Source organism: Acinetobacter sp. GW821-FHT09D10 (assembly GCF_059416285.1).
The window spans coordinates 115343-158409 of sequence record NZ_JBWKOW010000008.1 but is presented as its reverse complement, the minus strand read 5'-3'; the positions used below and the strand labels follow the sequence as shown (position 1 = coordinate 158409).

The 43067-nt window shown below is 37.8% G+C and carries 40 protein-coding genes (1 of these 40 cut by a window edge); 16 read left to right on the top strand and 24 right to left on the bottom strand.

The annotated features are described in order from the left end of the window. The 6 genes from AC07M3_RS16720 to AC07M3_RS16695 all read right to left on the bottom strand — a co-directional run. Positions 1–467 (bottom strand): CoA-transferase (locus tag AC07M3_RS16720; protein WP_494567737.1); only part of this gene is annotated, 467 nt, incomplete at its 3' end. An 18-nt stretch (positions 468–485) separates the two neighbouring features. After that, positions 486–1157, bottom strand: a complete 672-nt coding sequence (locus tag AC07M3_RS16715; RefSeq protein WP_045431259.1) for a 3-oxoacid CoA-transferase subunit A — start codon at positions 1155–1157, stop codon at positions 486–488. Between the two features lie 342 nt (positions 1158–1499). After that, a complete protein-coding gene (gene ispD / locus AC07M3_RS16710) occupies positions 1500–2216 on the bottom strand; it encodes a 2-C-methyl-D-erythritol 4-phosphate cytidylyltransferase (protein ID WP_092707131.1) in 717 nt (238 codons plus the stop codon). After that, positions 2182–2571, bottom strand: coding sequence for a cell division protein FtsB (gene ftsB, locus AC07M3_RS16705; protein WP_004643028.1), 390 nt, complete (start codon positions 2569–2571; stop codon positions 2182–2184). The genes ispD and ftsB overlap by 35 nt, the downstream gene beginning before the upstream one ends. Positions 2572–2975: 404 nt before the next feature. Then, positions 2976–3929: a bifunctional helix-turn-helix transcriptional regulator/GNAT family N-acetyltransferase gene (locus AC07M3_RS16700; RefSeq protein WP_494567738.1), complete on the bottom strand. Its 954-nt coding sequence runs from the start codon at positions 3927–3929 to the stop codon at positions 2976–2978. Positions 3930–4076: 147 nt separating this feature from the next. Further along, a complete protein-coding gene (locus AC07M3_RS16695) occupies positions 4077–6254 on the bottom strand; it encodes a TonB-dependent siderophore receptor (protein WP_494567739.1) in 2178 nt (725 codons plus the stop codon). 427 nt (positions 6255–6681) lie between these two features. Here AC07M3_RS16695 and AC07M3_RS16690 point away from each other — a divergent pair, with 427 nt between their 5' ends. Continuing rightward, entirely contained in the window at positions 6682–7362 is a 681-nt protein-coding gene (locus AC07M3_RS16690; protein WP_494567740.1) for a hypothetical protein, read from the top strand. Positions 7363–7577: 215 nt separating this feature from the next. Here AC07M3_RS16690 and AC07M3_RS16685 read toward each other — a convergent pair whose 3' ends face one another. Next, positions 7578–7955 carry a hypothetical protein gene (locus AC07M3_RS16685; protein ID WP_494567741.1) on the bottom strand — a complete coding sequence of 126 codons (378 nt, stop codon included), beginning with the start codon at positions 7953–7955 and terminating at the stop codon, positions 7578–7580. Between the two features lie 369 nt (positions 7956–8324). On the opposite strand from AC07M3_RS16685, the gene AC07M3_RS16680 reads away from it, so the two are divergent. Next, entirely contained in the window at positions 8325–9002 is a 678-nt protein-coding gene (locus AC07M3_RS16680) for a DUF421 domain-containing protein (protein ID WP_494567742.1), read from the top strand. 216 nt (positions 9003–9218) lie between these two features. Here AC07M3_RS16680 and eno read toward each other — a convergent pair whose 3' ends face one another. The 3 genes from eno to pyrG all read right to left on the bottom strand — a co-directional run bounded on the left by eno (position 9219) and on the right by pyrG (position 13095). Next, complete coding sequence (eno, locus tag AC07M3_RS16675; RefSeq protein WP_004643039.1) at positions 9219–10508, bottom strand: phosphopyruvate hydratase; 1290 nt, start codon at positions 10506–10508, stop codon at positions 9219–9221. A 61-nt stretch (positions 10509–10569) separates the two neighbouring features. Beyond that, positions 10570–11427: a 3-deoxy-8-phosphooctulonate synthase gene (gene kdsA / locus AC07M3_RS16670; protein ID WP_003652054.1), complete on the bottom strand. Its 858-nt coding sequence runs from the start codon at positions 11425–11427 to the stop codon at positions 10570–10572. A 30-nt stretch (positions 11428–11457) separates the two neighbouring features. Beyond that, positions 11458–13095, bottom strand: coding sequence for a CTP synthase (gene pyrG, locus AC07M3_RS16665; protein ID WP_045431240.1), 1638 nt, complete (start codon positions 13093–13095; stop codon positions 11458–11460). Between the two features lie 223 nt (positions 13096–13318). Here pyrG and AC07M3_RS16660 point away from each other — a divergent pair, with 223 nt between their 5' ends. Then, complete coding sequence (locus AC07M3_RS16660) at positions 13319–13792, top strand: internalin (protein WP_375038238.1); 474 nt, start codon at positions 13319–13321, stop codon at positions 13790–13792. 244 nt (positions 13793–14036) lie between these two features. Next, positions 14037–14882: a metal-dependent hydrolase gene (locus AC07M3_RS16655; RefSeq protein WP_494567743.1), complete on the top strand. Its 846-nt coding sequence runs from the start codon at positions 14037–14039 to the stop codon at positions 14880–14882. Between the two features lie 62 nt (positions 14883–14944). On the opposite strand, the gene AC07M3_RS16650 is transcribed toward AC07M3_RS16655, so the two are convergent. From AC07M3_RS16650 to AC07M3_RS16635, 4 genes are all read right to left on the bottom strand, one after another. After that, a complete protein-coding gene (locus AC07M3_RS16650) occupies positions 14945–16039 on the bottom strand; it encodes a YheT family hydrolase (protein ID WP_494567744.1) in 1095 nt (364 codons plus the stop codon). A 19-nt stretch (positions 16040–16058) separates the two neighbouring features. Continuing rightward, positions 16059–16775 carry an SGNH/GDSL hydrolase family protein gene (locus tag AC07M3_RS16645; protein ID WP_494567745.1) on the bottom strand — a complete coding sequence of 239 codons (717 nt, stop codon included), beginning with the start codon at positions 16773–16775 and terminating at the stop codon, positions 16059–16061. Between the two features lie 41 nt (positions 16776–16816). Beyond that, positions 16817–17224 carry a nuclear transport factor 2 family protein gene (locus AC07M3_RS16640; protein WP_494567746.1) on the bottom strand — a complete coding sequence of 136 codons (408 nt, stop codon included), beginning with the start codon at positions 17222–17224 and terminating at the stop codon, positions 16817–16819. Positions 17225–17294: 70 nt separating this feature from the next. Further along, positions 17295–19319, bottom strand: coding sequence for a 2,4-dienoyl-CoA reductase FMN-binding domain-containing protein (locus AC07M3_RS16635; protein WP_494567747.1), 2025 nt, complete (start codon positions 19317–19319; stop codon positions 17295–17297). A 135-nt stretch (positions 19320–19454) separates the two neighbouring features. On the opposite strand from AC07M3_RS16635, the gene AC07M3_RS16630 reads away from it, so the two are divergent. Further along, positions 19455–20015 carry a PadR family transcriptional regulator gene (locus tag AC07M3_RS16630; protein WP_042896087.1) on the top strand — a complete coding sequence of 187 codons (561 nt, stop codon included), beginning with the start codon at positions 19455–19457 and terminating at the stop codon, positions 20013–20015. Positions 20016–20017: 2 nt separating this feature from the next. Beyond that, positions 20018–20935: an alpha/beta fold hydrolase gene (locus tag AC07M3_RS16625; protein ID WP_494567748.1), complete on the top strand. Its 918-nt coding sequence runs from the start codon at positions 20018–20020 to the stop codon at positions 20933–20935. A gap of 47 nt (positions 20936–20982) precedes the next feature. Here AC07M3_RS16625 and AC07M3_RS16620 read toward each other — a convergent pair whose 3' ends face one another. The 6 genes from AC07M3_RS16620 to argC all read right to left on the bottom strand — a co-directional run bounded on the left by AC07M3_RS16620 (position 20983) and on the right by argC (position 27427). Next, on the bottom strand, positions 20983–22038 hold the full coding sequence (locus AC07M3_RS16620; protein ID WP_494567749.1) for a 3-deoxy-7-phosphoheptulonate synthase: 1056 nt from the start codon (positions 22036–22038) through the stop codon (positions 20983–20985). A gap of 424 nt (positions 22039–22462) precedes the next feature. After that, a complete protein-coding gene (locus AC07M3_RS16615; RefSeq protein ID WP_003652074.1) occupies positions 22463–22825 on the bottom strand; it encodes a YnfA family protein in 363 nt (120 codons plus the stop codon). A 3-nt stretch (positions 22826–22828) separates the two neighbouring features. After that, positions 22829–25105, bottom strand: a complete 2277-nt coding sequence (clpA, locus tag AC07M3_RS16610; protein ID WP_003652076.1) for an ATP-dependent Clp protease ATP-binding subunit ClpA — start codon at positions 25103–25105, stop codon at positions 22829–22831. A gap of 9 nt (positions 25106–25114) precedes the next feature. Further along, a complete protein-coding gene (gene clpS / locus AC07M3_RS16605; protein ID WP_002121129.1) occupies positions 25115–25528 on the bottom strand; it encodes an ATP-dependent Clp protease adapter ClpS in 414 nt (137 codons plus the stop codon). A gap of 9 nt (positions 25529–25537) precedes the next feature. After that, positions 25538–26296: a DUF6776 family protein gene (locus AC07M3_RS16600; protein ID WP_307011170.1), complete on the bottom strand. Its 759-nt coding sequence runs from the start codon at positions 26294–26296 to the stop codon at positions 25538–25540. A gap of 75 nt (positions 26297–26371) precedes the next feature. Beyond that, positions 26372–27427: an N-acetyl-gamma-glutamyl-phosphate reductase gene (gene argC / locus AC07M3_RS16595; protein WP_494567750.1), complete on the bottom strand. Its 1056-nt coding sequence runs from the start codon at positions 27425–27427 to the stop codon at positions 26372–26374. A gap of 182 nt (positions 27428–27609) precedes the next feature. Between argC and AC07M3_RS16590 the strand changes: the two genes are divergently transcribed. After that, positions 27610–29118: a hypothetical protein gene (locus AC07M3_RS16590; protein WP_494567751.1), complete on the top strand. Its 1509-nt coding sequence runs from the start codon at positions 27610–27612 to the stop codon at positions 29116–29118. Here the strand turns inward: AC07M3_RS16590 and AC07M3_RS16585 are convergent. After that, the gene (locus tag AC07M3_RS16585; protein ID WP_494567752.1) at positions 29115–29795 is read right to left on the bottom strand and encodes a YgjP family zinc-dependent metalloprotease; all 681 of its coding nucleotides are present in this window, start codon (positions 29793–29795) and stop codon (positions 29115–29117) included. The two genes, AC07M3_RS16590 and AC07M3_RS16585, sit on opposite strands and share 4 nt — an antisense overlap. Then, the gene (rpiA, locus tag AC07M3_RS16580; protein ID WP_003652085.1) at positions 29795–30466 is read right to left on the bottom strand and encodes a ribose-5-phosphate isomerase RpiA; all 672 of its coding nucleotides are present in this window, start codon (positions 30464–30466) and stop codon (positions 29795–29797) included. The genes AC07M3_RS16585 and rpiA overlap by 1 nt, the downstream gene beginning before the upstream one ends. A 101-nt stretch (positions 30467–30567) precedes the next feature. Here rpiA and ilvA point away from each other — a divergent pair, with 101 nt between their 5' ends. From ilvA to AC07M3_RS16565, 3 genes are all read left to right on the top strand, one after another. Further along, the gene (ilvA, locus tag AC07M3_RS16575; protein WP_494567753.1) at positions 30568–32115 is read left to right on the top strand and encodes a threonine ammonia-lyase, biosynthetic; all 1548 of its coding nucleotides are present in this window, start codon (positions 30568–30570) and stop codon (positions 32113–32115) included. Between the two features lie 145 nt (positions 32116–32260). Then, the gene (locus AC07M3_RS16570; protein WP_017392252.1) at positions 32261–32911 is read left to right on the top strand and encodes a potassium channel family protein; all 651 of its coding nucleotides are present in this window, start codon (positions 32261–32263) and stop codon (positions 32909–32911) included. Positions 32912–32928: 17 nt separating this feature from the next. After that, positions 32929–34266 (top strand): TrkH family potassium uptake protein, encoded by a 1338-nt coding sequence (locus AC07M3_RS16565; RefSeq protein WP_494567754.1) that lies wholly within the window; start codon positions 32929–32931, stop codon positions 34264–34266. 42 nt (positions 34267–34308) lie between these two features. Here AC07M3_RS16565 and AC07M3_RS16560 read toward each other — a convergent pair whose 3' ends face one another. Together AC07M3_RS16560 and AC07M3_RS16555 are read right to left on the bottom strand one after the other, a co-directional pair. After that, complete coding sequence (locus tag AC07M3_RS16560; protein ID WP_494567755.1) at positions 34309–35460, bottom strand: phospholipase A; 1152 nt, start codon at positions 35458–35460, stop codon at positions 34309–34311. A 20-nt stretch (positions 35461–35480) separates the two neighbouring features. After that, entirely contained in the window at positions 35481–38420 is a 2940-nt protein-coding gene (locus AC07M3_RS16555; RefSeq protein WP_494567756.1) for an insulinase family protein, read from the bottom strand. Between the two features lie 381 nt (positions 38421–38801). Here AC07M3_RS16555 and AC07M3_RS16550 point away from each other — a divergent pair, with 381 nt between their 5' ends. The 6 genes from AC07M3_RS16550 to cydB all read left to right on the top strand — a co-directional run. After that, complete coding sequence (locus AC07M3_RS16550; RefSeq protein WP_494567757.1) at positions 38802–39806, top strand: adenosine kinase; 1005 nt, start codon at positions 38802–38804, stop codon at positions 39804–39806. Between the two features lie 16 nt (positions 39807–39822). After that, on the top strand, positions 39823–40131 hold the full coding sequence (locus AC07M3_RS16545) for a Rieske (2Fe-2S) protein (RefSeq protein WP_003652095.1): 309 nt from the start codon (positions 39823–39825) through the stop codon (positions 40129–40131). A gap of 25 nt (positions 40132–40156) precedes the next feature. Further along, positions 40157–40765, top strand: coding sequence for an OB-fold-containig protein (locus tag AC07M3_RS16540; protein WP_003652096.1), 609 nt, complete (start codon positions 40157–40159; stop codon positions 40763–40765). A 381-nt stretch (positions 40766–41146) separates the two neighbouring features. Further along, on the top strand, positions 41147–41341 hold the full coding sequence (gene cydP / locus AC07M3_RS16535) for a cytochrome oxidase putative small subunit CydP (RefSeq protein ID WP_003652097.1): 195 nt from the start codon (positions 41147–41149) through the stop codon (positions 41339–41341). After that, positions 41341–42927, top strand: coding sequence for a cytochrome ubiquinol oxidase subunit I (locus tag AC07M3_RS16530; RefSeq protein ID WP_494567758.1), 1587 nt, complete (start codon positions 41341–41343; stop codon positions 42925–42927). Before cydP ends, AC07M3_RS16530 begins: the two co-directional genes overlap by 1 nt. Further along, a protein-coding gene (gene cydB / locus AC07M3_RS16525) for a cytochrome d ubiquinol oxidase subunit II (RefSeq protein ID WP_133746746.1) crosses the window boundary here: on the top strand, positions 42924–43067 show its 5' end (the start). Its footprint extends 1002 nt past the window's final position; only the first 144 of its 1146 coding nucleotides appear in the window; it begins with the start codon at positions 42924–42926; its stop codon lies beyond the right edge, outside the window. Before AC07M3_RS16530 ends, cydB begins: the two co-directional genes overlap by 4 nt.

Genomic DNA, 43067 nt, shown 5'->3' with positions numbered 1-43067 from the left:
GGTTCACCTTGCTTGGTCACGTGGTCCGTGGTGATAAATACTTTCTTGGCACCCACAGCCAAATCCATCGCACCACCCACAGCAGGAATCGCATTCGGCGCACCGGTATGCCAGTTCGCCAAGTCACCATTGGCTGCAACCTGAAAGGCGCCAAGCACAGCAATATCAAGATGACCACCACGCATCATGGCAAATGAGTCACCATGATGGAAAAAGCTGCCGCCCTCAAGCATGGTCACAAATTCTTTACCCGCATTAATCAGTTCTGGGTCTTCTTCACCTTCCGCTGGTGGTGGACCAAAAGCCAGTAAGCCATTTTCAGAATGAAGGAAAATATCTTTGTCGTTGGGTAGGTAGCTCGCGATCTTGGTCGGCAAGCCAATGCCTAAGTTCACATATGCACCATCCGGAATGTCTTGTGCCACACGTCTTGCAATCTGGTCACGGCTGAGTTTCTGGTAGCTCATGTTATTTCTCCTTATTGCTTATTGTGCGGGCTGTACTTGTACAACATGCTGTACAAAGATACCTGGGGTGATGATGTGCTCGGGATCTAATCCACCTAGCTCAACCACTTCAGAAACCTGAACAATGGTGACATCAGCAGCCATGGCCATAATCGGGCCAAAGTTACGTGCAGATTTACGGTAAACCAGATTGCCCCAGCGGTCTCCCTTGTAAGCTTTAATCAAGGCAAAGTCAGCCTTAATTGGATATTCGAGTACGTAATCTTTACCATCGATCTGGCGGGTTTCTTTGCCTTCAGCTAAAAGTGTTCCAAAGCCTGTTGGGGTAAACACAGCCCCAAGCCCCATACCGGCTGCCTGAATACGGCAAGCCAGATTACCTTGCGGTACCACTTCAAGCTCGACCTTTCCGGCACGGTATAGTTCATCAAACACATAAGAGTCTGACTGACGCGGAAAAGAACAGATGACTTTTTTAACTGAACCAGCCTTAAGCAGTTTAGCCAGACCGTAATCGCCATTACCGGCATTGTTACTGACAATGGTTAGGCCTTTAACACCCAGTTCAATCAGTCCATCAATGAGTTCAGCGGGTTGTCCTGCGGTACCAAAACCACCAATCAGGATGGTGGCACCATCTTTAATCTGCGATAGAACCTCGCTAAGAGAGGACTTACTTTTGTCAATCATTAGACAACTCCATTGTGCTCATTGAAGAAGAGATAGGTAAGAGAGTTAGGCACACTGAGGCGAGAAGAATAGATAAATATTTCACTCAATCCCGAGTGTTTCCCTTAGATTTCCCTTTTAATCATTCTTGATAATTTTTATAATTTGATCTAGTTATCCCGCTATGGTTTTGTTCGCTATAAGTTATTTTTGTTCGATGATCGAACATTATCTAAGATAGTTGCATAATCCTGATAAATCGTAAAACTTATCAATGTAAAAGAATATGAGCTGTTATAAATAGATATGTAGAAAAATTTGCTTAGACGATTTAATCATCCAAGCAATTTAAAAATAATAGAATTAAGATTGAGATTGGAGAATCAAACCCGCAAGTTCTAAATCATCGGGATAGGTAATTTTTATATTATCAGAACGCCCCATTACGACCCGTACAGTTTCACCCATATATTCAAGTGCACTTGCTTCATCTGTAATGGTGACGTTATTTTCTAAAGCCTGTTCAATTGCTTTTTTGAGTTTACCGATTTGAGCAATTTGAGGCGTTTGAGCTTGCCATAATGAGTCTCGGCTTACGGTTTTATCAATATGATCGCCTGTCTTAACTTGCTTTAAAGTATCACGAACAGGAATTGCTAAAATAGCACTATCATTTGATTCAATTGCCTTTGCCACAAGTGCATTTAAACAATCAACTGTTACACAAGGTCGAGCTGCATCATGCACAAGAACCCAATCATTTTCATCGGCAAAATTTAAAAGATGGTTTAACGCATTTAATACCGAATGAACTCGCTCAGCGCCACCAGAGCAAAAATGCGCCTTATCTATATTTTGAAATGCAAGAGTCTGAGCAAAGCTATCTTGTGTACCAATAGCCAAAACATAACCATTTAACGGAAGTTGACTTATACGCCGAATAGTGTGTTCTAAAACAGTCCTATCCTGAATATATTGATACTGCTTCAATTCAGTTTTAGAAAATCGACTTCCTGATCCTGCAGCAGGTATAACTGCCCATAATTTAGTCTGGGATATCTGGGGATGCAGGTGTCTCATTCGTTTCCAAATCAACTTTAGCGTTCGGGTCAATATAAATAGGCTTGTAATGGGTACTAATTGTACTCATTTGAACAAATGTCTCGTGAGGTTTAACCAAACCAAGATCAAGGCGAGCATGTTCTTCTATTGCTTCTGTACCATTTTTCAGGTCAAAAACCTCTGCTGCCAAAATACGGTTTCGTTCTTTAAGCTCTTCATTTACCTCAGCTTGTTGCTGAATTTGTTGCATGAGAGCTTGATGAGGGATATAGCCACCCTCACCTAACCAAAATTGATATTGCAGTATAGCTACTAAAACAATAACTAGTAGTAATATCAGTTTGCTTGAAGTGGATCGAAATACTTCTAACATATCATTAAGATTTTTAATTAAAAACTTTCGTTAAGAGTTTGTATTGTATAGTAATTAACAAGTAACATGCGGAATTCCTGCAAAAATTTAAGCAAAATTATTAATGGGCATATTACTTTAATTGACCATTGTGACATGTTTCATTTTGTCAAAAATGAATGGAATTTGAAAGGGAAATAATATTTATAAGTACAATTGCTTATAAATCAATCTACCTCTTCCCAACCAAAGTACGAGTAGGTGAATCAGCTCGATAATCACATTTTTTGAACTCCCCTACAAGCCAAAAGTCCTTATCTTAGCCATGGAGTTACAGTTAAACCAATTAAAATTCCTTCAGGGCTTGAAAACCATATAGGTGATTTCGCAGAACGACTACACAAAAAAACTTAAATCAAGTTGAGTTAGTTTTCATTAGTTATCCGTGTAAATTGTTGTTCTAACATAGTTCTACCCCATTGGTCTCCTTGCCATTCATTGGCCAATTTAAAACCAAAATTTTCATAAAGCTTTCTTGCTGCGCTAAGACCGCTAAAAGTCCACAATTGAACAGCTGAAAATTGTTTTTGATCACAAAAATCTATTGCTTCTTTTAATAGTTTTTTGCCGACACCTTGTCCTCGACAATCGTCACTTAAAATAAACCATCGAAGATGAGCTTCATTATTTCCTAAATCTTCGCCATCAATTGCCACAGAACCCACGATTTGATTATTTTTAATTGCCAACCAAATATTATTAGGTTCTCGAGAAAGACGATTACAGAATTCAGCTAAATTTGTGGCAACTTTTCCTTCAAAGAAATACCCAAAATTATAATTTTCATGATAATAAATACCATGCATTTCAGCGATTTTACCGATCATACCTGCACGGTAACCACTCACAATTTCAACATTATTGTTATCTATAAGATCTTTATTATTTCGACAGTTTACTAAAGATTCAGCATAGGTTGTCAGACCTTGAGCAATAACAAGTTGTTTAGAAGAGTTTAATTTTTCAATCGCTTGAACAACTCTCATCTCTCCATAATTATTAATTTTTCTTACAGTATCTACTCCTTTAGCAGTGAGTTTAAGCACTTTTAATCTAGCATCATTCTTGTCTTGTTCTTCTGTAATCTCCCCCGTCTTAATAAGCTTAACTAACATTCTACTAATACTTGATTTTTCTAGGCCTAAAATCTGTCCTAATTGTACAGCGGTTAAAGAACCTCTATTTTCAAGTTCAAGTAAAGAATGAACAGCTGACGGAGAATAATCGGTGGCAGCAAGAGTTGAACTCATAAAACCTAATTCACGAACCATGATTCGAGATGAACTACGAATTTCATTAATAATTTTTTGATCAATCATTTCTACACACCCACAACATAGTTGTATAATACAACCATATTCATAAAAAAGAAGTCAAGATTTTCTTTAATTTTTAGAACGAGCTTAAATACAGTAAAAGCCCTCTTTCGAGGGCTTTTATAAATTGGTTACTTATGTGAATTTAAATCAAAAATTATAACGAACACTCAACGTTGCATTTCGTGGTGTTCCCCAATTCATTGAGTTAGCACCAATACCTTCATAATATTTCTCATCAAAAATATTATCGATATTAAATTGAAGTTTGATATTTTTATCTACTTGATAGCCAAACATCGCACTTGCTAAAACATACGCATCTTGTTCAATACGAGAGCTTCCACTACCCGTATAGTATTTACTCTTATAATTTAAACCAAGTCCAGCACTCCATTGATCAAGTTTGTACTTAACAAATAGATTCGAGGTTGTTCGAGAGTTTGTCGTATTAACCTTTGTGCCTTTTGCATCTTTTGCTTCAAAATTAGCAATACCAAAGTTAATACCCCAATTATCGTTAATCTCACCATCAGCTTCAAACTCAAAACCTTTACTTTCAACCCCATCTACAGCGCGATAGGCCTGCTCTGTGGTTTTTATACCATTGCGAATAATGAACGTGTCAGGTATCGATTCAGCAAAATTAGACTGCTCGATCCGGAATACTGACAACGCTGTATTTAAACGCCCTCCAAACCATTCGCTCTTTAAGCCAGCCTCATAACTCTTACCTGTAATCGGATCTATATATTGATCATTTATATCTTTACGTTCTTGAGGTTTGAAAATTTCTGTATAACTCGTATATATAGAATGATCTTGGGCAAAATCATAAATAGCACCAACATATGGTGCTAATTCATTGTTAAATTCACGGTTACCTTTATCATTTTCAGACTTATATTCCCAGTTAGATAAACGTGCACCAGCAATAATTTTCAAAGGATCCAGAATCTGAAATTTACCAGCAATATATGCGGCAGTTTGTGTGGTTTCATTCAGCGCATTTTTGCCGTTTAAAACAACAGGCTGAAGCAACTCTTGAGCCATATCATTATAATTAAGTGGTTCACCTAAATATTTTTCAATGTCTTGGTTTGTGTTAGATCCACCAAAAATATCTTTCGTCTTTTCATTTTTATTCCAAGATCCACCAATAATGATTTCTTGTGGACGATTAAAAAGCGTAAATGGTGCATTGATAAAAACATCAAAATTATTTTCTTCATTCGCAGCTTTTGCGCCATATACTGAAACGTTATCCTTGCCCTCTGCATTTTTTAATGGACTGGTGTTAGTTGTCTTATCTACTTGACCTGCTGTATACAGTAACATAGAGGCTGTGTCTTCTTTGCGAAATGTATAAGCAATATTTAAATTAACGTCATTAAATAAATTTTGCTTTAAGTTTGCAAATACTGCCGTTGTATTCACATCCCAGTAAGTCCAAGGTGCACTTACTGTTAAACTTCTAGAAAAATTGGTACGAGTCCCATCAGTATAAAAAGCCGGTGTCCCACCCCAACGAATACCATCACGATGTAACTCCTGATAAGTTGCACCAAGCGACATGCTTGTTTTATCACTCAAATCATAATCAACCGCACCATAAAATACATTGCGTTCTTTCTCATAGAAATCCATAAATGATTTTTCATCAGAATGTTTTACAAACATGCGGCCACGCAATGATCCATCTGCATTAAGTGGCGTGGAAACATCTGCTGAGCTACTCCAAGAGTTCCATGAGCCTAAAGATGTGCTGACATTACCAGTGAGTTCTTTTGAGTTTGCATGTTTCCGAATCATGTTCAGCGCCATCGCTGGGTTCCCAGCACCTGTGGTTAGGCCATTGGCACCCTTTACTACTTCGATACGATCATAAATATCTAAATCTAAATCTCCAGTGCCTAAGTTTGTAGTACTAGGTATTCCATCAATTAAGTAATAATCCACCTCAAAACCACGTGCATAAACTCTCTGGCGCTCATCCGTGCGTGAGGTCGAAACACCCGTAATATTGTTCATTAGATCTTGAAAGGAATCGATTTTTCGATCATCTAAATATTCACGGGTTAAAACTTTGACCGATTGAGGAGTTTCACGAAGAGATAAATTTAGTTTTGTAGAAGTATTTGAACTTTTTGCTGTATAGCTCCCCGAGCCTTCAGTAACAGCCGGATTTTCTTGTTCTGCTTGTACTTTTATCGTTGCTAAAGTGGCTGTTTCGGTTTGTTCTGCATAAACAAATGAAGGGACCGTTAAAGCCATAGAAAGTGCTAAAGGGTGAACTCTAAATGCTTTTCTAAAGGGCGGATTGTACATAAGAAAATTCCATAATAACCAATGTGCTGTACCATATTTTTAGCCTTCCACTACCTTGTTCCTTGTTACACAGTAGTAAAAGTTCGGCACAAAAATTAACACGAATGATAATTGTTATCAACTTTAAGTTAATAATTATTCTTATTTGTTTAACTTAAATTATTAATCCATATTGCATTAACCATAGAATATGCTATCCACCCAAAACTCTGGATTTCTAACAAATTAGACGCAGATCCTGTTGAATAATGAAACTCAAACTATGATGCTTATATCATTGATTTAAAAAGATATAAAATAACTTTTAAATTAATATTGACTATGGAACTGCTCAAGAACAAGAGAAATAAAAAACTACACAGTATTTTCTTTTATATTTTATTATTCTTCATAAATCTCATAAAAGAGAATAAAGGTATAAACTGTAGTGCATAAAATTTTAGCATTTTCTTTAGCAAGCCTAGGTTTAAGCGCTTGTAATAACCCTACTGATGACAGCCCTTCAAAAATACTTAATATGGAGAGTAATCAGACACAATATACTTTAGCCGCCCCCTATATATTTGAATATAATGATATTGTATATAGTCTAAAAGCTGGACAAGATCCAGATACTGCCCATTTAAAATTTAAAAACTTATTAAAAAAAATTCCCTCTAGCGATAATAATTTAGATATTTTAAGAACCAAACGCAAGGTACTTATTCACTTAGGTTGCCTTAAAGGAGCATATATAGTTACCGAAAAAATTCTAAATAAAACAGATAGTTCACAACTACAAGAGATGCAATGCATTTTCTTAAGAAAAATGAAAAAAGATGCTCATAAAATAAAAGAATGTTATGAAAAAACGGCTCATAGCTATTTAAACGAAATAAATTTAATTCCAAAGGCAGCTGTACGATATCAATATGCATTGTGGGGTCATTATGCAGCAATGTTCCATGCTGGCCATATAGAATATAGAGACAAACTTCAAGAAATTATTGATTATCACAACATTGAGGATCACAAAAAAACATATCAACAAATGTATGAAAATATATTGAATGCCAGTGCTTTTCAAAAACGTTTAGATGCCATTCCGTATAGTCCGAATTGTCAGTAAAGCATATTAATGGATGTTATAAGACACCATCCTCCTCAAAATTTTGACTTGCTCGTAATAGAACCTAAAATAGTTGAGATTAAAAATAAAACATTATAAGCAAAATCTTCTGTATCATCCGTAGCTAAATAAATTTTCCATAATTAATCCTAAACATAGAAAAAATTTTAATAAATTCTATATTTCTAAATATAAAAATTATGAAAAATAAATAATTAATCATCATAGATAAGATCGTTCTCATCAATATTGATATAATCTGGCTGGGGATCTTTATCAAATTGTACAGCACATATTTTAACCTGACCTAAAATTTTTGCTTTTCCCACCCTATGCATGCCATCCATTATTCTCCCCTGTGAACATATTATTATTGGATAAGACAAATCTGCTTCTTGAATTAGTAGCATATGATTAATAATATCTTGAGTAGTAGGATGAGAATCTGGATACCAATATGGTTCATTTAATTCTTTTATTTCTGATAGTAAAATTTCTTTTACTTTAAAGTTTCTAGTTAAAGCTATTAAATTATCTACATCCCAAATATAAGTATCATTTTCATTTTTTCTAAAATGATATTGCTTTCTCATGATATAAAGTTCCTCATAAAATCCAAAAAATATTAAAACATATCATATATCTATTAATATTAGAGATTGTAAAAATGAAGTACCGTAATTCCTAGCCAATATAGAAAAAGACATTTAACACTAAAATTCTAATAAATACCACTTTCATCCTATTTGACAACTTCAACAATCATTCTGTCTTGCTATTTATCTAAAATTAAAACCCACGCTATATGTTTATTCTAATACATAGATTGAAAAATAAAATTTATACAGAATCACAGAGAGTTTGAACTTTTAACCAATAACTACTTAAAAAGTATATTTTTTCTATTTTCAATTTGTTAAGAATCTTATAAAGACTTCATCCACCTATTAAAAGGAGAAAAAATGGATTTTTTTAATATTTTCATAGGTGACACCACATGGACCTTTATTTTGGAAATTTTGGTCCGATGCTTCCTCATGTTTATCATTATTATTAGTTTTTTAAGACTATCAGGTAAGCGTGGTGTTCGCCAACTTTCCCTTTTTGAACTCGCAATTATTTTATGTTTAGGCTCGGCTGCTGGTGATCCAATGTTTAACAAGGACTTACCTATTACCCATGCTTTAGTCGTATTTATCGTTATTCTTTTTCTCTATCGCCTAGTAACTTGGGCCATGGTGAAGCATAAGAAAATTGAAGATTTATTAGAAGGAAAAGCACTTTGCGTGGTCAAAGATGGACTTTTAGTCTACAAAGATTTCCAGAAACAATCATATTCACATGATGAGTTTTTCTCAGAGATGCGCCAACAAAATGTTGAACATTTAGGTCAAGTGAGAACAGCTTTACTGGAGTCCGACGGTATCCTTAGCTTACTGTACTATGAAGATGAAGAAGTAAAATGGGGATTACCACTATTCCCTGATGCTTATTGCAAAGCTGAAGTACTTAAAATCAATACTTTTTATTCATGCATGAAATGTGGTGAAACTAAAATTCTAAGTAAAATTGATCAAGAGTGTTCTCGTTGCAAACATCATAGTTGGGCCGAGTCTTTAAAAACCCGTCGACTAGGATAATAAAAAGAATTAAGTATTATAAATGTCAGATATGAGGCTTTTGAAAAGGCTGTAAGCTAGAGTTTTGCATTTTTGAGATATAACAAAAATAATCACTATAAAATCAGAAAACAACTTATTTTTTATGAATTAAAAAAGGTGCCATTTCCTATTAAAAATAGAGAAATAGCACCCTAAAAATGTTAAAAAAACTAATTTTAACTTTTTATTTAAAGATTAGTTTAAACCTTTAAACTCAGCTTTACCGCGGTAAGCAGCTTTAGTCAACTCTTCAATACGAAGTAATTGGTTGTACTTAGAAACACGGTCAGAACGGCAAAGTGAACCAGTCTTAATTTGGCCAGCCGCTGTACCTACTGCCAAGTCAGCAATAGTTGAATCTTCTGTTTCACCAGAACGGTGAGAAATTACAGTCGTATAACCATTTTCTTTAGCAAGATAGATTGCATCCAAAGTTTCAGTCAACGTACCAATTTGGTTGTACTTGATTAAGATAGAGTTACCTACTTTCTCATTAATACCACGTTGAAGGATTTTCGGGTTTGTAACGAACAAGTCATCACCTACCAATTGGATTTTATCGCCAAGGATAGACGTCAAGTAAGACCAGCCTTCCCAATCTGATTCATCTAAACCATCTTCAATTGAGATAATTGGATATTGGTTTACAAGACCCGCTAAATAGTCAGAGAACTGGTTGCTTGTGAATGCTTTATTGCCTTCACCTGCAAGGATGTATTGACCATTTTTGTAGAATTCTGAAGATGCACAATCAAGTGCCAACATAATGTCAGAACCAGCTTTGTAACCAGTTTGACCAATAGCTTCAAGAATAACAGTGATTGCTTCTTCGTTTGAACGCAAGTTTGGTGCAAAACCACCTTCATCACCTACAGCAGTGTTTAAACCTTTTTTGTTTAAAACTGATTTTAGTGAATGGAAGATTTCAGCACCAGCACGTAATGCTTCAGCAAATGAAGTGAAGCCTACTGGCTCAATCATAAACTCTTGAATATCAACGTTGTTGTCTGCATGCGAACCACCATTGATGATGTTCATCATTGGTACAGGCATAGTCAAAATCGTTTGACCACGTAAGTCAGCGATGTATTGGAAAAGAGGAATTTTCTTTTCATCAGCAGCAGCGCGTGCAGCAGCTAATGACACAGCCAAAGTTGCATTTGCACCCAATTTTTCTTTGTTTTCAGTACCATCAAGTTCGATCATCGTATTATCGATGTCTTTTTGTTCAAATACTGATTTGCCCACTAAAGCGTCACGGATAATCGTGTTTACGTTGTTAACCGCAGTTTTAACGCCTTTACCTAAGTAACGTGATTTATCACCGTCACGTAGTTCTAAAGCTTCACGAGAACCAGTTGAAGCACCAGATGGTGCACATGCACGACCAACAACCCCAGATTCTAAAATTACGTCTGCTTCGATGGTTGGGTTACCACGAGAGTCCAAAATTTCACGTGCACGGATGTCAACGATTTGGCTCATGAACAATTCCTCTGTTGAATGAATATGAGCTGCGATTAAAGCAGCGTAAGTGAGTAAAAACTCAATGGGTGTCTAACTTTTTGAATCCTTTAACCAAAGTATCCAATTCTTTTATTTGTGCCAAGAATGGCTCAAGCTGTGACATACGTAACGCACAAGGTCCATCGCATTTTGCATGTTCTGGGTCTGGATGACCTTCCAAGAACAGCCCAGCCAAGCCTGTTGCCATTCCAGCGCGTGCTAAAGTTGTAATTTGAGCACGACGACCACCTGCCGAGTCAGCACGACCACCAGGAGTTTGCAACGCATGTGTTACATCAAAGAAAACAGGAACATTCATTTCTTTCATGATGTCAAAGCCAAGCATGTCTACAACAAGGTTGTTATAGCCAAATGCTGAACCACGTTCACAAAGAATAAGTTTATCGTTTCCTGCTTCTAAACATTTATTCAGGATATGACGCATTTCATGAGGTGCCAAAAACTGAGCTTTCTTAATGTTAATAATAGCTTGTGTTTTTGCCATCGCTTCAACAAGATCCGTTTGGCGACTTAAGAAAGCCGGTAACTGAATAATATCAGCTACTTCTGCAACTGCTTCAGCTTGGTGTGGTTCATGAACATCAGTAATGATAGGCACATTAAAATGTTTTTTAATATCGCCTAACCATTCAATACCTTTTTCAAGTCCAGGACCGCGGAACGAATGCAGACTAGAACGATTTGCTTTATCGAAACTCGCTTTAAATACATAAGGAATATCTAAGCGTTTGCAAATATCAACATAAGTTTCTGCAATTTCGAAAGCTAAATCTTTTGATTCAAGTACGTTCATTCCGCCAAATAATACAAATGGCAAATGATTTGCCATTTGTATATCGCCTAAACGTACAACTTCTTGTGGTTTTAATTGTGACATTTAAACTTTCCCAGTTTATTTAAAATCGCATTATTTACTTTTTTGATGCTGTGTTTTCGCAGCGTCAATAAAACTAGCAAATAATGGATGTCCATCACGTGGTGAACTTGTAAATTCCGGGTGGAATTGTACAGCAATAAACCAAGGATGTTCAGGAATTTCTACAGTTTCAACCAAATGTTGTGCTGAAGAATAGCCAGAAATCTTCATACCAGCTTGTTCAATCGCCTCAATGAAACGGTTGTTCATTTCATAACGGTGACGGTGACGCTCAGTAATTTCTGCTTTACCATAGACTTCACGTGTTTTTGTGCCTTCAACCAATTCAGATTTTTGTGCACCTAAACGCATAGTTCCGCCTAAGTCAGACTCTACGCTGCGTTGTTGTAACTCGCCACGCTCATCTAACCATTCGGTAATTAAACCAATCAATGGATACTTTGTAGAACGGTTAAACTCTGTAGAAGATGCTTCTGGCATAGCTGCAACATGACGCGCATATTCGATTACAGCCAATTGCATACCTAAACAAATACCCAAGAATGGAATTTTGTTTTCACGTGCATATTGAATAGCTTTCATTTTGCCTTCAGTACCACGCTCACCAAAGCCACCTGGGACTAAAATTGCGTCAGCTGTTTGCAAAATAGAAACGTCTTGGCTTTCAAGTTCTTCAGCATTGACATAGTCAATCTGTACTTTCACACGGTTTTTGATGCCTGCATGTAACAATGCTTCATTCACAGATTTATAAGCATCTGGTAATTCAACATATTTACCAACCATAGCTACACGTAAAGTGTATTCTGGGTTAAGTAATGCTTCGACTACATTGTCCCAATCTTCTAGATTTGCTTCTGGAAGATCATTAAACCCAAAACGTTCACAAATGAGATCATCTACATTTTGCTCATAGAATGTACGTGGAATTTGATAAATCGTTTTCGCATCTTTACATACCACAACGGCACGCGCTTCCACGTTAGTGAACAATGCAATTTTACGTTTCGTATCAACATCTACATCATATTCAGTACGGCAGATTAAGATATCTGGCTGAATACCAATTGAAAGTAACTCTTTCACTGAATGTTGAGTTGGCTTGGTTTTTAACTCAGCCGCAGATTTGATATATGGTAACAATGTTAAATGCATCAGCATGGTACGTTTATGACCAAGCTCAACCATTAACTGACGGACTGATTCCATAAATGGAAGTGATTCGATATCACCGACCGTACCACCAATCTCAACGATTGCAACGTCGTAACCTTCACCGGCGCGAAGTACACGTTCTTTAATGTTGTCAGTAATATGTGGAATAACTTGAACCGTACCACCTAAGTAGTCACCACGACGTTCTTTATTTAGAACATCTTGATATACACGACCACTGGTAAAGTTATTCAATTTGGTCATTTTCGCACGACGTAAGAAACGTTCGTAATAACCCAAGTCTAGATCAGTTTCGGCACCATCCTCTGTGACAAAAACTTCACCATGTTGGAAAGGACTCATTGTCCCCGGATCGACATTAATGTAAGGATCCATTTTAACCATTGTGACTTTTAAGCCACGGGCTTCCAAAAGTGCAGCAACTGAAGCAGCAGAAATACCTTTACCTAGCGATGAAACCACACCACCAGTAACAAAAATAAAATGGGTCATTAAGTTTCTCGTACAATCAAGCCGAAATCGGCCTACAATGTTGGGCAATTTTACTGTACTCTGCCCCTATAAAGCAAAGTCAAACCGCACCAATTCAAAGATCATTAAACAACTGGCTATTCTATCAGCATTTTTAATAAAAAATTAGGTCAATCTCACATGATTTTTTCATTCTCTTTTGCTGTTATAATGCCAACTCCTCAATTAAATGTTGTTTAGGGCAATGGCAAATAAAAAACTTTTAATCTGTGCTGCAATTGCGGCTGGACTATTGTTAACCGCATGCGTCAAAAAAGAAACACCTGAAGAAGAGCAAGAAAAGGTTGAAACTGCTGTTTCAGAACCTAAACCTGCTGAACCTGCAAAATTTGAGTCTTTAGAAAGTGTTAAAACTGAAGAAGCTCAAACTCAGGAACCAACGCAAGTTGAAGTTCATCACGAGGAAACCGCGAATACTACAACTGTAATTCGCAGTGAAACTCGCCCTGCCCAATCTGAGCAAAATTCACAAACAACTGTTTCTGAACAACCTAAAGCAGAGCCGAAGCCTAAGCCAGAACCTAAACCTGAGCCAAAAGCAGAACCGAAGCCTGAAAAAGCTCAGTCAAAACCAGCTAAGCCAGCAGAACCATCTCAAACTGAAGATGATGCTGTTGCCGCTGCGATTGCTGCTGCTACACCAGCGCTTAAAAACTAAGTTCCCGTATGAATATGCCCAAATTGAACAGTTGATTTGGGCTTTTTAAATATTATTAAAATTATCAATTCAATAATCAGTTCTACCTTTCTCTTTCTAATTTATCTTTAAAGTTTTCCTAGATATCAATTTAGGACAATCTACTTATTCCCCCTGAAAAAGCATTGACGTTACTCACGCTGAGATGTAGCTTTTTATCAAGTTCCTTTTTGGAACCTTAATTAAAAGAAGATTGGAGCTTAAAATGACTACTGTATCAAATCGCGTACCCGCCTCATTTCCAGTCCGTCGTATGGACTACAATTTTGAAAATACTCCTCGTTATTGGTGCAACAACGAGCCATCTTTTACCCATTATTTTACGGGTTTATCTACTTTGTTTCCTGAAGGTGAATCATATTTTGTTCGTTCAGTTCGAGCTTTACGTGCCAAAGCAAAGTCAAATGAAATTTTAGATCGCGAAATCAGTGCTTTTATCGGTCAAGAAGCAATGCACTCTAAAGAACATCATGCTTTTCATGTGAGTGCACAGCAATATGGTTTAGATCCCGAATCTTTAGAAAAAGTAACTGGCATCGTTTTAAAAAGTATTGAAAAAGTTTTTAGTAAGAAATGGAATTTGCTTGTAACAGTTGGCTTAGAGCACTATACCGCGGTACTTGTAGTTAGCATGATGCAATCTGTTAATGAACTCATGACAGACTCAACTATCCGTAATTTATGGCTATGGCACAGTATTGAAGAAACCGAACATAAAGCTGTTGCCTTTGATCTTTATCAGCATTTGTATGGAAATGGGCTAAGTGCGTATCTTCCTCGTGTGACCGTCTTCACTTTAAGCCTATTTCTAATTACTGGCTTCTCAACAATTTATCAATTCGTCCTTATGAAACGTGATAATCAACTTCTCAATTTTACGTCTTGGCGTAAGTTTCTTGGTTTTATGGGAACACAATATAGAATTTTAACTCCGAAATTTTTTGATTATTATCGCTTTGACTTTCATCCAAACCAAACCGATGAAAAAGACCTCGTTGCTAGTACTAAAATCAAAATTGGACTGAAAGATCCCAAATTGCTTTTATCTTGACCTGATAAATCATAAAGCCCATTCAATAGATGGGCTTTATTTAACCAATCACAGCAACGCAGTTATTGCTTATGATCAACCATAAAATAATTTGACATTAATTTGGCAGCCCAAGAGGTACTTTTCCAACCTTCGTAAAAGCCACAATGACTTCCCTTTTTAGTGGTTACAACTGCAATATTACTCATTTGCTGGATGGTTTCTTTATAAGGTTCTAAATTTTTAATAGAACATACTGGATCATCTTCAGCATTAAGAATCATTAATGGAATTTTGACATTTTCAAATACATAAATTGGATTAATTGCCTGACAATAACTTTGATAATCCTGAAAGCCAGCCATTTCAAAGTATTCTTTTTCAAACTCTTCCAGACTAGTCGTCGCTAGAACTTTTTCTAAAGAAGAAATCTGGTTCCAAGTACTTTGATAAGGGTGAATAAAATATTTGAATAACTTTTTAGTCATCATTTTGCTATAGAACGGATGAACATTTTTAAAGCCAATCTCAGTGTTATAGCCTGGACACATTGCAAAAGCAGCTTTAAATGGTGTGTCAGTGCCTTGCTCTCCCAAATAACGAACGAGTAAGCCAGTGCCTGCCGAAGAACCCACTGCATACAAATCTGATTCAGGAAACAAATTTTGAATATGCGTAAGCTGCTCTTTAAGGTCACTTGTTGATCCAAAAAGAGAAATCTGTGGTACAGGCATTGGTAAACCAGCATGCCCACGGCGTAAGCAAAGCGCTATTCTCCACCCAGTATAATGATGTAAATCTTTCACCAATTCACGCATACTTTCAGGGGTTCCTGTAATGGTATGCATAATGACAACTGTAGGAGTAGTTTTTGGAAGATTATATCCATACCATGCGATCGCAGTTACACCACCATCTTTCATGGTGAGCTGATCAATACGATCATATTCAAGCTTGATGGTTTTTTTTCTAATAATATCAAAATATAAAAGATGAACATGATTGTTACTTAACCATGGCGTAGGACGATATTTTTGCTTAAGTTGGGGCAATTTATCCAAAACATCTTTAATTTTCCCTTGTGGGTCATAATAGACTTTTGGCTGTTCAGCACCGAGTACCGAATCAAACAATTCTGAACCGAAAGCTTTAATTTTATTTAAAGTAGATATGCCCATATCCAATCACGACCTCTGATTATGAGTTAAATGATTGCCGCACTAATGCTGCAACCTGCTGCCCCCAAATTGCATAAATTTCTTTGCTTGGATGAAAACCATCACTTGCCATAGGCAAATTCATCGCTTGAAAACTTTCAATATCATATTGAATGAATCTAAATTGGTTTTGTGATTCTAACCATTTATATAATACCTGATTCATTTGCTCTGCATATTTTCCAAACAACCAAGCCAATGGATTCGGCAAAGCTGGAAAATGTTGCATTGGCGGCACACCAGATACGATAATGAGTTTAGGTTGAAAACGCTTCTGTATTTGCTGAAATAATTGCTTTTGTTGTTTTAACCATAGATTTGCTGAGGTTAGTTTTGTCACATCATTAACACCGATAGACGTGACAACAACATCATAATTTTGCTGCTCTAAATGCTGTAGAGCTTGAAAAACCTGCTGGGTTGTATTGCCTGTTTTTGCATGAAGTTTCCAGCATAAAGAATACTCATCTTGCAACTCAGAAATAATTGCACCAGATAAAGCATCTTTTTGAGTCTCAACTCCAACACCTGCCGCTGCAGAATCACCTAAAATAAGCAATGACAAAGGTCTTCCGTGTCCGCACAGACCTTCACGCTCGCCAATGGCCTCTAATAGACGTGGTGTATTCTTACGAACCTTTGCCCCTTGTATAAATAATACAGGCAATAAGACTAATGTTGAAAGTTTTAACCACATTCTAATGACCTCAACAATATTACTTAGGCTATTTTCTAAAATTATTGCGGTTGAAACTTGGCAATTCTTATACCCATTTGTTCAGCCAGCGCAGCTAATCCACTCATTGGACGAATCATTACTTCAAAATCAATAATTTTGCCTTGCTCATTAAAACGTATCATATCAATACCTTTTAATGACTTGCCGCTTACATTTGCACTGAACTCAAGTACCACATTTTCGCCATCTTCCGTATAAAACTCACGATGATAAGTAAAGTCTTGGAATACCTGAATAACATTGCTCAGAATGAAGAAAACGACTTGCTTTCCTTCATAAGGTTTATGGGCAACAGGCGAACGGAAAACAACTTCATCTGCCAGCAAATCATTTAGATCGGACAAGTTACCTGCCTGAATCATGTGATGCCATTTTTCTAAAGAATGTTTTGTTGTTTCAAGTGCCATTATTATTTTTCCTTTAATTTACTTAATGAAATTATGGGCATTTCCTTTTGAAAGAAATGCCCATATAGATTTATAGTGTCGCTGCTAACTCAGCACCTTGTCGTATAGCGCGTTTTGCATCTAATTCACCGGCTTCTTTAGCTCCACCAATTAAATGAACATTTTTTCCGTCTTCTTTTAATTGTTCATACATTGCTGTAAAGGATTCTTGACCAGCACAAATCACCACATGATCAACTTCAAGTACACTCGGTTTTCCATCTACTGTTATATGAAGACCTTGATCATCAACTTTGTCGTATTGAACCCCACCAAGCATTTTGACTTGACGATTTTTTAGACCTGTACGGTGAATCCAGCCAGTAGTTTTACCTAAACCAGCCCCTACAGCAGCAGCTTTACGTTGCAGTAAATAAATTTCTCGTTCCGAATCTTCAACTTTTGGCTGTTTTAACCCGCCAACATGCTCATATTGAGTATCAATTCCCCATTCAGCATAGAACTTTTCTGGGTTTAAGCTGCCACTTTCACCTTCGTGAGTAAGATATTCCGCCGTATCAAAACCAATACCACCCGCCCCAATAATAGCTACACGCTGCCCCACAGGCACACGTTCTCTTAGAACTTGTAAGTAGCTCAGTACTTTAGGATGATCAATGCCTTCAAATTGTAATTGACGAGGAGTTACACCTGTTGCAACTACAATTTCATCAAAATTTGCTTGGCTCAACTCTTCATAAGTTGCTTTATGATTTAATACAAGCTCAATATTTGGTCGCAATTCAATTTGACGGCCAAAGTAGCGTAAGGTTTCATAAAACTCTTCTTTTCCAGGAACAGTCTTTGCAATATTAAACTGACCACCAATTTGATGACTTGCCTCAAAAACTTTGACTTTATGCCCGCGATCAGCTGCATATACTGCAAAACTTAAACCTGCCGGACCCGCACCAATAACAGCAATATTCTTTTGAATCTGTGCTTCTTTAAAGATAAGTTCAGTTTCATAACATGCACGAGGGTTCACTAAACACGTTGCGATTTTCATTGAAAAAATGTGATCTAAACACGCTTGGTTACACCCAATACACGTATTAATTTCATCGCTTCGACCTTGACTTGCTTTTAAAACAAACTCAGCATCGGCTAGCATTGGACGTGCCATGGACACCATATCGGCATGACCCGAAGCCAATACGTGTTCAGCCATTTCTGGGGTATTAATTCGGTTGGAAGTAATCAAAGGAATAGATACTTCACCTTTGAGTTTTTCTGTGACCCAAGTGAAAGCAGCACGAGGTACTTTCGTTGCAATGGTTGGAATACGAGCTTCATGCCAACCAATGCCTGTATTAATAATTGTTGCGCCTGCTTTTTCAATTTCTTTTGCAAGCTGAATCACTTCATCAAAACTTGAACCACCTTCCACTAAATCAAGCATCGATAGACGATAAATAATAATAAAATTTTCACCAACCAAAGCACGCGTACGTTTTACAATTTCAATGGGGAAACGAATACGATTTTCGTAACTACCCCCCCATTCATCATCACGATGGTTAGTACGTGCAGCAATAAACTCATTAATTAAATAACCTTCAGAGCCCATGATTTCTACACCATCATAACCTGCATACTGAGCAAGTTTGGCGCAGTTTGCAAAATCATCAATGGTCTGTTGTACTTCGGCAGAACTTAAAGCTTTAGGCTTAATCGGGTTAATTGGTGCTTGAATTGCTGAAGGTGCAACGTTATTTGCCTGATAAGAATAACGCCCTGTATGTAAAATCTGCATAGCAATTTTCCCCCCAGCATCATGCACAGCTTGGGTAATCACTTTATGTTTTTCAGCTTCTTCAACTGTATCGAGCTTGGTACCGTGGCTAAATACAACACCATCATCATTCGGAGAAACACCGCCAGTTACGATCAATCCAACATCACCTTTTGCGCGCTCAGCATAAAATGCTGCCATACGCTCATATCCCTGCGGTGCTTCTTCTAACCCAATATGCATAGACCCCATAAGCACACGGTTTTTTAAAGTAGTAAAGCCTAAATCAAGTGGCTTTAATAAATGTGGATAAGCTGACATATTTTCTCCTTTGGCTAGCAATTAGCTTGCTAATGCAACTTGTTGCATTAATTTATAATCAAATTTTGACTTTTATGCAACATGTTGCATAATCTCATCAGTCACACTTTACTTTTGCTTACAAACCGGATTGCTATGTCACTTCCTCATGTTTTACTGACCAGCTTGCTTGAACGACCAAGCACAGGGTTCGAACTTGCCCGCCGCTTTGATCGTTCAATCGGTTTTTTCTGGAATGCCACCCATCAGCAAATTTATCGTGAACTCAACCACATGCTCAAAAAAGGTTGGGTTTCAACGTTAGAAAATGAAATGGAAAATAGTCGAAAAAAGACCTATCAAGTTGAACAACTGGGACGTATTGAGCTAGCTTCATGGATGACGCAACAAAGTGAACCTGCGCAGCTTCGAGATGATTTAATGGTTAGATTGCGTGCTGAAGCACAATTGAGCAATAATCAGATATTACCTGAACTGTTACGACACCTTGGTCTACATCAGGAAAAGCTGAAACTTTATCAAAGTATTTATGACAAAGATTTTAAAGATAGCAATGATCTAAATGACCGTGTGTTATACATCCATAAAATGATCTTAGAACTTGGAATTACAATGGAAAGTGAATGGATCAAATGGTTGGAACAAGTCATCCCTCAATTAAAACGCTTTGCCCAAGATAGCGTATCCGGAGAATAGCCATGCCATATTACACCATGCCCGATCAGGAAAATTTATTTGTACGTCGTGTTGGTCGTGGTGAACCAGTTTTGGTTTTATCTGGTCTTGGTATGCAAAGTTGGCAATGGCTCCCTTTTATTTATGCAAACCGTAAAGATTATGAGTTTATTATTCCAGATTGGCGTGGGTTTGGCGGTTCAAAAAATTGTGCAATCCCTGAGCAAGATGCAATATCAAGCCATTGGCAAGACGTTGCTCATTTAATAGAACAATTAAAACTCGATAATTTTATCTTGATGGGTTATTCGATGGGTGCCACAACGGCCATGCATGGTATGAAACATGCTCATCTCGCACAGCAACTAAAAGCATATTTACATATCGACCAAACACCTAAAATATCTGTCGATTCAACATGGGAGTATGGTTTATTTGGTTCTCATCATACTCAGTTCAAACAATTACTAAATGATATCTATCAATTATTATCAAAGCACAAAAATTCCAAATATCTTTATGAATTATCGCCTCCAGATCGACAGGAATTGGTTCGCCTTTGGGTAGATTTTATTGATTTACAAAGTAGCAATCCATTTAGCCCTTTAGTTTTTAAAACAGCGCTAAAACAACCGTTTCTACAAAAATATTTATTACCTATTCAGCGTTTAGATTATTTATTTTGGTATGTGGAAAATTATCTTTATCACAATGAAGATTATCGTGAAGCTATCCAGCAATTAGAGTGCCCAACCACTTTCTTTATTGGTCGTAATTCGACGCTTTATCCAGAAACTGGGCAGACACTTATTGCACAGAGTATCGAACATGCAAAAGCAATATATTTTGAGCGCTCAGGCCATACACCTTTATTGACCGAGCCGAAAAAATTTGGGCATGAAATCACAACATTCTTATCAGAATTAAAATATGCTTCTTAAAAAATAAAGGGATCTGTTCGCAGATCCCTTTTTAAATGTGTAAATCATTAAGCAGAATGAGCTAACTCTTTCACTTTTAATTGCTCAGAAACACTTAACAAAAGTTGCTCGGTTTTTTCCCATCCTAAACAACCATCAGTTACTGACTGTCCATAAGTCATATCACAAGAAATCTTCTGGCTACCATCAACCAAATGACTTTCAATCATGACACCCTTTACTTGTGTTTTTAAACGTTCAGCAACGATTTGCTGTAAAACTTCTGGCTGACGTAACGGATCTTTACTGCTATTACCATGACTACAGTCAATCACCAATGCAGGAAGATTTTGTTTGTGTTTTTCTCGTATTGCCTGAATTGAAGCTAAATCATAATTTGGTCCATGATTCGCTCCACGCAAAATCAAGTGCGGTAATAGGTTGCCGGCACTCTGAATCACTGAAGGTAAACCTTGCTGATTCATTCCTAGAAATTGATGTTCATTTTGTGCTGACTGAATCGCATCTAATGCAATCTGAATTGAGCCATCAGTACCATTCTTGAAACCAATACTGTATGGCATGTGGCTTGAGATTTCACGATGAATTTGAGACTCACTTGTACGAGCACCAATTGCCCCCCAAGCCAATAAATCATCAAAATAACCAGTTGCCATTGGACTTAAAATTTCACTCGCAATTGGCAAACCCTTTTCAATAATTTGTAAGTAAAGTTCGCGAGACTTCTCTAAACCAAGTTGTAAATTTGATGAACCATCTAAATTTGGATCATACATAAAACCCTTCCAACCAACAGTTGTACGCGGTTTTTCAATGTATGCACGCATCACGATAAAAATTTGATCTTTTACTTTTTCTTGTAATTTTTGCAATCTTTCAGCGTATTCAAGTACTGCAACCGGATCATGAATGGAACAAGGCCCTGTAATTACCATTAACCGATGATCTTTGCCGATAAGAATATTTTGAATAGTTTGACGGTGTTCGGCAATTTGACGCACGAAACCGTGTGCAAGCGGATATTTTGCTTTTAACTGGACAGGTAAACTAACTGGAGTTTCTTTTGTATTGCTTTGTGTTAATAAAGTATTTAGGGCATTCATTGGTTTTTCCTTGGGACTGCAATCTATTCAGTCCGATCATTTATTTGAGCGTTTTGGATCTATTCGTTGGTAAAGGCAAGCAAAAGTAAAACCAATAAAAGTTGCTAAAGTATGAATAAGTCATGTTGTTCATTTTAAGTTCCTCGATTCAAAAAGATAAAGCATAAAAAAACCTGATCGGGGTTGCCGATCAGGTATTAACTGTGATGGGCAACTTTCTCATGCCCGAATACGCTCAGGCAACTATCTAAATTGCCAAAAATAATAATATGCGTTAGTGTTCACAGATAGATTTAACATCTTTATCTCAAATATAAAAAAATGTTCCTTAAATCTAAAATACGCATTGTTGAGGGCTTTGACAAGTCTTTTTTTTGAAAAAAACCTCTTATTTTCACGCTTAAGATTTGATTCACTCATTGTCTTAACGAATCAGCCCTTGAGGTTGCAAAATAATTAAGCCAGCTCCACAAAGCACTATTAGACCACCTAATATATCCCATCTTGTTAATCCGACCTGATCAACAAAGCGCAGCCACATTAACGCAGTAAAAATATAAATACCGCCATATGCAGCATAAATGCGCCCTGAAGCCGCCGGATGTAGGGTCAGCAGCCATACAAAGACAGCCAAACTTAAAACTGTAGGTAACCACAGCCAAGCCGACTTACCTTCTCTTAAAATCAGATAAGGGAAATAACAACCCAGAATTTCAGCAATTGCTGTAATAATAAATAACCCGAATACACTCAGTATTCGGGTTATAGCAAGACTATCAATTAACATGAGTTATGCTGGTTCTGCCGTATGATGATCTTCAAACACTTCAAGCTTTAAGCCGACAGCTTTGCCATCTTCATTTTTCACTGATACAGCCACATTACCACCATGATCTGCCAGTTCACCAAACAAAATCATTTCAGCTAATGGTTTCTTCAAGTGTTCTTGAATGAGGCGTTGCATTGGACGTGCACCCATCAAACGGTCATAACCGTTTGTTGCCAACCAATCACGAGCACTTTGATCGACATCAAGTACAACTTGTTTGTCATCCAGTTGAGCTTGTAACTCTGTCAAGAATTTATCAACCACAGACTCAATAACAGTTGTTGGTAATGACTTGAATTGAATAACACTATCTAGACGGTTACGAAACTCTGGTGAGAAAGCACGTTTCATTGCTTCTTGGTTATCAGAACTATGATCTTGTTCAGTAAAACCGATACTCGCGCGAGAAATACTCTCTGCTCCCACATTCGTAGTCAGGACAATAATAACGTTTCTAAAGTCTGACTTACGTCCGTTGTTATCCGTTAAAGCACCATGATCCATGATTTGCAGCAAGAGATTGAACACATCAGGATGTGCTTTCTCAATTTCATCTAGCAACAAAACACAGTGTGGGTTCTTATGGATCGCATCAGTTAACAGCCCACCTTGGTCATAACCCACATAACCCGGAGGTGCACCAATCAAACGTGAAACTGCATGACGTTCCATATATTCAGACATATCGAAACGCACCAGCTCCACACCTAACAACTTCGCCAGTTGTTTAGTGACTTCAGTTTTACCCACACCTGTTGGGCCAGCAAAAACAAAACTACCTACTGGCTTATCTGGTGATTTCAATCCAGCACGAGATAACTTGATCGCTGAACCTAAAGCAGTAATCGCCTCGTCTTGACCAAACACAACACGTTTTAAATCACGCTCAAGATTTTCAAGCACTGACTTATCATCTTTAGAAACAGTTTTAGGCGGAATACGAGCGATCTTAGAAACGATATCTTCGATATTCTCTACAGTAATCAAACTATCATCACTTTCAGCCTTCAAACGACGCTGAGCACCAGCTTCGTCAATCACATCAATTGCCTTATCTGGCAAGAAACGATCATTAATGAATTTAGCAGAAAGCTCTACAGCTGATACCAATGCTTTATCGTCATATTGTACGTGGTGAAAATCTTCAAATTTAGATTTTAAGCCACGTAAAATATCAATTGTTTCAGAAATACTTGGCTCATTGACATCAATTTTCTGGAAACGACGTGATAACGCATGGTCTTTTTCAAAAACCTGACGATATTCTTGGAACGTCGTTGAACCGATACAACGCAAAGTACCATTTGCCAAAGCTGGCTTGATGAGATTCGAAGCATCCATTGTACTGCCCATACTCGAGCCCGCACCAATGATCATGTGAATTTCATCAATGAATAAAATCGCATTGGGATTTTTCTTCAAAGCATTAAGCAATTGTTTCAAACGTTTTTCAAAGTCACCACGATATTTGGTCCCAGCAACTAATGCACCAATATCTAAACTATAAACTTCAGCCTGACTCAAAGGTTTAGGCGCCTTACCATTCACAATTAACCATGCCAAACCTTCAGCAATCGAGGTTTTACCAACGCCCGGATCACCTACCAGTAATGGATTATTTTTGCGACGGCGGCACAGAATTTGGGCTGTACGCTCAATTTCTTTTTCACGACCAATAAGTGGATCAGTTTTGCCTTTTTGCGCTTCAACATTTAAGTTCAGCGTATAAAGCTCTAATGGCCCTGCATTGCCCGTACTCGTTTCACCCTCAATATCTTCAACTTCTTCTTCAACTTGCACTTCATCTTTACGTGTCCCATGAGACAAGTATTGAGTCAATGTCAATCGATTGATTTGATGACGTTTAAGCAAATACACAGCAAAAGAATCACGCTCTGAATACATTGCGACCAAAACATCTGCACCCTCAACAGTACGATCGCCACCACTTGATTGCACATGGAAAATAGCACGTTGCAAAATGCGGTCAAAACTTTCTGTTGGATGAGGCGCCTGCTCGCTATTTTCGCCAAGCTTAGGAGTATGTTGTTCTACATATTCTTCTAATTCTTTACGTAAAGAAACTATATCAGCCCCACATGCTTTTAATGCATTCACGGCCGAATCGTTGTCGAGTAGTGCTAATAATAAGTGTTCAACTGTAAGAAACTCATGTCTCTTTTGACGAGCCATGCTAACAGCCAAACGTAATGATACTTCTAATTGACGACTGAGCATGTAACCCCCTTATGCTTTAGGCTCAATCTGGCAAAGTAATGGATGACCTTGCGATCGAGCGTAATTATTAACAAGGTTTGCTTTGGTTTCCGCGATGTCTCTTGGATATACCCCAGCAATACCTTTACCTTCATAGTGTACTGTTAGCATTACTTGAGTTGCTTGGTCAAGATTCATTGCAAAGTATTGTTGTAAAATTTCAATTACAAAGTCCATTGGCGTGTAATCGTCATTCATTAAGACGACTGCATATAACGGCGGACGCTTGAGTTCAGGAGGTGCTGTTTGTACAACAACCTCTCCGTCATGATCTTCGTTTTGCGAATCACTTAAGCGTGGATGGAAGTGCCAATCGACATAACCAGACTGCTGAAAAGAAGCCTTGATATCTTTTAAGTTTGTTTGACGCTTATTTGTTCGCATAGGATGTTACTATTGTGAATTTGCTTCAGCTTGAGGAATTTCTGCCACGAAAGCAGAAGATGTTTCGACAGGTTTACCGCGCTGCCAACTAAAACGTTTAATAACTGGTGTATCAGAACCGCCTGTTAAACGTACCTCAATAAATTGAGGTGTAAAACCTTTAGGCATCGTCCAACGACCTGTTAAGCGCTCGAAGTCAGTAAAGTTAAAGCTTTTAGCTTCAAGTGGTACAACTAAAACTTCTGTATCTTTAATGAGCCTTATCTCAATCGATCCTGAAGCACGGCGCTTACTTGGGCTTACCTGTACTAAATCTAACTGATATTCATAAGCATTTTCAGGCAGAGGTTTGATCGCCAAATTTTGAATCGTTAAGCTTAGACCACCGCGCTGCCTCAAGATATCACGGTAGATATTACTCATACCTTCTTGCTGCGTTTTATCAGCATTGGCCTGATTAAGGGCTTCAAACAGATCATTTGCATTTGTTACAGCAACATCACGCTCTTGTACCGCAGCATTCAGGCTTTTATTAACCGCATCTAAAGCTGTTTTTTGCTTTTGCACCACTTCAACCAATTGCTCTGCATCTGCATCGTAACCTACAACAGTTAGACCTTGACGGTGACCAATTGTGTAGCCGAGCGCAAGACAACCACTCATTAAAATAGCCGCACCAATAAACAAAGGTTTATTGGTATTTAAAAATTTTTTCTTTTGCAACGAACTTTCTGCTGAAGTCGTCTGTCCAGAGTTTTGCATCGTCATCTCAGTGTTTAAGATCAGAGTCAAGACACACATTTAAATCGAAATTTAAATGTGTGTGAAGCAAAAAAGAGTTTTTTATGGTAATAAACCAATCCCTTGTAAGCCTTCATCTTCATCAAAGCCGAACATAAGGTTCATATTTTGTACAGCTTGACCAGATGCACCCTTCACAAGGTTATCTTGTACCGCAAGAATAATAAGTTTATTCGGCTGCGGCTTATATAAAGCAATACGAAGCTCATTCGCACCGCGCACACTACGTGTTTCAGGCGAACTGTTAGCAGGCATCACATCAACAAATTTTTCATTTGCATAAAAGTGCTCATACAATGCCTGAATATCAGTTTGTTTTCCAGTTTCTGTCAAATCGACATAAATTGTGCTGAGCATACCGCGAATCATTGGAACTAAATGAGGAACAAACAGGAGCCCTTCAAAACCACCTTTTTGTCCAGCAATATTTTCTAATGCTTCAACAATTTCTGGATGGTGACGGTGACCAGCAACTCCATAGGCCTTGAAGTTATCAGCATTTTCAGTATAGATCATGCCTAAGCTTGCTTTACGGCCTGCTCCTGAAACGCCTGACTTCGCATCAATAATAATATTTTTTGTTTCAATCAATGCTTGTGCTGATTTCAAAAGTGGAGCCAAACCCAATTGAACGGTAGTCGGGTAGCAACCAGGGTTACCAATCACTTGCGCCTGTTTAATTTTTTCGCGGTTTAGTTCAGCCAAACCATATACTGAGTTTTCCAGAACTTCTGGGCAAGCATGCTCCATGCCATACCACTTCTCAAACTGCTCAAGATTTTGCAAACGGAAATCAGCTGCTAAATCAATAACTTTAGTGTCAGCTGCAATCAATTCTTTTGCATGCTGCATAGCAACACCGTGAGGAGTCGCAAAAAATACAACATCACACTTTTTTAAATCATCAATATTTAAATCTGAAAATTGAAGATCAGTATGTCCACGTAAATTAGGGAACATATCTGCAACTGGTTTGCCCGCTTCTGTACGTGAAGTAAGAACTCGAACCTGCGCTTTAGGATGTCGTAATAAAATACGTAATAGTTCAACGCCTGTATAACCCGTTCCACCAACAATTCCGACAGAAATCACGTGCATTACCTCAATTTTTGAATCTATACTTGCGCAGTAGTATGACAGGATGTCCAAGCTTACAAAACCATTTCATGCTTGGTAATTTTAATTTTTTTAATTTTAGCGACAATTAGATAGCACTTATTGAACTGTCATAACTAAACAAATATCAGCAAATAAATACCAGATTTAATTGGAGAGCTAGGATGCTTCATCAATCAAAAGAAACAAAATTACACACTTACCTTGGCTTGAGCACATTAATTTTAAGTGCTGCCCTTGTAGGTTGCGGAGGTGGAGGCAGTAGTAGTGGCAACTCACCAAGCACTCCAACACCCGTTGATCCTACTCCAGAGGCAACGACTGATGTTACGCTTAAATCTCCTGTAGAAATGCGTAACATCCAACTAAAAGTATATGACAACACCACTAACTCTGTTTTATTAGATACTTCAATTGCAAGTTTAAACAGCTTTAATGTCAAAATTCCTACCGCTAAATTGAATCGTTTATATCGTGTAGAAATTACGGCTCAAAATTCATCCCAAGTATTTGATCCCATTGCTTTAACATACCAAAATTTCTCTGGTATTTATCATGCGTTTATTACACCGAACAGTCTAAGTGGCAGAACCCTATCCATAAGTCCAAGTAGTGAAGCTATTTATCAACGCGCTGTTATACGCTCAGGACAACTCCCTCAAGAAACAATTGACCCCACCCGCATTGAGCAATTGCATGTGGATTTAGCTTCTCAAGACGTTTATAGATCTCTTCTTAATGCATTCAAAGATGCCGACATTCCAAGTTTAAGTCCAGCCAACTCCCTCATGCAGTACTCCTCTACAAAACCTAGCACATATGTAGATAGTTATCTTAGCTTTGGCTACTTACAATATTGGTCAACTTTTCATGGTGGAACAACCACATACCAACAGCTCATTAAAAGTTTGGCAACCGATTTAAAAGATGGCTTTTTAGATGGAAAAAAACTTCATGGGGATCAAACGACCTTTACCCCTATTTTCACATCTGCTCCAAATAATATTGATCCAGTTAAAAATACATTGTTAGATATCGCAGCTAATCAAAAAGCTACACGCGATAATTTTGCAACCAATCTAAGACTATCTACCTTAGAATTAGCTAAGACTAATTCACAGGAGTTATTGGATCAAACAGGCTATAATCTACTCGACAAGAAACTATATTCAGGGGTCGTACCTGTTGGAAATACGACTGACTTTTTCCGCATAGATGGTGCTGGTGATTATCGTCGCGCTGTAGGTTTTAGCGGTATTACAGCGACTTGTAACGGTTCTGCATATCCTTGTAAACAAGGTTTGACTAGCATTAATCTGTCCGACCCCAAACTACCAGCTACAGACTATTTAGTAGGTCACTATGAAGACACTGCAACAGGTTGCCAACTTAATTTCCGTGCGAATGGTCAAATCGAACTTATTAAAGGATCACAGACTTATCGCTCTGCTTTAAGTGCGGATAGTACAGATAATTTATTGCAAACAGATGCTGCAAGCTTAAGTTATTTACTCAACTCAAGTTCAGCCGAACCAAATAACTCAACGCAGCAATACAACTTTATACAATTATCGATTAAAGCAAATAAAATCGTGAGTGCCAAAGCAGGTCTAGATAGCCGAAAAGCACCAGATAACTTACAAACACCACAATTAGAATGTAGTTTTAGTTAATTTGAGACATACCACCATGCAGGCAATGGATTTGATTTAAGTTGTCTGCGGTGTCTTTGAAAATATGGATCGTATTTTTCAACTTCTGCCCAAAAGGCAGGGCTATGATCAAAATGTTTAGTATGAGCTAACTCATGAATAGCGACATAGCGAGCAATCTCATGTGGCATGAGCACCAAACCTGCATGTAGCATAATATTATGCTGACTACTACAGCTTCCCCAACGAGTTTTGGGACGGCGGATTGAACATTCGCTGTAATTTAGACGAGTTTGCTCACTCAGGTCTTTTAAAAGCTTGGGTAATTCTTGTTTTGCATAAGAAATTACTGCACTTTGTAATGCCAAATATGGCTGCGTATCTTTAATAAATAGACAGCTATTTTCCCAATCAAATTGGAAAACACGATGCTGCTTTTGAACAACGACCTGAAACGGTTGGTCTTTATTAAAAAAATAAATTTCTGAAGGAATTTCAAGTGAACTAGATTGAACATGTTGTTGCTTATTCCACGTTTCGATCAACCATTGCTCAGATTGTGCTAAAAAAAGCCGAATTTGATTCTTACTGCAAAACAAAGGAACTGTCAGGCGTATTGAAGCTGGCTCGACACGTAAGCGCAATTTTCTTGCCCTTACGTGTCGAACAATTTTAATTTCTGGCATTTTTGCAGACATTACTGTGCTGTGCGCTCTTCAATACCATTATTTGTTGCAACAATTGCAATCGTTGCTGGGTTTAAAGCGAAAATACCATTAGTCACAACACCTGGAATGTTATTAATGGTTTTTTCTACATCAATCGCATTTAAAATATTAAGATTAAATACATCCAAAATCACATTACCGTTATCTGTTACGACCCCTTCGCGATAAACCGGATCACCACCTAAAGCGACTAGTTTACGAGCAACTGCCGAACGAGCCATTGGAATAACTTCTACAGGAAGTGGAAAATCACGGCCAAGTTGATCAACCCACTTTGAATCATCAACAATACATACGAATTTCTTTGCAATTGAAGCAACAATTTTTTCACGTGTTAATGCAGCACCGCCGCCTTTAATCATATGCATATGACGGTCAATCTCATCTGCACCATCAACATAGGCATCTAAACCACCAACATGGTTCATGTCTACAACTTCGATACCTAATTTTTTAAGGCGATCGGCAGTTGCTTGAGAACTTGCCACAGCAGCTTCTAATTGCAATTCAGGCAATAAATCAATTAGAAAGTTTACTGTACTTCCAGTCCCAACCCCCAAAATGCCACCTTTGGGTAAGTGTTTTAAAGCAGCTTTCGCAGCAGCTTGTTTCTTTTCATCTTGGGTTGCGTATAGACTCATGACATCACTCAACTATTTTTTGACATTTATGCACCAATAATCGGCGCAAATGCACAGGGGTTTGCTACAATAACTTCCTATTTTAAACTGTTATAGGGAAGATGAACATGCTGTCTCGTGTGGTACGACAAATTTTACAAGCAACGGTTTATGATGTTGCAATTGAAACACCTCTCGAAGCAGCTCCACGAATTAGTCAAAAATTAAATAATATTATTCGTTTTAAACGTGAAGATTTACAGCCTGTTTTTTCTTTTAAATTACGCGGTGCCTATAACCGTATTAGCCAATTACCTAAAGAACAACTTGAACGTGGGGTAATTTGTGCATCTGCTGGTAACCATGCTCAAGGCGTAGCATTATCAGGTCAACGTTTAGGAATTCCAGCGATTATTGTCATGCCAAGTACGACTCCTGACATTAAAGTTCAAGCAGTTAAACGCTTGGGTGGTCAAGTTGTGTTACATGGCGATAGTTTTGATATAGCAAATAAATATGCGCAACAACGTGCCGAAGTTGAAGGCCTTGTATTTATTCCACCTTATGACGATGAACTTGTCATTGCGGGTCAAGGTACTATTGCAAATGAAATATTACGTCAATGGCGTGATGTAGAATATGTGTTTGTTGCTGTAGGTGGTGGTGGCCTTATTTCAGGCGTAGCGGCTTACCTTGGTGAAGTTGCACCTCACGTGAAAATTATTGGTGTTGAATATGAAGAATCTGCGTGTTTAAAAGCAGCCTTAGAAGCAAATGAGCGCGTAATCTTGCCACATGTAGGCTTGTTTGCAGATGGTACTGCCGTTGCACAAATTGGTGCTTTACCATTTGATATTATTCGTCTGCGTAAGTCTGATAATTCTGGTCCAATTGTTGACCCTGATATTGTAACTGTAAACACAGATGAAATTTGCGCAGCAATAAAAGATACCTTTGATGAAAACCGCAGCATTGTTGAACCATCTGGCGCAATGGCCCTCGCTGGTATCAAAAAATATATTACCGAACATAAAATCAGCAATAAAAACATTGTGTCGATTGTATGTGGCGCCAATATGAATTTTGACCGTCTACGTTATATTGCTGAGCGTACCGAGTTAGGTGAACAGCGTGAAGCCATTTATGCAGTGACATTACCAGAAGAAAAAGGGGCATTCTTAGGCTTCTGTCGCGCTTTACAAGGCCGTAATATTACCGAGTTTAACTACCGAGCAAACAATACAGAAGAAGCACAAGTCTTTGTTGGTATTAGCTTAAAAAGCGGTGACGCTGAGCGCCATGAAATTTTAGAACAATTAAAACAACAAAATTATGTGGTAGATGATCTATCTGATGATGAAGTTGCCAAATTACACATTCGTTATTTGATTGGCGGTCATGCAAATCTAGATGATGAAAGATTGTTCCGCGTTGAGTTCCCTGAACGTCCAGGTGCCCTCTTAACCTTCTTAACTCGTTTAGGCCCAACCCATAACATTACGCTATTCCATTACCGTAATCATGGTGCAGCAGAAGGACGTGTTTTAGTTGGCTTACAAGCGACCGATGCGAAACAAAATCCTGATGGGTTAATTGAAACTCTTGAGCAGATTAGTTATCCGTATGCAGAAATTACAAATAATGTTGGCTACAAACGTTTCTTAAAATAATCTTCAATTTTGATGAATAAGCCGACAAATTTGTCGGCTTATTCATATAATTCTTTTAATATTCCCATCATATTTACATTGCCTCTCTTTATCTCAAAGAAAATATCCTTAAAAATAAACGTCTAACTAGGAAACAAGGACCAACATGGCACAGTTTGCAGTCATTGGCTTAGGGAGTTTCGGAGCAACTGTTGCTCAAGAGCTCACAAAATTAAATCATGATGTTATTGGCATTGATACGGTAAAAAAGAATGTTGAAAATCTTGCCAACGTTTTAACTCATGCCGTCATTGCCGATGCAACCGACGAACATGTACTCGATGAACTTAATATTCAAAATTGTGATGCAGTTGTTGTAGCAATTGGTGAAGATATTGAAGCAAGTATCCTATGTGTACTGAATTTAAAAAATTTAGGTATGGACAAAGTTTGGGTAAAAGCAAAAACTAAAGCACATCACACCATTTTGTCTCATCTCAATATCAATAAAATCATTCATCCTGAAGAAGATATGGGAGTACGCGTTGCTCAAGCACTAAACTATCCAATGGTGAGTCGTTATATGTCCTTAGACGATGATCACTATATTATTAAAATTGAAATTCCAGAAAAACTTAATGGTATTAACTTATATGGCATTATGCAGCAAGCACCACAGGTCAAAACATTGCTCGTAAAAAGACAGCAGCAAATTTTGTTTGAGACCGAAGAAAATTTCACCTTGCAAACTCATGATATTCTTATTTTGGAAGGTCATTTACCGCAGTTAAAGAAACTTTCTAATTGCTTCATATAAAAAACGAAATCTAGAATATGTCTATATATCCCAAGCTCCATAAAACATTAAATTTAAGCCCTCCTTCACTCTTGGCACTGGGGTTTTTGGGCTTTATTATTTTTGGCACGTTATTACTAAAGCTACCGTTTGCCAATACAGGTCATGTGAGCTGGATGGATGCCCTCTTTACAGCAACCTCAGCAGTCACAATCACCGGTTTATCTGTTTTAAATATTCATGAGTCTTTTACCCTGTTCGGGCAAACTATTATTTTATTGCTGATTCAATCTGGTGGTTTGGGCTTTATGACTTTTGCCATATTGGCTGCACTAAGTTTGTCACCCAAAGTTGGTCTTAAACAACAAATGATGGCACAAGATAGTCTCGGACAAACGAGCCTATCAAAAGTGACTTTTGTTGCTAAGGGAGTTGTCACTTATACCCTTATTTTTGAGCTTATTGGCACAATTATTCTCACTACTGCTTTTACACCGACTTACGGCTTTGCACGTGGATTGTACTATGCGATTTTTTACAGTATCTCCTCATTTAACAATGCTGGTTTTTCATTATTTTCCAATAGCTTAATAAGTTTTCAAAGCAATTATATTATTTGTATAACTGTTAGCATACTTTATACCTTAGGTGGGCTTGGCTTTTTGGTTCTCATGGACATTAAGCAAAATAAAAAATGGAAAAAACTCACTCCCAATAGCAAGCTAATTCTTACCACTATTACAGTGATTAACCTTATTGCCTTTATTTTAATATGGGCTTTAGAAGCTCAAAACCCACATACTCTAGGAATGCTCAGTATCGGTGATCAAGCATTAAATGCTTGGTTTCAAGCCACTGTTCCACGCTCGTCAGGATTTAATACCATTGATACAGGAGCAATGACCAACAGCAGCTCCTTACTCATGATGTTGCTTATGTTCATTGGTGGTGGCTCACTTAGTACCGCAGGTGGAATTAAAGTTGGGACCTTTGTAATTTTAGTGCTCAGTGTTATTTCATTTTTACGGCGCACAGATGAAATTCGAATATTTAATCATTCAGTCTCACATGAAACGACCTATAAAGCATTAGCAGTCACTGCAATTACCAGCATACTCATTTTCATGGGATTCTTTATTATTTTGCTTTTAGAGCCTAAAGCAGACTTTATGAATTTGCTATTCGAGGTTGTTTCAGCAGCGTGTACTGTAGGGCTTTCTCGTGGAATAACGCCAGAGCTGCATAATGGTAGTTTGTTCATTTTAAGTTTGTTGATGTTTGCTGGGCGACTCGGCCCATTAACACTGGCTTATTTAATTGCCACTCCGAAAAAAAGTCGACTCAAGCACCCTCAAGCCAATATTCAAATTGGATAATAAAAATGCCGCTATAAAAGCGGCATTTTTACAAGTAAAGACTTAGTACCAATTCATGAGTGAAACACCCAAGCCCGCGTAAGTTGCTCGGTGGTTATAGTCAATTAAGCTTTCACCGTAACCATTAAACAACTGGAAGTGTCCACGCAGTTTGCCACTGATTGGGAAAGCCCAATCAAATTGAACAGCACCATGAGAATCATCACCACCTTTCAAAGAATGACGCAGCATTAAAGAGAAGTCATTTTCCTTCCACTTATAAAATGCTGTTAAATCACCACGACCAATGTAATTTTCCATATCAGGGTTATTATCATCTTTGCTGTCTTCTTCAATGCGCACCCACGGACGAAGCATCAAAGCAAAGTTACCGCGCTCTAATCCCACATTAAAGATTACGCGATTCCAGCTACGAGATAATGGATCTGAACGACCATTTGATTGGTGATTTAAAGTGACTCCAAGTAAACGACCATCTAGACCAAGCAATTCATAGTTGGTTCTAAACATTAAACTTGCTTCAGGCTCATAATTCGTTTCGCGGAAAGGACGAGACTCTTCAGCATTGAATGTCTGCCAACGTGAAGATTGTGTATAACCTACCCACAAATCTCCATTGTTGCCAAAAATATTTTCCCAAGCTTTGGTTTTTAAAGAAATCTGAAATTTACTTTCCATTGATTTCAGGTTCTGAGCTGTATGCTCTACGTTGTTTGGATTTGGGCTAGTAGGTAATTCATTTTTGTCGCTGGTCCAGAATACTGGTAACAAATAGACCGGTTGATAAGCACGGATATTCCAAACCCCTAGTTTACTCTCTTCAGACAACTCCCAACGTTGATCCAGCAAAGAAGTAGTGGGTTTAAGTTCTGGTGCTTTACCAATTATTTTGATATTACTCACTGTATCTACCACCTTCTCTTTAAATGTTTCAGGTGGAATAGCAGGTGCATCAATTTTTTTAACAGGTTCTGGTACAGCCGCAGCTTGAATAACTGGTAAAGCTGCTGGTTTAAATACAGAGTCATAACAAGCCAGACGATCGGCATTCGAAGCAAGAGCAACACATGCATCTACTGTCGCAGGGGTTACAGGTGCCAAAGTATCAGCATATGTCACAGACGCACACAAACAGCTAAGCACGATACCTATGCTTAGCTGTAAAGATGTGCGTTCAAATTGTCTGAACGCCATGTTCATCTCCAATTTTTATTTTAATTAACTTGTTGAATGATAAAACCTAATTGTTGCAATTCATCGCGTTTTGCAAATGGTGCAACTACAGCTTTTACAGGAGTTTGCTCAACTAAATATTGACGAGCAACACGTTGTAAATCTTCTAATGTTACATGCAGCAATCGGTCACGTAAGGTACGGCGGAAAGCAGGTGTTCTTGCATGCAACAATGCATAACATGCTGTGATCGCCTCACCCGCTGGTGAACCCGGTTTATCCATACTTGCAACGAGTCCAAGAATCGCTTCTTCAAGTTGATGAGGCTGTTGTTCCGTATTTAATAACCATTGCACGCTTGCTTCAAAGTCTTTAAAAGTTTCTGCTAAACGCGGGTCACGGTAACTATAGAAACGGAATGAACACGCGTTGCCATCATAACTTGCTCCGCCACCATACGCACCGCCTTTCTCACGAATGGCACTGTGTAAGAATCCATTACGTAAATAAGCTGCCAATACCATTAATGGAGCCGCATCTGGATGCGATACATCGACAGCTTGATAAGCAGAAGCACAGAACTGAACATTTGCCTGAATTAACCATGCTTCATGATTATTATCATTTGCTTGTGCTACGTGCGTTAACTCTGTTGCAGCTGGACCAACATTTAATTTATCCCAAACATTTTGGATTTCTTCAACTAAACGTTCAGACTGATGTTCTTCACATACAAGCAAGAACTGTTTAGGCGCTTGCAATAATTTAGTATGAATACGTTTTAATTCCGCAATTAGCTCATCATAAGCTGCATCATCTTGGGTAATTTTAGCAACAAGCTCACCCAACCAGTTTAATGCACCTAACCCAGTGTTTTGATAGTCACGTTGAGCCAATGCACTCATATTACGTGATGCGATTTGCATTGCATAGCTATGACCAGCGCCAGACAAACGAGACTGCCAACGTGTTTTACGCTGTTGTAAGAGCTCAATAATGCGCTCTTTCTCATCAAATCGAAGCTGCTCAAATGCTAACTTTAATAAATGAATTGCATCAAACTTCTGAGTTAAAGATTTAGTCGTTAATGTTAACCAAGCACTAATTTTATCTTTATCGTCGACTTTACTACGTAAAGAAGCGCCCATTCCTAAACCGCCACTTACAGCAGTTTGTAAGTTTTGTAGCTCAAGATAATCATATTCTCCTGCACCTACTTCGCCCATCAAGATAGAGAGCAAATTGAAATAAGGTGACATTACAATATCTTTAGGAATTTGAATGAGGACTTGTTGATAGTAAATACCATTCGTACCAGCATGATACAAGTTCAACGGCGTATCCATGCGATTGCAAAGAATTTCGCGTAATTGACCCTGCACAATATGCAAGTCAGCAGGCACGTCTTCCAAACCTACTTTTGGTAATAGATCAAGGTTATCTGGAGTATCCTGACGTTCCTCTAAAGCCTTGGTATTAGCGATAATTTCAGCCTTATCAGCATCAGTTAGCTTTTCACCAATAGCAGCTAAACGTGCTTTTTCTGCCTCTTGCTCTTTTACAGATTTTGTTGGGTCTGGAACTAAAGTCATCTGAACACGATGAGGGTTGTCTAGCAAATGTGTTTGAATCAGATTTGATAACCACATTGGGTCTTTCAATTCTTCTTTAACTTGCGCAATTGCGCTGTCAACGTCCCAAATTTGAATTGGGTCATTGTGGTGAATCGCACCGCTTAAGCCATTTAAAATTAGACTTAAACCATATGGTGTACCATCACCATTGATTTCACGTTGATGTAATTCAATTTGATGTAAAATTGCATCGACTAAATCGCTATCAATTGGTTTTGCAGCGACATCACTTAAAACATTTAAAACGCCATCTTTAAAGGTTTCAGCATGCTCAGGGTTTGAACCTTGAACACCACAATAGAACGTCATTTCAAAGTTACTGTCATCTACACCCATTAATGGACCGGTTGATTGAGCATATCCGCAAGTTTCTAGGTAATGGCGCAGTGGTGAAGCTGAATTTTCTAATAAAATTCCTTCAACTAAACGCATTCCCAAACGCAATTTAACATCGTTTGCTTCAGGTAATAACCAAGATAAGACATGATAAGTTTTATCTTTTAAATCGTCGCTATCAACACCATAGTTTTCTGTTACTTCAATTGGCGCCGCTAAACGTTTTTCAGGCTTAGAATATAAAGTTGTACCCGCAGAAAACTTATTTAGAGCGAGTTTTTCAAATTGCTCTTGTAACTCATAAGCTGTTTGATTACCAAAGGTCATAAACACCGCATTACTTGGATGGTAATGAGTCTTATAAAACTCGACTAACTGCTCATACGTTAAATCAGGAATATCTTTTGGATCGCCACCTGAATTGTAATGGTAGGTTGTTTCAGGAAATAAATGATGAGCCAACTGGTGATAAAGTTGGTCAGACGGCGCACTCATGGCACCCTTCATTTCATTAAAGACCACACCTTTATAAACAGGTTGCCCATTTTCAAGTTCAATGCGAATACCTTCTTGAGCAAAATCAAGCGGATTCAAATTAGCAGCAAATGCCGCATCAAGATAAACAGAAAGTAAGTTTTGGAAATCTTTTTTATTTTGAGTAGCAAATGGATATGCGGTCCAATCTGCTGCTGTAAATGCGTTCATGAACGTATTTAAAGAACGACGAATCATTAAAAAGAACGGATCACGTACCGGAAACTTTTCAGATCCACACAAAGCTGTATGTTCTAAAATATGCGCAGTGCCTTTAGAGTCCATAGGCTGTGTTCTAAAAGCAACAAGAAATACATTTTCATCATAATCAGTTGCCAAGTGATAATGCACCGCACCTGTCACTTTATGCTTATATTCAGATACTAAAATATCTAATGCTTCAACATGGTGCTGACGTAGCAACTGAAACGCAGGGTGAACAGTTTGAGAAATGGTTTCAGTGACATCTACAGTCATGTGATCTCCTAACATATCGGATAAGTGAATAAGTCTCATTATAGCCTGAGTCAGCTTGAGATTGGCGAACAAAAGCCAAGTAAAATACTATGTTTTTGTTGGGTATTAGTTTTCAAGGGCACAGCTTTGATATCAAGCACATAGCCATGAATGTTTTATCCTAACAGAATGAAAGCTTTTAATTCTATGTATATGATAGACATTGAATAAAAAAGCTTATCAATTTTATCTCAATGACCTATCCTCTGATCTAAAGAATATTCAGACAATAATATTTCTCCACTTATCTTTGAATTAACTGAATTTTATTCAACAAACTACAGCAAATCCAAGCAATGGTGTAAACTTAGCTACCTGATTTTTTTATTTGTGACAACACATATGGCAACTGTAGATCTTTTTGCAATTGGTAATGCATTAATCGACCAAGAATTTAAAGTGTCTGATGATTTTCTTAATCAACAAGGCCTGCAAAAAGGCACAATGCAGTTGTCCGATGGTGACACTCAATCTGCTCTTTATGCAGAGTTAAAACAGCATCAAGACTACAAGGGTCAAGCAAGTGGCGGTTCTGCAGCAAATACGACTGTAGCTTTTAGTGCATTAGGTGGAAGCGCTTTTTATGGTTGCCGTGTTGGTCATGACGATTTAGGTGCGATCTACCTACAAGGTCTAAATGAAGCTGGCATCCAGACCACACCAAAATCGATCAGTGAAGGCGTAACCGGTACCTGTATGGTATTAATTAGCCCTGACTCTGAACGCACTATGCACACCTATTTGGGTATTACTGCTGAACTTTCTCAAGATCAAATCGACTTTGAACCATTAAAAACAGCAAAGTGGCTTTATATTGAAGGTTATCTTTCTACAAGTGAAACGGCTCGTAAAGCTGTAAAACAAGCAAGAGAAATTGCAAAAGCAAATGGCGTTAAAATTGCCCTCTCTCTTTCAGATCCTGCCATGGTGCAATACGCTCGTGAAGGCTTGGAAGAGCTCATGGATGATGGCGTAGACTTACTATTTTGTAATGAGCAAGAAGCTTTAATGTATACCAATACAACTTCTGTAGAAGATGCTCTTACTCAATTACGTTTTAAAAATCATACTGTAGTCATTACACAAAGTGCCAAAGGTGCTTTAGTTTCTAACCCAACTCAGCACTTCCATGTTGCGGGTCGTCATGTGGAAGCAGTTGATACAAATGGTGCTGGCGATGCATTTGCAGGCGCATTCCTTTATGCCCTAAATTATCATCAAGATTTGAATGCTGCGGCTCAGTTAGCCATCTTAATTTCGAGTGAAGTAGTCTCTCAATTCGGACCACGTTTAGCTGTAAATGATTATGCTAAACTTCTTGAAAATTTTCAGAAGGAATGTGCTTGAAATGGAAAGGATCTGTATGACGGAAGAAGTTCCTGAGCGTGAAGCTAGAGCTTTTGACACTTTACAAGGAACTACTATTTTCGTTACGCAACGTGACGGTGCATTCTATGCTTATCAGAATTTATGCCCTCACCTACAAACTGAGCTTGAATATTTAGAAAATCAATTTCTCGATCAAGACCAAGAATACATCCAGTGCTCTACTCATGGTGCTTTATTTACTGTGGAAACAGGCGAATGTATTTCAGGGCCATGTTTAGGTGATTTTTTAAACAAAGTTGAGCTTAAAGTACATTCAGATGGCGGTATCTATATCGTAGACTGAAGCTATAAACATTAGAGTTTCTGCCATGGCTGATTTCTTTTTCAATTATTATCTTATGCCATTTCACTTAAGTGTAGTGGCTTTGATATTGCTCAGCGTGGTAGAAACCATTGGTATGTATATTGGACTCCGTCCAAGTCAGTTACTTAAAAAAATTGCACCGGATTGGCTTTCTAACTCACCACTACTTAATGTTAAATTTTCTAAAGCTCTAATTTTCGTTTTTTTACTCATCAATTTCAGTTATGCAGGTTACTTTTTACAACTCTCTTTCTTCGCAATACAGCATTATTTTATTTCACCATTTTATTTAATCGTCCCAGCACTTGTGATCGCAATCTTTTTTACTGTGTTCATGATTCATTGCCTTGACCAAGTGATTAAGCCGAAGCTTACACATACCAACTATAACCTTTTAGGGCGATTAGCGACTATTTCCAGTGGTAATGCCAGACCAGGTTTTTCTGCTCAAGCACGCGTACGTGATGAATTTGGTCAACTTCACTATGTTCAAGTAGAACCAGAATATGGTGAACTCGAATTATATTCCCAAGTCATTCTTGTCAAAGTACATAAAAGCCATTATGTAGCCAAAAAAATCTCTATCTCAAACGATCTTTTCGCACCCGATTAATCCTTAATAATTCTTTTAATCCATTATTGCTTTTTTGCAGGCTTTATTACGGCCTTATTTTATTATTTTCTTTTTTAATTAATTATTTATTATCCCGACTATTTTAGTTAGAAATAAAATTAACAAATATTATATACAACCATTTTAGTCGGAATTAAATTCAAAACAAACCATTTTAATCAACTTAATAATTTTATTTACAAGTGTTTTAGTAGGAATTAATAATCAATTCAAACCATTTTAGTATAGTATTATTTTTCAAATATTAAATATTTGTTTTTTATAAATTAATTATTTAAATATCCATTTAAAATATATTTATTGTTTATTTTTATTATATTTTGATTAATAATAAAATTAATATCAAATGAGGTTTAATTAATGAGCCTTAATTTTCAAAATCTTAATAGTCGTTTAATTAAAGAAATCACTATTATTCTAATAATAAAAATAGTGCTTCTTTTAACGATTAAACATATTTGGTTTGATGCTCCCACCATCCCCAAAAATTTTGACAATCAGGTCGCCGAGCATATTGCTGGCGATAACATTTCCAACATTAAGGAGACACGTTGATGATTTCTGAAAGCGTGGTTGATCTTTCGCGGTTTCAATTTGCAATGACTGCAATGTATCACTTTCTTTTCGTCCCTTTAACTTTAGGTTTGGCATTTATCCTTGCCATCATGGAAACCACCTATGTCATTTCCGGTAAAGAAATTTACAAGGATATGACTAAATTTTGGGGAAAATTATTTGGTATTAACTTTGCGTTAGGGGTAACGACTGGCTTAACCATGGAGTTCCAGTTTGGAACGAACTGGGCTTATTACTCACATTATGTTGGTGATATTTTTGGTGCACCATTAGCCATTGAAGGCCTGATGGCTTTCTTCCTTGAGTCGACCTTTATTGGTTTATTCTTCTTTGGATGGGACCGTTTAACTAAGGTTCAGCATCTAGGTGTAACATGGTTAGTTGCGCTAGGTTCTAACATGTCTGCTTTATGGATCTTGGTTGCAAATGGATGGATGCAAAACCCAGTAGGTGCTGCGTTCAACTTTGAAACTATGCGTATGGAACTAGTCGATTTCGGCGCGCTTATCTTTAACCCCGTAGCTCAAGTTAAATTTGTACACACTGTATCTGCGGGCTATGTAACTGGTGCGATTTTCGTACTTGCCATCTCAAGCTACTACTTGCTTAAAAAACGTGATCTTCCTTTCGCACGTCGTTCATTTGCAATTGCTGCAATTTTCGGTCTTGCATCTACACTTTCAGTGATTTTACTCGGTGATGAATCTGGCTATGAATTAGGTGATGTTCAAAAAACCAAATTGGCTGCAATTGAAGCTGAATGGGATACTCACCCTGCTCCAGCTCCATTTACTTTATTTGGTATACCGAACCATGAAGAAATGCGGACAGATTATGCAGTTAAAATTCCATATGCATTGGGTTTAATTGCAACCCGTTCAACAACCAAAGAAGTTACTGGGCTTAAAGATCTCATGCAGCAGCACGAAGTTCGTATTCGCAACGGTATGCTTGCCTATGCTGAACTTGAAAAATTACGTGCGGGTGATCGCTCACCAGAGTTATTAGCTTCGTTTGAAAAAAAACAAAAAGATTTAGGTTATGGCCTACTTCTTAAGAAATATGCACCAAATGTAGTTGATGCAAATGAGCAAAATATTAAAGCTGCTGTAAAAGATACTGTTCCAAATGTTACAGCACTATTTTTCTCTTTCCGTGCAATGGTTGCATCTGGCTTCTTAATGCTACTACTTTTCATTTTAGCAACTTGGGCTGTAGCAAAAAGAAATGCTGAAAATAAACCTTGGCTCCTGAAATATGCATTGTTTGCCTTGCCACTTCCTTGGATCGCTGCGCAAACTGGTTGGTATGTAGCTGAGGGTGGCCGCCAACCGTGGTCTATTGGTGAAATTTTACCAACACACCTATCTACGTCTAGTTTAAGTAGTGGGGATGTATGGGGTTCGATTCTTGCACTAGCAGCGTTCTATACCGCACTTTTAATTATTGAAATGTACTTAATGATCAAGTTTGCTCGTCTAGGGCCAAGCTCTCTGCACACTGGTAAATATCATTTTGAAAAGCAAGAACCAAAAGCAGCTGTTAATGGGGAGGCCTTATCATGATTGAATATGAACTATTAAAAATCATTTGGTGGGTGTTAGTTGGTGTACTTCTGATCGGCTTTGCTCTCACTGATGGTTTCGATATGGGTTCCATGGCTCTCATGCCTTTCGTTGGGAAAACTGATAACGAACGACGTGCG

Bases quoted from the DNA above. Each gene is read 5' to 3' on its own strand.
- AC07M3_RS16715 (WP_045431259.1), bottom strand. From the start codon at position 1,157: ATGATTGACAAAAGTAAGTCCTCTCTTAGCGAGGTTCTATCGCAGATT.
- ispD (WP_092707131.1), bottom strand. From the start codon at position 2,216: ATGAGACACCTGCATCCCCAGATATCCCAGACTAAATTATGGGCAGTT.
- ftsB (WP_004643028.1), bottom strand. From the start codon at position 2,571: ATGTTAGAAGTATTTCGATCCACTTCAAGCAAACTGATATTACTACTA.
- AC07M3_RS16700 (WP_494567738.1), bottom strand. From the start codon at position 3,929: ATGATTGATCAAAAAATTATTAATGAAATTCGTAGTTCATCTCGAATC.
- AC07M3_RS16695 (WP_494567739.1), bottom strand. From the start codon at position 6,254: ATGTACAATCCGCCCTTTAGAAAAGCATTTAGAGTTCACCCTTTAGCA.
- AC07M3_RS16685 (WP_494567741.1), bottom strand. From the start codon at position 7,955: ATGAGAAAGCAATATCATTTTAGAAAAAATGAAAATGATACTTATATT.
- AC07M3_RS16680 (WP_494567742.1), top strand. From the start codon at position 8,325: ATGGATTTTTTTAATATTTTCATAGGTGACACCACATGGACCTTTATT.
- eno (WP_004643039.1), bottom strand. From the start codon at position 10,508: ATGAGCCAAATCGTTGACATCCGTGCACGTGAAATTTTGGACTCTCGT.
- kdsA (WP_003652054.1), bottom strand. From the start codon at position 11,427: ATGTCACAATTAAAACCACAAGAAGTTGTACGTTTAGGCGATATACAA.
- pyrG (WP_045431240.1), bottom strand. From the start codon at position 13,095: ATGACCCATTTTATTTTTGTTACTGGTGGTGTGGTTTCATCGCTAGGT.
- AC07M3_RS16660 (WP_375038238.1), top strand. From the start codon at position 13,319: ATGGCAAATAAAAAACTTTTAATCTGTGCTGCAATTGCGGCTGGACTA.
- AC07M3_RS16655 (WP_494567743.1), top strand. From the start codon at position 14,037: ATGACTACTGTATCAAATCGCGTACCCGCCTCATTTCCAGTCCGTCGT.
- AC07M3_RS16650 (WP_494567744.1), bottom strand. From the start codon at position 16,039: ATGGGCATATCTACTTTAAATAAAATTAAAGCTTTCGGTTCAGAATTG.
- AC07M3_RS16645 (WP_494567745.1), bottom strand. From the start codon at position 16,775: ATGTGGTTAAAACTTTCAACATTAGTCTTATTGCCTGTATTATTTATA.
- AC07M3_RS16640 (WP_494567746.1), bottom strand. From the start codon at position 17,224: ATGGCACTTGAAACAACAAAACATTCTTTAGAAAAATGGCATCACATG.
- AC07M3_RS16635 (WP_494567747.1), bottom strand. From the start codon at position 19,319: ATGTCAGCTTATCCACATTTATTAAAGCCACTTGATTTAGGCTTTACT.
- AC07M3_RS16630 (WP_042896087.1), top strand. From the start codon at position 19,455: ATGTCACTTCCTCATGTTTTACTGACCAGCTTGCTTGAACGACCAAGC.
- AC07M3_RS16625 (WP_494567748.1), top strand. From the start codon at position 20,018: ATGCCATATTACACCATGCCCGATCAGGAAAATTTATTTGTACGTCGT.
- AC07M3_RS16620 (WP_494567749.1), bottom strand. From the start codon at position 22,038: ATGAATGCCCTAAATACTTTATTAACACAAAGCAATACAAAAGAAACT.
- AC07M3_RS16615 (WP_003652074.1), bottom strand. From the start codon at position 22,825: ATGTTAATTGATAGTCTTGCTATAACCCGAATACTGAGTGTATTCGGG.
- clpA (WP_003652076.1), bottom strand. From the start codon at position 25,105: ATGCTCAGTCGTCAATTAGAAGTATCATTACGTTTGGCTGTTAGCATG.
- clpS (WP_002121129.1), bottom strand. From the start codon at position 25,528: ATGCGAACAAATAAGCGTCAAACAAACTTAAAAGATATCAAGGCTTCT.
- AC07M3_RS16600 (WP_307011170.1), bottom strand. From the start codon at position 26,296: ATGACGATGCAAAACTCTGGACAGACGACTTCAGCAGAAAGTTCGTTG.
- argC (WP_494567750.1), bottom strand. From the start codon at position 27,427: ATGCACGTGATTTCTGTCGGAATTGTTGGTGGAACGGGTTATACAGGC.
- AC07M3_RS16590 (WP_494567751.1), top strand. From the start codon at position 27,610: ATGCTTCATCAATCAAAAGAAACAAAATTACACACTTACCTTGGCTTG.
- AC07M3_RS16585 (WP_494567752.1), bottom strand. From the start codon at position 29,795: ATGTCTGCAAAAATGCCAGAAATTAAAATTGTTCGACACGTAAGGGCA.
- rpiA (WP_003652085.1), bottom strand. From the start codon at position 30,466: ATGAGTCTATACGCAACCCAAGATGAAAAGAAACAAGCTGCTGCGAAA.
- ilvA (WP_494567753.1), top strand. From the start codon at position 30,568: ATGAACATGCTGTCTCGTGTGGTACGACAAATTTTACAAGCAACGGTT.
- AC07M3_RS16570 (WP_017392252.1), top strand. From the start codon at position 32,261: ATGGCACAGTTTGCAGTCATTGGCTTAGGGAGTTTCGGAGCAACTGTT.
- AC07M3_RS16565 (WP_494567754.1), top strand. From the start codon at position 32,929: ATGTCTATATATCCCAAGCTCCATAAAACATTAAATTTAAGCCCTCCT.
- AC07M3_RS16560 (WP_494567755.1), bottom strand. From the start codon at position 35,460: ATGGCGTTCAGACAATTTGAACGCACATCTTTACAGCTAAGCATAGGT.
- AC07M3_RS16555 (WP_494567756.1), bottom strand. From the start codon at position 38,420: ATGACTGTAGATGTCACTGAAACCATTTCTCAAACTGTTCACCCTGCG.
- AC07M3_RS16550 (WP_494567757.1), top strand. From the start codon at position 38,802: ATGGCAACTGTAGATCTTTTTGCAATTGGTAATGCATTAATCGACCAA.
- AC07M3_RS16545 (WP_003652095.1), top strand. From the start codon at position 39,823: ATGACGGAAGAAGTTCCTGAGCGTGAAGCTAGAGCTTTTGACACTTTA.
- AC07M3_RS16540 (WP_003652096.1), top strand. From the start codon at position 40,157: ATGGCTGATTTCTTTTTCAATTATTATCTTATGCCATTTCACTTAAGT.
- cydP (WP_003652097.1), top strand. From the start codon at position 41,147: ATGAGCCTTAATTTTCAAAATCTTAATAGTCGTTTAATTAAAGAAATC.
- AC07M3_RS16530 (WP_494567758.1), top strand. From the start codon at position 41,341: ATGATTTCTGAAAGCGTGGTTGATCTTTCGCGGTTTCAATTTGCAATG.